This is a genomic window from Streptomyces yerevanensis, assembly GCF_000716805.1.
GTDB classification, from domain to species: Bacteria; Actinomycetota; Actinomycetes; order Streptomycetales; family Streptomycetaceae; genus Streptomyces; species Streptomyces flaveus.
Window position 1 is genome coordinate 113,780 of sequence record NZ_JNWJ01000002.1, and the last position, 57,671, is coordinate 171,450.

General features: G+C 68.7%; 45 protein-coding genes and 3 pseudogenes (2 of these 48 running past the window's edge). 23 read left to right on the plus strand and 25 right to left on the minus strand.

What is annotated here, in order from left to right; all coding sequences use genetic code 11:
* From OP79_RS02540 to OP79_RS02580, 9 genes are all read left to right on the plus strand, one after another.
* Positions 1–178, plus strand: partial view of a cupin domain-containing protein gene (locus tag OP79_RS02540; RefSeq protein WP_051744354.1) — the end only. Its footprint begins 899 nt before the window's first position; the window shows 178 of its 1,077 coding nt (coding positions 900–1,077); its start codon lies off the left edge, out of view; it ends in the stop codon at positions 176–178.
* Complete coding sequence (locus OP79_RS02545; RefSeq protein ID WP_033318218.1) at positions 175–1,005, plus strand: fumarylacetoacetate hydrolase family protein; 831 nt, start codon at positions 175–177, stop codon at positions 1,003–1,005. Before OP79_RS02540 ends, OP79_RS02545 begins: the two co-directional genes overlap by 4 nt.
* On the plus strand, positions 1,006–1,743 hold the full coding sequence (locus OP79_RS49605; RefSeq protein ID WP_245685193.1) for a maleylpyruvate isomerase N-terminal domain-containing protein: 738 nt from the start codon (positions 1,006–1,008) through the stop codon (positions 1,741–1,743). It abuts the gene before it with no gap.
* A 285-nt stretch (positions 1,744–2,028) separates the two neighbouring features.
* The gene (locus OP79_RS02555; RefSeq protein WP_033318219.1) at positions 2,029–3,327 is read left to right on the plus strand and encodes an SNG1 family protein; all 1,299 of its coding nucleotides are present in this window, start codon (positions 2,029–2,031) and stop codon (positions 3,325–3,327) included.
* A 68-nt stretch (positions 3,328–3,395) separates the two neighbouring features.
* Complete coding sequence (locus tag OP79_RS02560) at positions 3,396–3,965, plus strand: TetR/AcrR family transcriptional regulator (RefSeq protein WP_033318220.1); 570 nt, start codon at positions 3,396–3,398, stop codon at positions 3,963–3,965.
* Positions 3,966–4,006: 41 nt separating this feature from the next.
* Entirely contained in the window at positions 4,007–4,540 is a 534-nt protein-coding gene (locus OP79_RS02565) for a CocE/NonD family hydrolase (protein ID WP_281193142.1), read from the plus strand.
* A gap of 133 nt (positions 4,541–4,673) precedes the next feature.
* Positions 4,674–5,138, plus strand: a complete 465-nt coding sequence (locus OP79_RS02570) for a winged helix-turn-helix transcriptional regulator (RefSeq protein WP_033318222.1) — start codon at positions 4,674–4,676, stop codon at positions 5,136–5,138.
* Between the two features lie 369 nt (positions 5,139–5,507).
* Positions 5,508–6,857 (plus strand): SCP2 sterol-binding domain-containing protein, encoded by a 1,350-nt coding sequence (locus OP79_RS02575; RefSeq protein WP_033318223.1) that lies wholly within the window; start codon positions 5,508–5,510, stop codon positions 6,855–6,857.
* A 66-nt stretch (positions 6,858–6,923) separates the two neighbouring features.
* Entirely contained in the window at positions 6,924–7,886 is a 963-nt protein-coding gene (locus tag OP79_RS02580) for a PDR/VanB family oxidoreductase (protein ID WP_033318224.1), read from the plus strand.
* A gap of 127 nt (positions 7,887–8,013) precedes the next feature.
* Here the strand turns inward: OP79_RS02580 and OP79_RS58425 are convergent.
* From OP79_RS58425 to OP79_RS02600, 5 genes and pseudogenes are all read right to left on the minus strand, one after another.
* A pseudogene (locus OP79_RS58425) lies at positions 8,014–8,199 on the minus strand (TetR/AcrR family transcriptional regulator); the annotation flags it as partial.
* A 47-nt stretch (positions 8,200–8,246) separates the two neighbouring features.
* Positions 8,247–9,116 (minus strand): sugar phosphate isomerase/epimerase family protein, encoded by an 870-nt coding sequence (locus tag OP79_RS02585; RefSeq protein WP_033318225.1) that lies wholly within the window; start codon positions 9,114–9,116, stop codon positions 8,247–8,249.
* The gene (locus tag OP79_RS02590) at positions 9,113–10,135 is read right to left on the minus strand and encodes a Gfo/Idh/MocA family protein (RefSeq protein WP_033318226.1); all 1,023 of its coding nucleotides are present in this window, start codon (positions 10,133–10,135) and stop codon (positions 9,113–9,115) included. Before OP79_RS02590 ends, OP79_RS02585 begins: the two co-directional genes overlap by 4 nt.
* Positions 10,136–10,199: 64 nt before the next feature.
* A complete protein-coding gene (locus tag OP79_RS02595; RefSeq protein WP_033318227.1) occupies positions 10,200–11,633 on the minus strand; it encodes a sugar porter family MFS transporter in 1,434 nt (477 codons plus the stop codon).
* Between the two features lie 2 nt (positions 11,634–11,635).
* Positions 11,636–12,595, minus strand: coding sequence for a TIM barrel protein (locus OP79_RS02600; protein ID WP_033318228.1), 960 nt, complete (start codon positions 12,593–12,595; stop codon positions 11,636–11,638).
* Positions 12,596–12,821: 226 nt separating this feature from the next.
* Between OP79_RS02600 and OP79_RS02605 the strand changes: the two genes are divergently transcribed.
* The 4 genes from OP79_RS02605 (at position 12,822) to OP79_RS02620 (ending at position 21,553) form a co-directional block, all read left to right on the plus strand.
* On the plus strand, positions 12,822–13,826 hold the full coding sequence (locus OP79_RS02605) for a LacI family DNA-binding transcriptional regulator (protein ID WP_033318405.1): 1,005 nt from the start codon (positions 12,822–12,824) through the stop codon (positions 13,824–13,826).
* A gap of 378 nt (positions 13,827–14,204) precedes the next feature.
* Positions 14,205–17,381, plus strand: coding sequence for a putative bifunctional diguanylate cyclase/phosphodiesterase (locus OP79_RS02610; RefSeq protein ID WP_051744355.1), 3,177 nt, complete (start codon positions 14,205–14,207; stop codon positions 17,379–17,381).
* A gap of 66 nt (positions 17,382–17,447) precedes the next feature.
* Positions 17,448–20,726, plus strand: a complete 3,279-nt coding sequence (locus OP79_RS02615) for an amino acid adenylation domain-containing protein (protein ID WP_051744356.1) — start codon at positions 17,448–17,450, stop codon at positions 20,724–20,726.
* Positions 20,720–21,553, plus strand: coding sequence for a leucyl/phenylalanyl-tRNA--protein transferase (locus OP79_RS02620; RefSeq protein WP_051744357.1), 834 nt, complete (start codon positions 20,720–20,722; stop codon positions 21,551–21,553). Before OP79_RS02615 ends, OP79_RS02620 begins: the two co-directional genes overlap by 7 nt.
* A gap of 18 nt (positions 21,554–21,571) precedes the next feature.
* On the opposite strand, the gene OP79_RS02625 is transcribed toward OP79_RS02620, so the two are convergent.
* On the minus strand, positions 21,572–22,576 hold the full coding sequence (locus tag OP79_RS02625) for a sugar ABC transporter substrate-binding protein (RefSeq protein WP_033318229.1): 1,005 nt from the start codon (positions 22,574–22,576) through the stop codon (positions 21,572–21,574).
* Positions 22,577–23,027: 451 nt separating this feature from the next.
* Here OP79_RS02625 and OP79_RS02630 point away from each other — a divergent pair, with 451 nt between their 5' ends.
* Complete coding sequence (locus OP79_RS02630; RefSeq protein WP_033318230.1) at positions 23,028–23,441, plus strand: DUF6069 family protein; 414 nt, start codon at positions 23,028–23,030, stop codon at positions 23,439–23,441.
* 75 nt (positions 23,442–23,516) lie between these two features.
* On the opposite strand, the gene OP79_RS02635 is transcribed toward OP79_RS02630, so the two are convergent.
* The 7 genes from OP79_RS02635 to OP79_RS02665 are packed head-to-tail and all read right to left on the minus strand — an operon-like array spanning position 23,517 to position 30,297.
* A complete protein-coding gene (locus OP79_RS02635; RefSeq protein ID WP_033318231.1) occupies positions 23,517–24,269 on the minus strand; it encodes an SDR family NAD(P)-dependent oxidoreductase in 753 nt (250 codons plus the stop codon).
* On the minus strand, positions 24,266–25,192 hold the full coding sequence (locus OP79_RS02640; protein WP_033318232.1) for a fumarylacetoacetate hydrolase family protein: 927 nt from the start codon (positions 25,190–25,192) through the stop codon (positions 24,266–24,268). Before OP79_RS02640 ends, OP79_RS02635 begins: the two co-directional genes overlap by 4 nt.
* A 13-nt stretch (positions 25,193–25,205) precedes the next feature.
* Positions 25,206–26,144, minus strand: coding sequence for a VOC family protein (locus tag OP79_RS02645; protein WP_033318233.1), 939 nt, complete (start codon positions 26,142–26,144; stop codon positions 25,206–25,208).
* 18 nt (positions 26,145–26,162) lie between these two features.
* A complete protein-coding gene (locus OP79_RS02650; protein WP_033318234.1) occupies positions 26,163–27,149 on the minus strand; it encodes an amidohydrolase family protein in 987 nt (328 codons plus the stop codon).
* A gap of 53 nt (positions 27,150–27,202) precedes the next feature.
* Positions 27,203–28,339, minus strand: a complete 1,137-nt coding sequence (locus OP79_RS02655; protein ID WP_033318235.1) for an FAD-dependent oxidoreductase — start codon at positions 28,337–28,339, stop codon at positions 27,203–27,205.
* Positions 28,340–28,363: 24 nt separating this feature from the next.
* Positions 28,364–29,320: a cyclase family protein gene (locus tag OP79_RS02660; protein WP_033318236.1), complete on the minus strand. Its 957-nt coding sequence runs from the start codon at positions 29,318–29,320 to the stop codon at positions 28,364–28,366.
* Entirely contained in the window at positions 29,317–30,297 is a 981-nt protein-coding gene (locus tag OP79_RS02665; RefSeq protein ID WP_033318237.1) for a fumarylacetoacetate hydrolase family protein, read from the minus strand. Before OP79_RS02665 ends, OP79_RS02660 begins: the two co-directional genes overlap by 4 nt.
* Positions 30,298–30,417: 120 nt before the next feature.
* On the opposite strand from OP79_RS02665, the gene OP79_RS02670 reads away from it, so the two are divergent.
* A complete protein-coding gene (locus tag OP79_RS02670; protein ID WP_033318238.1) occupies positions 30,418–31,338 on the plus strand; it encodes a LysR family transcriptional regulator in 921 nt (306 codons plus the stop codon).
* A 71-nt stretch (positions 31,339–31,409) separates the two neighbouring features.
* On the opposite strand, the gene OP79_RS02675 is transcribed toward OP79_RS02670, so the two are convergent.
* The 3 genes from OP79_RS02675 to OP79_RS02685 form a co-directional block, all read right to left on the minus strand.
* Positions 31,410–32,684 (minus strand): MFS transporter, encoded by a 1,275-nt coding sequence (locus OP79_RS02675; RefSeq protein WP_033318239.1) that lies wholly within the window; start codon positions 32,682–32,684, stop codon positions 31,410–31,412.
* A gap of 261 nt (positions 32,685–32,945) precedes the next feature.
* On the minus strand, positions 32,946–34,091 hold the full coding sequence (locus OP79_RS02680) for a Glu/Leu/Phe/Val family dehydrogenase (RefSeq protein ID WP_033318240.1): 1,146 nt from the start codon (positions 34,089–34,091) through the stop codon (positions 32,946–32,948).
* Positions 34,084–37,035, minus strand: coding sequence for an FAD-binding and (Fe-S)-binding domain-containing protein (locus OP79_RS02685; RefSeq protein ID WP_051744358.1), 2,952 nt, complete (start codon positions 37,033–37,035; stop codon positions 34,084–34,086). The genes OP79_RS02680 and OP79_RS02685 overlap by 8 nt, the downstream gene beginning before the upstream one ends.
* A 186-nt stretch (positions 37,036–37,221) precedes the next feature.
* Between OP79_RS02685 and OP79_RS02690 the strand changes: the two genes are divergently transcribed.
* Entirely contained in the window at positions 37,222–38,139 is a 918-nt protein-coding gene (locus OP79_RS02690; RefSeq protein WP_033318241.1) for a LysR family transcriptional regulator, read from the plus strand.
* Positions 38,140–38,162: 23 nt separating this feature from the next.
* On the opposite strand, the gene OP79_RS02695 is transcribed toward OP79_RS02690, so the two are convergent.
* Complete coding sequence (locus tag OP79_RS02695) at positions 38,163–39,083, minus strand: LysR family transcriptional regulator (RefSeq protein WP_033318242.1); 921 nt, start codon at positions 39,081–39,083, stop codon at positions 38,163–38,165.
* Positions 39,084–39,285: 202 nt separating this feature from the next.
* Between OP79_RS02695 and OP79_RS02700 the strand changes: the two genes are divergently transcribed.
* The 5 genes from OP79_RS02700 to OP79_RS02720 all read left to right on the plus strand — a co-directional run bounded on the left by OP79_RS02700 (position 39,286) and on the right by OP79_RS02720 (position 45,318).
* Positions 39,286–40,458, plus strand: a complete 1,173-nt coding sequence (locus tag OP79_RS02700) for an NAD(P)/FAD-dependent oxidoreductase (RefSeq protein ID WP_033318243.1) — start codon at positions 39,286–39,288, stop codon at positions 40,456–40,458.
* Positions 40,459–40,480: 22 nt separating this feature from the next.
* On the plus strand, positions 40,481–41,878 hold the full coding sequence (gene hglS, locus OP79_RS02705) for a 2-oxoadipate dioxygenase/decarboxylase (RefSeq protein WP_033318244.1): 1,398 nt from the start codon (positions 40,481–40,483) through the stop codon (positions 41,876–41,878).
* 10 nt (positions 41,879–41,888) lie between these two features.
* Positions 41,889–43,418, plus strand: a complete 1,530-nt coding sequence (gene amaB, locus OP79_RS02710) for an L-piperidine-6-carboxylate dehydrogenase (protein ID WP_033318245.1) — start codon at positions 41,889–41,891, stop codon at positions 43,416–43,418.
* A gap of 168 nt (positions 43,419–43,586) precedes the next feature.
* On the plus strand, positions 43,587–44,270 hold the full coding sequence (locus tag OP79_RS02715) for an NUDIX domain-containing protein (protein WP_033318246.1): 684 nt from the start codon (positions 43,587–43,589) through the stop codon (positions 44,268–44,270).
* A 64-nt stretch (positions 44,271–44,334) separates the two neighbouring features.
* Positions 44,335–45,318 carry an aldo/keto reductase gene (locus OP79_RS02720; RefSeq protein WP_033318247.1) on the plus strand — a complete coding sequence of 328 codons (984 nt, stop codon included), beginning with the start codon at positions 44,335–44,337 and terminating at the stop codon, positions 45,316–45,318.
* Positions 45,319–45,528: 210 nt separating this feature from the next.
* Here the strand turns inward: OP79_RS02720 and OP79_RS02725 are convergent, their stop codons facing one another.
* From OP79_RS02725 to OP79_RS58430, 7 genes and pseudogenes are all read right to left on the minus strand, one after another.
* Positions 45,529–46,302: a TetR/AcrR family transcriptional regulator gene (locus tag OP79_RS02725; RefSeq protein WP_033318248.1), complete on the minus strand. Its 774-nt coding sequence runs from the start codon at positions 46,300–46,302 to the stop codon at positions 45,529–45,531.
* Positions 46,303–46,489: 187 nt separating this feature from the next.
* Positions 46,490–47,464 (minus strand): UDP-glucuronic acid decarboxylase family protein, encoded by a 975-nt coding sequence (locus tag OP79_RS02730; RefSeq protein WP_078491576.1) that lies wholly within the window; start codon positions 47,462–47,464, stop codon positions 46,490–46,492.
* A 22-nt stretch (positions 47,465–47,486) separates the two neighbouring features.
* A complete protein-coding gene (locus OP79_RS02735; RefSeq protein ID WP_106972276.1) occupies positions 47,487–48,815 on the minus strand; it encodes a UDP-glucose dehydrogenase family protein in 1,329 nt (442 codons plus the stop codon).
* Positions 48,816–48,844: 29 nt separating this feature from the next.
* Positions 48,845–49,873 carry a UDP-glucose 4-epimerase GalE gene (gene galE, locus OP79_RS02740; RefSeq protein ID WP_211270720.1) on the minus strand — a complete coding sequence of 343 codons (1,029 nt, stop codon included), beginning with the start codon at positions 49,871–49,873 and terminating at the stop codon, positions 48,845–48,847.
* A 38-nt stretch (positions 49,874–49,911) separates the two neighbouring features.
* A complete protein-coding gene (locus OP79_RS02745) occupies positions 49,912–51,729 on the minus strand; it encodes a glycosyltransferase family 2 protein (RefSeq protein ID WP_033318250.1) in 1,818 nt (605 codons plus the stop codon).
* Between the two features lie 611 nt (positions 51,730–52,340).
* Positions 52,341–52,759, minus strand: a pseudogene (locus tag OP79_RS56760) (transposase); the annotation flags it as partial.
* 272 nt (positions 52,760–53,031) lie between these two features.
* A pseudogene (locus tag OP79_RS58430) lies at positions 53,032–53,398 on the minus strand (helix-turn-helix domain-containing protein); the annotation flags it as partial.
* Between the two features lie 246 nt (positions 53,399–53,644).
* Here OP79_RS58430 and OP79_RS02750 point away from each other — a divergent pair.
* Positions 53,645–54,532 carry a glycoside hydrolase family 26 protein gene (locus tag OP79_RS02750; protein ID WP_157857271.1) on the plus strand — a complete coding sequence of 296 codons (888 nt, stop codon included), beginning with the start codon at positions 53,645–53,647 and terminating at the stop codon, positions 54,530–54,532.
* 68 nt (positions 54,533–54,600) lie between these two features.
* Here the strand turns inward: OP79_RS02750 and wecB are convergent, their stop codons facing one another.
* Entirely contained in the window at positions 54,601–55,761 is a 1,161-nt protein-coding gene (gene wecB, locus OP79_RS02755) for a non-hydrolyzing UDP-N-acetylglucosamine 2-epimerase (RefSeq protein ID WP_245685194.1), read from the minus strand.
* 893 nt (positions 55,762–56,654) lie between these two features.
* Between wecB and OP79_RS02760 the strand changes: the two genes are divergently transcribed.
* Positions 56,655–57,671, plus strand: the start of a protein-coding gene (locus OP79_RS02760; protein ID WP_033318252.1) for an aminotransferase class I/II-fold pyridoxal phosphate-dependent enzyme. It continues 3,405 nt past the right edge of the window; 1,017 of the gene's 4,422 nt are visible here — the first part of the coding sequence; the start codon lies at positions 56,655–56,657; its stop codon lies off the right edge, out of view.

Sequence of the window (57,671 nt, forward strand, 5' to 3'; positions counted from 1 at the left end):
GGTCGCCCATGTCGGTGACAGGGTCTTCGAGATCGCCAAGGGCGACCTGTTCGTCGTCCCGTCCTGGTGCGAGGTCTCGCTGTCCGCCCGTACCCAGGTCGACCTGTTCCGTTTCAGCGACGAGCCCGTCTACGAGGCCCTGGGCCTCGCCCGTACCTCCCGAGGAGCCCACAAGTGAAGCTCGCCACCATCCGGGTCAACGGCAGCACGCGCGCCGTCCGCGTAGACGAGGGCAAGGCGGTGGACTTGGGCGAGAGCGACCTGGTGGGCTTCCTGCGCCACGGCGACTGGGCGGCGCGTGCCGCGGACGCCGACGGCGAAACGTACGAAGGCGCCCTGGACTACGCCCCGGTGGTCGTCGCGCCGGAGAAGGTCGTGTGCGTCGGCCTCAACTACCGCACCCACATTCTGGAGATGGGCCGCGAACTCCCCTCGCATCCCACGCTGTTCTCCAAGTACGCGCGGGCGCTGGTCGGCGCGTACGACGAGGTGACCCTGCCCGCTTCCTCCACGCAGATGGACTGGGAGGCCGAACTCGGCGTCGTCATCGGGTCCGAGGTCCGGCACGCCGACACGGAGCGGGCGCGGGCCGCGATCGCCGGGTACACCGTGCTCAACGACGTCACCGCCCGCGACTGGCAGTACCGCACCACCCAGTGGGACCAGGGCAAGACCTTCGAGGCCACCACCCCCATCGGACCGTGGCTGGTGACCGCCGACGACCCCACGGTGACCGCCCAGGGCCTGAGCCTGTCGTGCGAGGTCGACGGCGACACGGTGCAGAAGGCCGACACCGGGGACCTCGTCTTCGACCCGGCCATGCTGGTCGCGTACCTGTCCGAGATCATCACGCTGGTGCCCGGCGACGTGATCGCCACCGGTACTCCGGGCGGGGTCGGCCATGCCCGCAAGCCCGCCCGCTACCTGCAGGACGGTTCGCTCCTCGTCACCCGGATCGAGGGAATCGGCGAGTGCCGTAACACCTGTCGCCGGGAGAAGCGGTGAGTGCACGCCCGGGCGCGATGCTGGAGCGGGCCGCCAAGGGCACGGCCGCCTTCGAAGCCGCGTGCACTGGCTGACCGACTCGGGGCTCACCAGGCCCTCGTACCTGCCGGGCTGGAGCAGGGCCACGTCGTCGCCCACGTCGCCCGCAACGCCGAGGCCCTCGTCAACCTGCTGACCTGGGCGCGGACAGGTGTCGCGACTCCCATGTACGCAAGTGGCGACCAGCGTGCGCGCGAGATCGAGGACGGCGCCCGCCAACCGGTCGGCGCCCTGCGCGCCGACCTCCTCGCGGCCGATGGGCGACTGGCCGAGGGGTTCGCCGACCTGCCGGATGAGTGCTGGGCAGCGACCGTGCGGACGGCACGGGGCCGCGAGGTGCCCGCCTCTCAGGTGCCCTGGATGCGGGTGCGCGAGGTGTGGGTCCACGCCGTCGACGCTGTCGACCTGAACATCGACACCACCTTCGACGACGTCCCACACGAGGTGTGCAACGCGCTCCTCGACGACGTGGCCGCCGCCTTCCGGGCCCACCCGGACTGTCCCCTCGTCGAGCTGCGGGCTCCGGACTGCGCCGCAGCTCAGGCGGCCGCCGGTTTCCGGATGCGTGGGTGGTTCTCCAGCGCCCACCGCACGCTCTTCGGCGGGTGTCCGAGGAGGGTTTCCAGTTGGTCGGTGGTGCCGCGGTATCCGCCGCCGCCCATCAGCCGGGTCGGGGTTTCGGGGGTGCCTCGACTTTGACCCGGGAAACCGACCGGTTTACGATGCGATTGAGACCGATCGGTTTCCCCTGGAGGTCGTGACCGCGATCCGAGGGCGTCGTCGGCATCGCGGGTGGAATCGACTCGGTGCTGTTCGGGGCTTGGTGGCGATGTGCTCGTCGGAGGGGTGGCGCCGAGTCAAGAGGTCTGTCGCTCTTCCGAGGCGCGCCCGCGCCGAGGGCTGAACGCACCGAGGAGCTCGGCCCGCAACGGCGCCGTCCGGTCTTCTCCTGACGCAGTCGTGTTGTCGAGATCGGAGTAGGCCATGCAGGAAATTCACCCCTTCCGCGTTCTGCGCGCGAAACCGCTGTGGATCGCCAACGGTGTCATCACGGGTGTCCTGGCGCTGTTGTTCACCGTGTTCTATGTCGGCGCCAGCATCGACCCGGTCGATCACATGGAGAAGCTGCCCGTCGGTCTGGTCAACGCCGACAAGGGGGCTGACACCGGTGGCAAGCAGGTCAACCTGGGCGGGCAGATCACCGAGTCGATCAAGAAGTCCACCGTGAACGGAAACAAGATCGACTGGAAGGTGATGGACGAGAAGGAGATGAAGGACGAGCTCGGCGAGGGCAAGTTGTTCGGCGCGCTCGTCGTGCCCGACGACTTCACCTCCTCCGTCACCGCACTGGCCGACACCTCGGCCACCGGGACCCCGGCCCGCCCGACGCTGACGGTGCTGACCAACCAGTCCGCCGGCAGTGTGGGCTCCAGCCTGGCTCGGGCGGCGACGACGCAGGCGGCCGAGAGCGCCTCGCTCCAGGTGGGCAAGGAGCTGACCGCGCAGAACGGGGCCGGGCAGGCGAAGCTGCCCGCCGCGGCGCGCGTCCTGCTCGCCGACCCGGCCGCCGTCACGGTCAAGGACGGGCACCCACTCGACTCGCACAGCGGTCTGGGTCTGACGGCGTTCTACTACGCGCTCGTCCTGGTGGTCTGCGGCATGCTCTCCGCCAATGTCATCAGCGGCCAGGTCGACCACGCCCTCGGCTACACCCACAACGACATGGGCCCGCTGCGCCTGCACCGCCCACTCATCCGGGCGACCCGGGTGCAGACCCTCGCCATCAGCAGCACCCTCATGGTCGGCCTGTCCCTGCTGATGGGAACCCTGGTCATGGCGGGCGCGGTCGGCATCATGGGCATGGCCGCCGCCCATCTGCCGCTGCTGTGGCTGTTCTCGGTGTGCGCCATCGCCGTCGCCGGGATCGGTGCGCTCTCCCTCCTCGCCGTCTTCGGCACGCCCGGCATGCTGGTGGTCACGCTGGTCTTCATCGGGATGGCGGTGCCGACGGCCGGTGCCACCACCCCCATCGAGGCGCTGCCCGGCTTCTACCGCTTCCTTGCGGAGTTCGAGCCGCTGCGGCAGATCACGGGTGGTATCCGTTCGATTCTCTACTACGACGCCCAGGGAGACGCGGGTCTGACCCGGGGTTGGGTGATGATGGCCGTCGGCCTCGTGGTGGCCGCGCTGTTCGGCTTCGGCATGACCGGTTGGTACGACCGCAAGGGGCTGCACCGCGTTCCGGCCGAGAAGAAGCCCGAGGAGACTGCCGTCGCGGCGTAGCGGAGACGTCGCCGCACCTGGTAAACCGATCGGTTTCAATTTCGAGAAAACCGAGTTAGCCTCACACCATGACCACACAGGTGAAACCGACCTCCCGAGAGCGGCTGCTGGAGGCAGCGGCCACACTCGCCTACCGCGAGGGCGTCAGTATCGGCGTCGAGGCGCTGTGCAAGGCGGCGGGGGTGTCCAAGCGCTCCATGTACCAGCTGTTCGAGAGCAAGGACGAGCTGCTGGCGGCGAGCCTGGACAAGGGCGCCGCTGACTTCGTGGCGGGGCTCCTGCCGGCGGTGGACGACGGCCGTTCACCCCGCGAGCGGATCCTGCACGTCTTCGAGCAGCTCGAGTCGCTGGCGGGTGTCCCCGAGTTCCGCGGCTGTCAGTACCTGGCTGTGCAGATCGAGCTCAAGGATCAGACCCACCCCGCAAGCCGGGTGGCGCACCGGGTCAAGGGGGGCCTGACGGCGTTTTTCCGTGCCGAGGCCGAACAGGGCGGGGCGAGCGATCCCGACCTGCTGGCCCGGCAGCTCAGCCTGGTCTTCGACGGCGCCAGCGCCCGTGCGGGGATCGGGGCCGACAAGCTGACGGGGCTCATCGCGCCCACTGTGGCCGCCCTGCTCGATGCGACAGGCATGCGCTGACACATCACCTTTTCGCGCAGTCCGGGGAAGGCGGATGTGCTCTGCGGCGGCTCTCGTACCGCCCACGCCGGTGGCCCGACGTGTCGGCCGACCTGTTGAAGCTCGATCCGCTGGCGGCGGCCCGGCGCGGCTTTATGGTCGTCGTCCAGGACACCCGGGGCCGGTTCGCCTCCGAGGGGGAGTGGGAGCCGTGGACGTACGAGGAGAGCGACGGGTACGACACCGTGCGGTGGGCCGCCGCCCTTGCCGGCTCGAACGGCTCCGTCGGCATGATCGGCGCCAGCTATTTCGGTAACACGCAGTGGATGGCGGCGCTGTCCAAGCCGCCGGAGCTCAAGGCGATCGCGCCGTTGATCACGTGGTCCGATCCGGACGACGGGCTGTTCTCGCGCGGCGGTGCGATCGAGCTCGGCATCACCGTGCCGTGGTCGCTGATGCAGGGCGCCGACACGCTGATGCGCCGTCACCGCACCGACCTCGACGGGCTCGTGAACGGCATCACCGGGCTCGTGCGGGATGAGGTCCGGTTCACTGCGCTCCCTGCTCCAGGGCGTCTGACCTGGCAGTCCCCCTGAGGCGGATCAGGCAGCGACCTGGCGGGGCCGGCCTCGTTCCCTGAGGAAAGCTTGGAGTGAGCCCCGCCCGGACTGCCCGGCGCCCGACTTCTGAGGTCGTCAGTTGCATGGCGCAACGTGCTAGATTGAAAGCATGTTGGGCCGGACCTACGAAAATCAGCTGTGCTCCATAGCCCGGACTCTTGAGGTTGTCGGCGAGCGCTGGACTTTGCTGATCATTCGCGATGCGCAGCTTGGCCTGCGCCGGTTCGAGGAGTTTCAAGACAGCCTCGGTATCGCCCGCAACGTGCTTACCAACCGCCTCACCAAGCTGGTCGACGAGGGGTTGCTTGAGCGGGTCTGTTATCAGGAGCGGCCCGCCCGCTACGAGTACCGGCCGACGGGCAAGGCCAAGGACTTGCTCACCGCCGTGCTTGCCTTGATGCACTGGGGCGATGAGCACGCCGAGGACCCGGCCGGCCCGCCGCGGATCACCAGCCATGCGGGATGCGGGGGCAACGTTCGGGAACAGCTCGTGTGCACCGGATGCGGACAAGTGGTAGGGCCGGACGCCGTTCTCCTGCTTCCCGGCCCAGCGCTCACCGACTCCCCGGCCTGACACAGTCGCTGCGGTGGAATCCGATCCGCGATCCGACGCCAGTGCCGCGCCCGCATCGCCCCCGAGTCGGTAGGGCTGCCTGAGTGCGGCGCAGGCCACTGGGCCCGGAAGCAGATGCGTCAGCTGTGAATGATCAAAAGGATCGCAGCCGCCGACGCTCCGAGCAGCACTGCGCCAACGCCCTACGACAGCTTGTGCTGCCGTAGGGGAGGCATCGCTCTGTCCAGGGCGACACCGCCGACGCCCAGGCCCTGTCAGCCCCGCGGCATCACACTCGCAACCTCGGTAGTTGCTTCACGAAACCCATGCGATTAGGGTGCTAGTTGCTTCATGAAACTCACTCTTCCCGCTCCCGTGAGGTGACACCCGATGGCCAAACAGAACAAGCTCGACGACCATCCCACCGTCGTCCAGGTCCGCCAGCGGCGCGAGCGCGGCTCCGACCGGCCCGCCGAGCCGCTGGATGCGGCATGGCTGCGGCAGCTGTGTCTCGACGCGGGTGCGGACGACGTTGGCTTCGTCGAGATCGACCGGCCGGAAGTCGCCGACCAGCGAGCGGACCTGGGTGCCGCGCTGCCGGGTGTCCGAACGTTGATCAGCTTCGTGGTCCGAATGAACCGGGAGAACATCCGCACTCCGGCGCGTTCGGTGGCCAACCTGGAATTCCATCACAGCGGCGACCACACCAACGAGGTGGGCCGGCAAGTGGTGGCTGAGCTGGAGGCGATGGGTGTGCGCGCCATCAATCCCGCGATGGGTTTTCCGATGGAGATGGACAAGTTCCCCAGGAAAGCGTGGGTTGTCTCGCACAAGCCGGTCGCCGTGGCGGCCGGGCTCGGCAAGATGGGAATTCACCGCAACGTCATCCACCCAAAATTCGGCAACTTCGTCCTGCTGGGCACGATTCTGATCGACGCTGAGATAAGCGACTCCTCCCAGCCTATCGAGTTCAATCCCTGCCTTGAATGCAAGCTGTGTGTGACCGCCTGCCCGACCGGGGCGATCGCCTCCGACGGGCACTTCAACTTCTCCGCCTGCTACACGCACAACTACCGCGAGTTCATGGGCGGCTTCGGTGACTGGGCCGAACAGGTCGCTGAGAGCCGCAACGCCGACGACTACCGCTCACGGGTGAGCGACGCCGAGAGCGCGTCCATGTGGCAAAGCCTCTCCTTCGGCGCCAACTACAAGGCTGCCTACTGCATGTCGGTCTGCCCGGCCGGCGAGGACGTCATCGGCCCCTGGTTGGACAGTCGCAAGTCGCACCTGGACACGGTCGTCCGCCCACTGATGAACAAGGAAGAGACCGTCTACGTCCTCTCGGACTCCGACGCCGAGCAGCACGTGGCCAGTAAATTCCCACACAAACGCACGAAGCGAGTAGGGCAGAGCCTGCGGGCGAACAGCATCGAGGGTTTGGTGGAAGGCATGCCGCTGATTTTTCAGCGAGAGCAGGCCGCGGAAATGTCCGCAACCTATCATTTCACCTTCACCGGCGCCGAGTCCCGGCAGATCACCGTGACCATCCGCGACCGCGAACTCGATATCGCCGACGGGCATCACGGCGAGCCGGACCTCAAAATCACCGCCGACGCGGGCACCTGGCTGCGTTTCCTCACCAAACGGGCAGTGCTGCCGTGGGCGTTGCTGCGTCGCCGCATCAAGATGCAGGGCTCGCCGCGGCTGTTGCTGGCCTTCGGCCGTTGCTTCCCGTCCTGATCGGTCCAGAAGAAATGGACCGATGAATTATCACCTGAATTGTCACCACGAAATGGAAGGCCGATCATGAGCACCCTCCGCACCGAGGTCGAGCGCGACCTCGTACTGGAACGCAAGGAGACGGTGGCCGAAGGTGTCGCGCTGCTGACGTTGCGCGACGCGGAAGGTCGGCAGCTGCCGGAATGGGAGCCGGGAGCACACATCGATCTGATGCTGCGAGCGGACCTGGTCAGGCAGTATTCGCTGTGCGGGGACCCGGGGGACCGGTCCTGTCTTCAGGTCGCGGTGCTGCGTGAACCGGAAAGCCGGGGCGGGTCGAGCTACGTGCACGACGTGCTCTCCGAAGGTGAGTCGGTACGCATTCGCGGGCCCCGCAACAACTTTCCGCTCGAGAAGACCAAGCGCTACCTGTTCATCGCAGGCGGGATCGGAATCACCCCGATGCTGCCCATGCTGGCGGCCGTCCACGCGCGCGGCGCCGACTGGCGCCTCGTCTACGGGGGACGCACCCGAGCTTCGATGGCGTTCCGCGATGATCTGCAGCGGGCCTACGGAGAGCGGGTGATGCTGCGACCGCAGGACGAATACGGGCTGCTGGACCTGCCTTCGCTGCTGGGCAAACCGCAACGGCGGACAGCCGTCTACTCCTGCGGCCCGGAGCCGCTGCTCGAGGCGGTCGAATCCGGCTGCGAGAAGTGGCCGAGCGGAGCCCTGCACGTGGAGCGCTTCGCCCCGAAGAAGGACGTCACCGCCGGGCCACACAGCACCTTCGAGGTAGAGCTCGCCCAGACCGGCAAGACACTGCTGGTCTCTGAGGACACGTCCGTTCTTGAGGCCGTCGCAGATGTCGGTGTGTCGGTGATGACGTCGTGCGAGGAGGGAATCTGCGGAACCTGCGAGACGACGGTGTTGTCCGGGGAGATCGACCACCGAGACTCGGTCCTGAACGACCAGGAGCGCGCGGCAGGCGACACCATGATGATCTGCGTCTCCCGGGCCAAGAGCGACCGCCTGGTCCTCGACCTCTGATCCACGGCGGGACCGGATGACCGGTCCGCGGCCACTGGCGTAGTGCCTCGGAGGCGTCACCGAGCTGGGCGATGGCCGACCTGCGGGCCACCAGTTCCTCGGAGCGCGTCTGGAGCACGGCTGCCAGCAGCGCCTCCCGGGTGGGGAAGTGCCGGTACAGCGTGGCAGGTCCGACGTCCGCCTCTTTGGCCACCGCTTCCAGGGAAGTGCCGATGCCATGTCTCAGGAAGTGACGCTGCGCCGATTCGAGGAGGGCCGGGCGGCATCCGCGAGAGCGCTCCGCGTACGACGCGTACCACGGTTTACGAGGCACGCGGAGCGCTCTGCCGGAAGGCGGAGGCTGGTTGCCGCCGTCCGCTCTCAGGTGGCGAGTTCCTTGGTGATGCGGTCCAGCATGAACGCCGAGGAATCGCGGGCTCGTTCCTCCCAGGCAAAGACGCAGGACGTGGCGACGCCATCGAAGTTCAGCTCGCGCAGGGTGCCGAAGAACGTGTCCCAGTCGACCTCGCCCTGGCCGATGTCCAGGTGCTGGTGGATACGGGCCGGGGTGCCCGGCGGGTTGAGGATGTAGCGCAGACCGCTGGAGCCCTTGTGATTGAAGGAGTCCGCGATGTGCACATGCTGCAGCTTGTCGCCGGCGTAGCGCATCATCTTCGCGATGTCCGCGCCGACCTCCGAGGCGCCGGACAGGTGGAAGGTGTGCGGGGCGCAGTAAAGGTAGTTCACCCAGGGCTTGTTGATCGCGCGGACCAGGTCGACCGCGGGGGTGTTCTCCTCGCAGAAGTCGTCCGGGTGAGCCTCCAGGTTCAGAGCGATGCCTTCGCGCTCGAACACCGGCAGCAGTTCCTCCAGCGAGCGCCAGAAGGCGGACTCGCTCTCGGCGGCGCGCTCCGGGCGGCCGTTGAACTCCGAGTTCATCAGCGGACATCCGAGGTCCGCGGTGATCTCGATCATCCGCTTCCAGTAGCGTACGGCGGTCTGCCGCTCGGTCTCGTCGGGCGAGGACCACTTGTAGAGCGGCAGCACCGAGGACAGCTGGACGCCGTGTGTGCGCAGGGACTTCTTGAACGAGGCGACGCGCTCGTCGTCCGCCCGCGGGTGCAGGAAGAACGGCATGAAGTCGTCGCGCGGGGACAACTCGATGTACTCGTAGCCGAGTTCGGCGACCGTGCGCACCATGTCGTCGAGCGGCAGGGTGCGGAACATATAGGGGTCGAGGGCGATTTTCACGCGGCACCTCCGTAGAACGCGGGGCGGGGCTTCATGTCGGCGGAGACGACCGTTCCGTCGGACTCCAGGGAGCGGACGGCGGCGTCGGTGATGACGGTGGCGGCGTAGCCGTCCCAGGCGGACGGGCCGTTGGGCTCGGCGCCTGTCGCGACCGAGGCGATCCACTCGCGGAACTCGGTGTCGAAGGCCTCCGCGAAGCGGACCTTCCAGTCCTGCATGACAGCTGTGGCGTGCCCGGCCGCCGCGGTGCGGACGCCCACGGCGGCCGGGTCGGGCAGCCGGACCAGACCGTCCTCGCCGACGACCTCGCACTGGATGTCGTAGCCGTACTGGCAGTTGACGAAGACCTCGAGGTCGATACGCACCCCGCTCACCGTCTCGAAGATCATGATCTGCGGGTCCTTCAGGTGCGCGAACCGCTTGCTCGTGGCACGCGGTGTGACCACCTGGGCGGAGACGATCTCGTCGTCGAGCAGCCAGCGCAGTACGTCGATCTCGTGGACCGCCGTGTCCTGCGCCGCCATCGCGGAGTGGTACGCGTCCGGCACCGTCGGGTTGCGGTGGGCGCAGTGCACGATCAGCGGGGCGCCGAGGGAGCCGGCCGCGAGGACCTCCTTCATCTGCCGGTAGCCGGGGTCGAAGCGGCGCATGAAGCCGACCTGGACCAGACGGCTGCCATGGGCGCGCTCGGCCTCGACGATGCGCAGACAGTCCTCGGCGGTCGTCGCGAGGGGCTTCTCGCAGAACACGGGCTTGCCGGCCGCGATGGCGTTCAGCACGTGCTCGGCGTGGGTGGGGCCCCAGGAGGTGACCAGGACGGCGTCCACGTCGGGAGAGTTGATCAGCTCGGCGCCGTCCGGCAGCACGGCGGCGCCGACGGTGGCGGCGACCTCGGCGGCGCGGGCGGCGTCCAGGTCGGTCACCGCGGTGACGGTGGCCCCGGTGACCATCTCGGTGAGGCGCCGAATGTGGTCCTGGCCGATCATTCCGGTGCCGATGACACCTACACGTACGGTCATGGCCGTATCCCTTCGAAAGGCTTGCGGGGCCGGGAGGTCCATTACCGGCCCACGGGGGAGGAGGTCAGGAGAAGCGGGCCTTGAGTTCCGCCTCCAGCGTCTCGAGCGTGCGGCCCTTTGTCTCGGGGACGTAGCGCTTGACGAAGGCGAGCGAGAACAGACCCGCCACCACGAAGAGGAAGAAGGTGTTGGAGATCCCGATCCCGTCGACCAGGGACGGGAAGACGAGACCGATCACGAAGTTGGTCAGCCACAGCACCACGGCCGCGACACCCATCCCGAAACCGCGCATCCGCATCGGGAAGATCTCCGACAGCATCAGCCAGGTCACCGGCGAGATCGCACCTTGCTGGAAGGCAAGGAAGGTGACGGTCATGGCGAGCACGGCGTACGCCCGGCCGTCACCGGAGGGCAGCGCCAGGGAGAACACGCCGATCAGCAACAGCGCCGCGGTCGTGCCCATCTGACCGGCCATCAGCATCGGGCGGCGCGCCACCCGGCCCAGCAGCCAGATGCCGACGAAGGTCGCCAGCACCGAGATCACGCCGTTGGCGATGTTCGCGGTGAGCGCGCTGTCCGCGGCGAAGCCGGCGTCGGTGAGGATCTGCGTGCCGTAGTACATGATCGTGTTCACGCCGGTGATCTGCTGCACGATCGCGATACCGAAGCCGACGAACATCAGCTTGCGCACCCACGGCGTGCTCTTCATGTCCTGCCAGCCGCCGAGCTTCTGCTCCTCGTCCTTCACGGCCAGCGAGGACACCTCCGCGAGCTCGGCCTCGGCCCGCTGCTGGGAGCGCACCTGCTTGAGGACCTCCAGGGCCTCGCCGAAGCGGCTCTGGGAGGCCAGCCAGCGCGGGCTCTCCGGCATCACCAGCATGCCGAACCACAGCACGACGGCGGGGATGGTCGCGATGACGAGCATCCAGCGCCAGACGCCGCCGGACTCGCCGCCCACCCGCGCGATGATCGCGTTGGAGGTGAAGGCGAGCAACTGCCCGCTGACGATCATGAGTTCGTTACGGGTGACCAGCGCGCCGCGCCGCTCTGCGGGCGACACCTCCGCGAGATAGACCGGCACGGTCACCGACGCGCCACCGACCGCGAGGCCGAGCACGAAGCGGGCCACGACCATGATCGCCGTGTTCGGCGCGAGCGTGCAGCCGAGCGCGCCGACGAAGAACACCACGGCGAGAACAAGGATGGTGCGGCGCCGACCGCGCCCGTCCGAAAGGCGGCCGCCCGTGACGGCACCGAGCGCGGCACCGAGGAGCAGCGAGCTGGTGACCATGCCCTCGGTGAACGGGGTCAGGCCGAGGTCCTCGGTCATGTACGGCAGGGCGCCGTTGATGACGCCGGTGTCGTAACCGAAGAGCAGTCCGCCGAAGGTGGCGATGAGCGTGATGACCCGCAGCCGCCGTTTGACCGTGGGCGAGGCGTCGTCCGGGACGGCGGTGGCGGGAGCGGGGGTCTGGGGCGTGTCCTTGCTGATGTCCATGGTCACCCCTGGTTGTCGTCGAGGACGGGGCGCCGTGTACCGGCCAGTCCGCAGTCGGCCAGGTAGTCCCGCGTGCTGACCGCGATGGGCAGCGGCACCTCGGGAGCGCACGGGTACAGGTCCTGCTCGACGATGACGAACAACTCGGCGTCCAGCCGCGCGAGTTCGGCGACCACGTCGTCCGGCTTCGGCACACCCGCCGGAGGCGACACGCACACACCGCGCTTGACGGCCTCGCCGAAGGAGAGGTTCTCGGCGGCCACCTGGGCGAGGATCTCCGGGTCCATCTGCTTGATGTGGACGTAGCCGACGCGCTCCCCGAACCGGCGGATCAGGTCGAGGTTGTCCCCGCCGCCGTAGGCCACGTGCCCGGTGTCCAGGCAGAGGTTGGTGTAGCGGGAGTCGGACTCGTTCAGCAGCCGCTCGATCTCCGGCTGCGTCTGGATGTGGCTGTCCGCGTGCGGGTGGATGACGAGGCGTACGTCGTACTCGTCGAGGAGCAGCTTCCCGAGCCGGTCGGCGGCCCGGCCGAAGCCCGCCCACTGCTCGGCGGTCAGCTCGGGCGACTCGGTGAAGCCGCCGGTCTTCTCGTCCCGGTACATCGGCGGGATGAAGACCAGGTGGTGGGCACCCGTGGCGGCGGTCAGCGCGGCCACCTGCCGGACATGGGCGAGCATGTCGTCCCAGGCCTCCGGGCGGTGCAGCGCGCCGAAGGCGGTGCCGCCGGAGACCTTCAGGCCGCGTACGGCCAACTCCTCGGCCAGTACGGCTGGTTCGGTGGGGAGATAGCCGTACGGGCCCAGCTCCAGCCACTCGTAACCGGCCGCGGCCAGCTCGTCGAGGAAGCGGGTGTACGGGACCTGGTGCTCGTCCTCGGGAAACCAGACGCCCCAGGAATCGGGGGCCGAGCCGAGACACAGGTTGCCCACGACGGTGCGGAGGGGGGACGGCGTCGTTGCCATGGTGCACGTCCTTCGAAGAGGGGACGGGTGGGGTGCTCCGGGGAGTTGCCAGCAGGAAGAGTCGACTGACGCGCTCTACTAGCGCGCGCTAGTGCGAGTACGATGGCGCCTGTCCAAATGTCATGTCAATAGCTTGTTGCCGGGAGATTTCAGGACCGCCCGTAAAGTGGGTGCGTCGAAGGGTGGGTCACAGGTGAATGCGTCGGGCAAGCAGCAGCGGCCCACGATGGTGGACGTCGCCGCGAAGGCGGGCGTGTCCAGGGCGCTCGTCTCGATCATCTTCCGTGACCAGCCGGGGGCGAGCCAGGAGACCCGCGAGCGCGTGCTGCGCGTCGCCGACGAGATCGGCTACCGCCCCGACAACGCGGCCCGCCTGCTGGCCCGTGGCCGCAGCCGCACGCTCGGCGTGATGTTCACCGTCCACCAGACCTTCCACGCCGACCTCGTCGAGGGTATCTATCCCGAGGCCGAGCGGCTCGGCTACGAGGTTCTGCTCTCCGCCACCGGTCAGGGGAGGGGCGAGGCGAAAGCCGTCGAGGCCCTGCTCAGCCATCGCTGCGAGGCGGTGATCCTCCTGGGCCCGGACACGGTGGCCGCGGACCTCGACGCCCTCGGGCACCGTACGGTCGCCGTCTCGGTCGGACGCCGGGTGCCCCAGACCCGCGTCGACAGCGTGCACACCGCCGAGAGCAAGGGCGTACGGCAGGCCATGGACCACCTTGTGGAGCTGGGGCACCGCCGGATCGTGCACATAGACGGCGGCCGGGGTCCCGGCTCGGCCGAGCGGCGGCGTGCGTACCGGGCCGCGATGCGCCGTCACGGTCTGGACTCCGAGCTGCGGGTGATCCCCGGTGACCACACCGAGGAGTCCGGCATCGAGACCGGCCGCCTGCTGGTGGCGGAGCGCGATCGCGGGCTGCCGCTGCCGACGGCGGTCCTCGCAGGCAACGACCGGTGCGCGATGGGCCTGTTGATGGCTCTGACACGGGCCGGCGTCGAGGTCCCGCGGGACCTGTCCGTCGTCGGCTACGACGACAGCCACCTGTCCCACCTGATGCCGATCGGCCTGACCACCGTCCGCCAGGACTCGCTCCTGATGGCGGAGTACGCGGTCCGGTTCGCCGTGGAACGCCTGGAGGACGGGGAGCTGGAGCCGCGCGAGGCGGTCCTGGACCCGAAACTGGTGGTACGGGGAACGAGCGGGCCGGCCCCGGAGCAGGGGCCGGCCTGAAGGCTCGGCCGCCGACCCCTGCAAGCCCTCGGCCTCACATGACGAACCCGGACAGATCCCGATCATGCAATGCCCCTGGGCGCGGCATCTCGCGACGCGACTCGGTATTTCGTCTTGCGCATGCGAGGAATGGCGAGCCGAGTTAACTTGATGGAGACACGTCGATGTCTCGGCGAGAAGGAGCCCGCATACCGGCGACCGTTTATAACAGCGACAGCGTATAGCGGCGATCTTTTTCACAGACGGCCGGGGCCGATTATCGAGCCCCGGACAAATCTCCTTTGCCGGCCCGGTCCTACGGGCTTCTCCGTCGTTGCCCGGTGCCGTTCGCCCAGCTCGGTCCACCTGACAAGTCGCTTTTCCAGGAGGTTAGTTGGGATGAACGCGCGATTGCGGAGCCAGGCCGCGATGGCTGCTGTCAGCGCGTGCATCGTCGCACTGACCGTGCTCTACTACATATTTCCGGAACAGCAGCTGATCTTCGTCGCCATTGGGGCGACCGGCGTCATCGGTATTGTCCTGGGTATCCTTCTCAACCGCCCCAAGCATCGCCTCCCCTGGCTGTTGCTCGCCGCGGGAAACTTCGCCTTCGCCGCGGGCCAGGCCGCCCAGATCATCCTCCTCCAGTTGCTCGACGAGGAAGTCCCGTTCCCATCGATCGCCGACGGCTTCTATCTCGCGGCATATCCGCTCTATGCGGCCGGGCTGCTGGGCTTCGTGCGCTGGCAGACGAGTTGGCGCGACCGCGCGAGCCTCGTCGACGCGCTGACGCTGACAGTCGGCCTGGCGCTGCTGTCGTGGCTCTTCCTCATCGATCCGTACGCCCGCGACGAGGATCTCACCTGGGTGCAGAAGGCGTTCTCCATCGCCTATCCGCTCGGCGACATCCTCGTACTGGCGATGCTGCTGCGCCTGATTGTCGGCCGTGGCGGCAAGTGCCACTCGCTCATGTTGCTCACCGTGGGCACCGTCGGCCTGCTCGCCGCCGACGTGGTTTACGGCCTGATGCAACTGAACGGGACCTGGCGCACGGGTACCGCGGTCGATCTCGGCTGGGCCCTCCTGTACGGCGCCTGGGCGGCCGCCGCGCTCGATCCGACCATGCGGTCGCTGACCCAGCCGGTGGCATCGCGAGCCGAGACCGGCACGGGCCGGCTGAGCCTGCTCGTCCTGGCGTCGTTGATCGCGCCGGCCGTCCTCCTGACGGAGGCCGTACGCGGCGTGCGTTCCGACGTCGGCGTCATCGGGGTCTTCTCCGCGGTGCTCTTCCTCCTCGTGCTCTACCGCCTGGGGGGCGTGGTGGCGACCCATCAGAGGGCGGTCAGCCGGGAGAAGGTGCTGCGCAACGCGGTGTCGTCGCTGGGCGGAGCGGGCGATCTGCGGGACGCGGCTGCCGCCGTCCACTCCGCGGTGAAGGAGCTGATGGCGCACGACCCGCCGCGTTCCGCGCTGCTCACCGTGCCGGACAACACGCTCTGGCTGAACGGTGCGCACGGCGACGTACGCGGGCCCCTGTCCGCGCCGGTGACCGCAGCCGTACGGGAACTGATCGCGTCCGGCGAGAACCGCCTGGTGACCCTCGACGGTGTGGGGCCCGATCTCGCCGCCCACCTCACGCGCCAGGACGAGGAGCCGCCCCGCACCGGCCATGCGCTGGTCTGCCCGCTCACCTCGCAGGATCACCCCTCCGGCGATCCACTGATCGGGGCACTGATCGTGGCGGGGGACGAGCGGGAGTTGCTCGTGCTCCGCGAAACGCTGGCGACTCTCGCCGCGCAGACGGCGCTTGCCATGGCGCGGGTCGCCCTCGCCCAGGAGGTCAACCGGCGCAACAGCGAGATGTACTTCCGCACTCTGGTGCAGAACGCCTCCGACGTCATCCTGATCCTCGACGGCGACCGGATCCGTTACGCCAGCCCCTCCGCCGACCAGATACTCGGAGTTCCGAACCTGGAGGGCACCCACCTCGTCGATCTGGTGCCGCCGCAGGACAGCCGTGCGGTGGCCGAGACGCTCGGGCGAATGCGGGGGGGCGAGTACCAGATCAGGCGCGAGCACTGGCGCATGGTCCGCGCCGACCGGGCGACCATCGAGGTCGAGGTGAGATGGAGCGACCTGCGCGAGGAGGCCACCGTAGGCGGGGTGGTGCTCACCCTGCGGGACGTGACCGAACAGCGCAAGCTCGAACGCGAACTGACCCACCAGGCGTTCCATGACTCGCTCACCGGCCTGGCCAACCGCGTGCTCTTCCAGGAGCGGGTCAACCACGCCCTGGTGCAGGCTCAGCGCGAAGGCACCGTGGTCGGTGTGCTCTTCGTCGACGTGGACGACTTCAAGGTCGTCAACGACATACACGGCCACGGTGTGGGCGACGAACTCCTGGTCGCGCTGTCACTCCGGCTGCAGACCACCGTCCGTGCCTCCGACACCGCCGCGCGCATCGGCGGCGACGAGTTCGCCCTGTTGGTGGAGGGCGCCGCCACACCGGCGGGCGTGGAGCGGTTCACCGAACACGTGATGACCGCGTTCGCCGAGCCGTTCCGGCTCAGTGTGGGGCCGGTGAGCACGTACGTCAGTGTCGGCGTCGCGACGACGGAGGACAGCATCGACTCGGTCGAACTGCTGACACACGCCGATCTCGCGCTGTACGCGGCGAAGACGGCGGGCAAGCGCCAGTGGCGCCGCTACCACCCGGAACTGCAGAGCGGCATGGCCGAGCGTGCCAAGTTGCAAGAGGGACTGGACAGTTCGTCGATCGAAACGTCGTTCATGGTGCTCTACCAGCCCATCGTGGAGCTGGCCAGCGGTCGGATCGCCGGCTTCGAGGCGCTCGTTCGCTGGCCCCACTCCACGCGTGGCATGGTGCTGCCCGAGCAGTTCATCACGCTGGCCGAGGAGAGCGGGCAGATCGTCCCGCTCGGCGCCTGGGTGCTTGACCAGGCCGCGGGCGAGGCGGTCCGGTTGGAGGACCGCGTGCTGCGCGACGGAGCGGCCGACAGCAACGCTCCTTACGTCAGCGTGAACGTGTCGCCGCGTCAGTTCCGGGACGAGGAGTTCTACAACGTGATCCGGCGCGCTCTGGATCTCTCCGGCATCGAACCGTCGTCTCTCGTACTGGAACTGACCGAGAGTGTACTGATGTACAACGACGAACGTATCCTGGCCGAGATGGGTTCGCTCACCGACCTCGGTATCCGTATCGCGATCGATGACTTCGGAACGGGCTACTCGTCGCTGAGCTATCTGCGCGAGTTCCCGATCTCGATACTCAAGATCGACAAGTCGTTCGTCGACGAACTCGGGCGCTCGCCCGAACAGTACGCCCTGGTCGAGGGCATCACTCATCTCGCGGACACACTCGGTCTCACCGTGATCGCCGAAGGAGTGGAGGACGTGAGGCAGCAGGAGTCGCTGATTTCCATGGGGTGCCAGTTCGGCCAGGGGTACCTCTTCGCCGAGCCGGTCGGCGCCGAAGAGGCGGAGCACCTCGTCCTCGCGGCACCGCTCGGCCGACTGGCCGGATTGCGTGGGACATCCGCGGATGGGAAACCGTGATGGCGGCGGCCCACTCCCGCGAGGGGCGCGGCTCCGCAGTACTCCGCGCGAGGCGGGAGACCCAAGGTGACGGAATGTGATCACCCGCCGACGGAGTCGGCCGCGCTGTGCGTCGTACTGCGCAACGACGAGGAGCAGTACGCGATCTGGCCCGCCGATCGCCGGCTTCCGGCCGGGTGGCGTCGGATCGGCGGGCCGGAGTCCCCCGGGTGGTGCGCGGGCCTGGTCGACCGTCTGTGGACCGACCTGCGGCCCGCGAGCGCCCGCGCCCAGCGGCAGCCCCCGGAATCCTGGCCGAGCACCGTGCCCGAGCTGGTCCGGGAGCGGGCACGGCGTGAGCCGTCCGCTCTCGCGGTGCTCTCGGACGAGGGGCGGCTCAGCTACGCAGAGCTGACCGGCCGCGCCGACCGGCTTGCCCGCCAACTGCGGGAGTCGGGCGTCGACGCGGAGTCCGTCGTCACCGTGTGCCTCGACCGCGTGCCCGAACTGGTCGTCTCGCTGCTGGCGGTGCTGAGCTCCGGCGGCGCGTTCCTGCCCCTCGACCCGGCGACTCCACGGCAACGGATGGCCGGACTGGTCGGCGAGACCGGTTCACGCCTCATCGTCTCGAGCCGCGAGCACGCCCCGATGTTCACCGAGTGCGAGGCGCGGATCGTCCACGCAGAGGAACCGGCCACGCAGGCGACGCCGCTGGAGGGACAGCGGCCGGCCCCCGGCCCCCGGCCGGACGACCTCGCCTACGTGATCTACACCTCCGGATCCACCGGACCTCCCAAGGGCGTGATGATCACCCACCGGTCACTGGCACACTCGCTCACCGCGGTGGCCCGGGCGTACGAACTGACGCCCGGCGACCGGGTGCTGCACGCCGCGGCGCTCGGCTTCGACACCTCGCTGGAGCAGATATTCGCCACGCTGACCAGCGGCGCGACACTCGTCCTCGCGGGAACGCACATGTGGGCGCCCACCGACCTGCTGCACCGCCTCCCGGAGCACGGGATCACCGTCGCCGACCTGACTCCCGCCTACTGGCATCGGATCGTCTCCGTCCCGGACCGCGACGAGAGCCTCGCGTCACTGAGGCTCGTCATCGTCGGCGGCGAGATCGTCACCGCGAAGGACTGCCGCGCCATCCTGCACCGGATCCCCGAGGCACGGCTCGTCAACGCCTACGGGCTCACCGAGACCACCATCACCTCCACGCTCTGCGAGCTGAACGAGGAAGTGCTCGCCGCGCCGGACACCGCCGTCGCCCCCATCGGCAGGCCCCTGGAGGGGAATCACGTCCACGTGCTCGACGCCGAACTGCGCCCGGTGCCGCCGGGCGAGCGCGGCGAGATCTACATCGGCGGCCCGGGGCTGGCACGCGGTATCTGGCGGCAACCCGCCCTGACCGCACAGCAGTTCCTGCCCGACCCGCACGGCTCGGCGCCCGGGGACCGGATGTACCGCACCGGGGACATGGGCCGCCTGCGCTCGGACGGCAACCTGGAAGTGCTGGGCCGGGTCGACGACCAGATGAAGATCCGCGGGTTCCGGGTCGACCCGGCCGAGGTCGAGGCCGCGCTCGTCTCCCACCCGGAGATCGACCAGGCGATAGTGGTGGCCCGGACGCGCGCGAGCGGCGACCGGGACCTCGTCGCGTACTTCACACCGACCTCGCCGTCGGTCGGCGGCGAGGCGGTGCTGCGCGCACGGTTGCGGTCGGCACTCGCCGAGGTCCTGCCGGGCCCCATGATCCCGGCAGCCTTCCACGCGGTGGATCGGCTGCCCGTCACGCCCGGCGGAAAGCTCGACCGCAGGGCCGTGCCGGAACCCGTGACCGCGGCGCCGGCGGCCGGCGCCGACGACCGCCCGGTGCCGCAGGCGATGGCCCAGTTGTGGGGCCAGATCCTGGATGTGGACTATGTCCGTCCGCACGACGACTTCTTCGAGCTGGGCGGCAACTCGCTGCTGGCCATGGAGATGCTCGCCCGGACCCGCGTCGTGTTCGGCATCGGCATCACACAGATCCGCGACCTGACCCGTGCACTGCTGCGGTATCCGACGCTCGCCGCGTTCGCCGAGTCCGTGCGCCAGGCACGGGCCGGCACACTGGCCCACCCGGACGGCGGGAGCGTCGACTTCGCCGCCGAGACCGATCGGCGCCTTCCGGCAGTGGGCCGTGACGCGTCGGCTCAGGATCCCCCTCGCCCCGGCGATGTCCTCCTCACCGGGGCGACGGGGTTCTGCGGCGCATACATGGTCGACGAACTGCTGCGCAGGACGACGGGACGGGTCCTCTGCCTGGTCAGGGCCTCCGACGAGCAGCACGGCATGGAGCGGCTCCGCGCGAGCCACCAGCGGTACGTTCTCAGCGATCTGTCCAGTGAGCGCGTCCAGCCGGTCGTCGGCGACCTGGGCAAGCCCGGACTGGGGCTGTCCCCGAGCCGGTTCGAGGAGCTGGGATCGACCATCGACGCCGTCTACCACTTCGGCGGCCACGTCAACTTCATCTATCCGTACCACGAGTTGCGCGCCACCAACGTCGACGGAACATACGAGATCATCCGCCTCGCCGCCGGCCGGGCCGTCCCCGTCCACTTCACCTCCAGCATGGCGGTGCTCGCCGGATTCGGGCCGGCCGGGGTGCACGAGGTCACGGAGAACACGCCGCTGCGCTTCCCCGAGTATCTGTCGGTGGGATACGTGGAGACCAAATGGGTCGGCGAGGCGCTGCTGAGGAAGGCGTCCGAGGCGGGCCTGCCGGTCACCGTCTACCGACTGATGGACGTCACGGGCCACAGCGGAACCGGCGTGATGAACACCAGCAGTGAGCTGGCCGCCCTCTTCGGCTTCATCACGCGGACCGGGCTGTGTCCCGGCGTCCGGCTGCCGCTGGACTTCCTGCCGGCCGACCACCTCGCCCGCGCCATCGGACACATCTCCACCCGCCACCCCGCTCGCGGCGAGGTCTATCACCTCACCAACCCCCGTCCCACGCTGCTGAATTCGCTCGCCGAGTGCATGCGCCGACGGGGTTACCCGGTCCAGGAGATCCCGTACGCGGAGTGGATCGCCGCTCTGGTGAAGTACGCGGCCGGGCACCCCACCGACCCGATCACCCCGTTCGTCCCGCTCTTCGTCGACCGGTGCGCGCGCGCCGACATCACCGTGAGCGAGATGTACTTCCAGGGCGTTTTCACGGAGTTCACCCGCGACAACGCCGAACGGGCGCTGGTGGACGCCGGGATCGACATTCCGCCGGTGGACACGGAGATGCTGGACCGTTACATCGACTTCCTGCAACAGGCCGACGGCGCCCGGCAGGTGAAGGACCAAGGACAGGGAACAGCACGATGGTGAGCCGATGCCCTTGCTGGGAGGCGCTGGACCTGCTGAAAGTGGCGCCCGACGGTCCGGTGGCCTTCGGCGCCGACCTCAGTCCCGCCGGTCTCCTGGCGGCGTATCGCGCCGGGGTCTATCCGTTCCCGGCATCCGACGAGTACACCCGCGCTCTCAACGAGGTGGTCTACGCCAATCAGGTCCAGGAGGGCCGTATCCCGCTCGTGGGCGAGGAATCGGCCGATCCCTACGCCGTCTCCTGGTGGTCGCCCGACCCCAGGCCTGTGCTGCCCGTCTCGGCCCCCCACCTCAGTCGGAGCCTCGCCCGGCGGCTGCGCAACCGACTGCCGTGGTCGACCAGCCTGGACCGGCGGTTCGAGGGGGTCGTCCGTGAATGCCGCGCCGGCCGCGTCCCCCTGTGGCTCACCGACGAGCTGATCGCAAGCCTGGTCCGCCTGCACGATCTGGGTCACGCGCACAGTGTCGAGGTGTGGGAGGACGGCGATCTGGTCGGCGGCGTCTTCGGCCTTCGGATCGGATCCGTCTTCAGCATGGACTCGATGTTCTTCCACCGTCCCGATGCCTCGAAGGTCGCGGTGACCGATCTCGCGGCGCGCTTCGCACAGGCCGGCGGCGAGCTGCTCGACGCGCAGCGGGACAGCTCGCACGTCCGCAGCCTGGGCGGCATTCTCGTACCGCGAGAGCAGTACGTGCGACACCTGCGTCACCCCGTGCGCGACAGCCTCCCGATGCCCACCGCCGTCTTGCCCGCCCGCCGCCTTGCCGAGCCGACGGAATCGCGTTCTCAGCGAGCCGGCCCCGGAGGGGCCGGCCTGAAAGCTCGGTGAGGGTCGACCGTCTTCTCGCTACCGTGTGCCCTTCTCGGCGAACTTGGAGATGGCGTCGACATTCTCGTCGGTGACGAAGGCCGGACCTGTCAGGACCGGTGCGGTGCCGCCGCCGCTGAAGTTTCCGTTGTTCTTGTAGAGCCAGAGGCCGTCCACCGCGAGGTAACCCTGCAGGTAGGGCTGCTGGTCGACGGCGAACTGGACGTTGCCCTCCTTGACGGCGTTCACCAGGTCCTTGTTGAGGTCGAAGGTGGCGACCTTGGCCTTGCTGCCCGCGTCGGCCACGGACTGGACGGCGGTCAGCGCGAACGGGGCGCCGAGCGTGACGACCTCGTCGATGGACGAGTCCTGCTTGAGCTTGGCGGTGATGGTCGACTTCACGGACGGCATGTCGGCGCCGTTGACGTAGAGGTTCTCGGTCTTGCCCTCGAACGCCTTCTTCAAGCCCGCGCAGCGTGCTTCCAGGGCGACGTGGCCCTGTTCCTGGACCACACAGACCGCGTTCTTCGCGCCGATCTCGTTGAGGCGCTCGCCGAAGGCCTGGCCTGCGATGTTCTCGTCCTGGCCGAAGTACTCGAGCATGCCGAGCTCTTTCCAGTCGTCCAGGCCCGAGTTGAAGCCGACGACCGGGATACCGGCCTTCTCGGCCTTGGCCACGACGTCCTTCATGGCGTCCGGCTTGGCTGCCGTGAGCGCGATGCCGTCGACCTTCTGGTCGATCGCGTTCTGCACCAGGTTCGCCTGGTCGGCGGCGTTGGGACTGCTGGAGTAGACGAGCTTGACGTTGTCCTTGTCTGCGGCGGCCTGGGCGCCCTTGCGGATGAGGTCCCAGAAGGTGTCGCCGGGGGCCGCGTGGGTGATCATGGCCACGGTCATCTTCGGGGTGCTCGCCTTGCCCGCCGCGGCTTCAGCGCCGCCTTCCTCCGACTCCTTGCCACCGGAGCTGCTGGAGCAGCCGGCTGCGAGCAGGGTGCCGGCGAGGACGGTGGCGGCGAGAGCCGCGGTTCGGTGGTGTCTGCGCATGTCCCTTGCACCTCACTGTGCGGTCGGGGGGTGGATACGGGAAGTAGAGGCCTGAAGTAGGGGCCTGGCCCGAAGGACTTCAGGAACCCGGAGCGGAGCACGCCCGGCCCAGGAGGCGGGTGTGCCGTGGGAGGGGTGCGCGGGAGGCAGCGGGACCGTTGTCGGTTGTCCGCGGCGGTCGCATGGGTGCGACCACCTCGCCTTTCGCGACTAGAGCGCATCATTAGCGCGCTCTAGTGCTTGGTAACTATGGAGCCGACCCCTGGTGCTGTCAACAGGTTTGTTCGGATGTCCCGACAGAGGCTGAGGGGGGATTCCCGCCGCGGGTGGAGGCCGACTGCCGCGCTCTAGATGTAGGTCTTGAAGTTTCAACGATCTTCCGGGAGGCTCTGCTTTGAAGTTGAAACATTCCTCTCGGTGCTCATGCCGCAGTCCCCTCCCTGGAGTTGCCATGTCCGTTACCTCTGAGGCAGTCGCCTCCCGCCGCGGGCCGCTCGTCGTGGCCGGAGGTGTGCTTGCCGCGATCGTGGTGGCCTCTCTGGCCGACGCGGTGCTTGCCCTCCTTGCCCTGGCCGTGGGTGCGCCCGACGACTTCCAGCCGCTCATGCCCGGCTCGTACATCTTCCTGACAACGGTCGGGGTGGTGGCCGGGGCCATCGGCTGGGCCATCATCCGCAAGGTGTCGAAGGATCCCGAGGCGCTGCTGCGATGGCTGGTGCCGACCGTCGTCGGGGTGTCCTTCGTGCCCGACTTCCTGCTCTTCGGTGAAGGCGGAGCGGCCGGCGTCGTGGCGTTGCTGCTGATGCACATCGTGGTCGCGGTGGTCGCGGTGTTCGCCTACCGCAAGGTGATGCCCTTGTCGTAAGAGCACGCGAAAGGCGTCGGGCGGGCAGGGGCTGTGGTGCCCTGCCCGCCCGACGCGTCCATGACTTGCTGTTGTTCAGGCGTCCTGACGCAGGGCGTCCGAGATCGACTTGACGCCGCCGTGCGCGGTGAGGCCGCCGTCGACGGGGATCTCGGCACCGGTGATGAAGGACGCCTCGTCGGAGAGAAGGAAGACCACCAGCGGGGCGATGTCGTCGGGGGTGCCGGTGCGGCCGAGCGGAGTCTCGCGGATGTTGGCCTCGTGGAAGGCGGGGGGCGCCGAGGCCGTCATCTCGGTCTCGATGTAGCCGGGCAGGACGGTGTTCACGCGGATGCCGCGTGGACCCAGCTCCATGGCCGCGGTCTTCGACAGACCGCGCAGCGCCCATTTGCTGGCCGTGTACGCGACCGTATAGTGGCCGGTCAGCGCGGCGGCGGAACCGATGTTGACGACGGACGCGCCCGGCGGCATCAGCGGGGCCAGGTTCTGGATGCCCAGCAGCGGACCGGCGGCGTTGACCGCCTGGACGCGGGCGAAGTCCTCGGCCGCCACCTCGCCGACGCGGGCCCGCAAGATGATGCCTGCGTTGTTGACCAGGCCGTGCACCTGCCCGAACTCCGTGCGCAGCTCGGCGGCGAGCCGCGCCCAGTCCTCCTCGTTGCTGACGTCCAGGCGCCGGCAGCCGGGCGCCTCGGTGATGTCGGTGGCGATCACCCGCGCGCCCTCGCGGGCCAGCGCCTCGACCTCCGCCGCGCCCTGGCCACCGGCCGCGCCGGTGACCACGACGACCTTGCCCAGGAGTCGTTTTGTGCGGATGCCGTCGGTCATGGCCGCTCCCTCGTGCGCTTGCGGGCGACCGGGATCTTGAGCGGATCGGGGCCGACCACCACGGTGTTGGAGACGGAGCCTATGCCCTCGACGGTAAGCGTCACCGTGTCGCCCGGCTTGAGCGGCACCGGGTCCTGCTTGCCTCGTACGCCCCACAGTTCGGCGAGGCAGCCGCCGTTGCCGCAGGTGCCCGAGCCGAGGACGTCGCCGGGACGCACCCAGGTGCCGCGCGAGGCGTAGGCCACCATCTCCTCGAAGGTCCAGCTCATGTTGGACAGCAGGTCCTTGCCGACGACCTCACCGTTGACCTCGGCGGTCAGCGCCAGCCGCAAGAAGCCGTCGGAGTCGCGGTACGGCTCCAGTTCGTCGGCGGTGACCAGATACGGGCCCAGCGTGGTGGCCGTGTCCTTGCCCTTGCAGGGGCCGAGGCCGACCTTCATCTCGGCGGACTGGAGGTCGCGGGCGGACCAGTCGTTGAAGACCGTGTAGCCGACGATGTGGTCGCGGGCCTGCTCGGGGGTGAGGTCACGGCCCGCGCGGCCGATGATCGCGGCCACCTCCAGCTCGAAGTCGAGGACCTGTGAACCCGGGGGCACGGGCACGTCGTCGTACGGGCCGATGACCGCGTACGGGTTGGTGAAATAGAAGGTCGGCGCTTCGTACCAGGCCTCCGGTACCCCTGCGGACCTGTCGATCGACCGGCGTACGCCTTCCACGTGCTCCTCGAACGTGACGAAGTCCCGGATGGTGGGCGGCTCCAGCGGCGGCAGCAGCCGTACGTCCGTCAGCGGAACGGCGGGGCCGACCGGACGTACACCTGACGCGTCGAGAGGCGAGGTCCCGTCGGGCAGCGCGCGGACGACGGCGCCCTCCACGACCCCGCAGTGACGGCGCCCCTCGTACAGGTAAGTGGCGATGCGCAATGGTCAGCGCCCCTTACACCGGCGGGGCGACGAAGCAGCCACGGTCGGGGTCGTTGAACGACTCCTTGGCGACCATCTCGTTCATCGGGTTCGCGGTGCCCCACTGGTCGGTGACCTCGGGCTGCGAGAAGTCGTAGACGTGCGGGTGCCAGCTGTCCTCGTCCAGCTCCTCCAACTCGGTGGTGTACTCGACCGTGTTGCCGTGCGGGTCCAGGAAGTACGTGAAGGTGTTGTCGCCCGCCATGTGACGGCCCGGACCCCAGATCTTGCGGACACCGGCCCGCATCAGCCGGCCGGAACCGCGCATGTACTCGTCCAGGCCGCGCATCTCGAAGGAGACATGGTGCAGGGCGGTGTGCGGGCCCTGGGCGATGGCCATGGAGTGGTGCTGGTTGCTGATCCGCATGAAGTGCATGACCTCGCCCATGTGCGGCGAGTGGAGGGTGTCGGAGAGGCGGAAGCCGAGGTGGCGCTCGTACCACTCACGGGTCTTGTTCAGGTCGGGGGAGTTGAGCACCACGTGCGAGAGGCGGACCGGGATCGCCTCCTTCTCCTCGATACGGCGGTGCTGCCTCGCCTCGACGTCCGCGGAGACCTCGATGGTGCGACCGTCGACGTCGAAGAAGCGGAAGCCGTAACCGCCACCGGGGGTGTCGACCTTGCCCGGCTGGGAGATCAACTGCACACCCTGGGAGAGGAGTTGGTCGGCCAGCGTGCCGACGTCGGCCGGGCTGCCCGCCCCGTACGAGACCAGGTCGAGGCGCTTCTCGTCGGCCTTGCGCAGTCGTACGACGTACTGTTCGGGGCTGCCTTCGGCGGCGAGGAAGGAGATGCCGGAGTCCTCGGAGACCTGGGTCAGGCCCCAGACGCCGGAGTAGAAGTCGAGCTGCTTGTCGTAGTCGGGCACGGCGAGGTCGACGTGCCGCAGATGGGTGAGCAGGCGGTTGCTCATGGGGAATCCTCCTCAGGCTCAGGCGAGGTCGAGCAGTACGGCGGCGTTTCCGCCGCGGATGGCGTGGAAGTCGTGGTCGGGCAGGTCCGCGGTGCGCAGCGCGCCCAGCGGGTCCTCGGTGCCCATGTCGAAGGGGAAGTCGGAGCCGAGCAGGACCCGGTCCGGGCCTGCGGCGCGTATCAACTCCCGCAGTACGTACGGGTCGTGGACGAGGGAGTCGAAGTACAGCCGCTTCAGGTAGCTGCTCGGCGGGTGGGCGCAGTCCCGGGCGTCGGGGCGGGCCCGCCATGCGTGGTCGGAGCGGCCGATGTGGGTGGGCAGGTAGCCGCCGCCGTGCGCCGCGATCAGCTTCAGGCCCGGATGGCGGTCCAGTACGCCGGAGAAGATCAGGTGGGAGAGCGCGACCGCGTTCTCGGTTGGCTGGCCGACCGTGTTGGACAGGTACCACCGGTCGAGGCGCTCGTCGAGCGTGCAACCGAACGGGTGCAGGAAGATCAGGGCGCCGGTCTCCTCCGCGCGCGCCCACAGAGGTTCGTACGCCGGATCGGACAACTCGCGCCCAGGCGCGTGCGAGGAGATCTCCACGCCCTTCAGCCCCTGCTCCAGTGCGTGGTCGAGCAGCTTCGGCGTGAGGCTGGGGTGCTGGAGGGGGATCAGGCCGAGGCCCTGCAGCCGGTCGGGAGCCTTCGCGCAGTGAGCGGCGGTGCCTTCGTTGGCCAACTGGCAGATTCTGTCGGCGAGTTGGTGCTCGGCCCAGTAGTGGTAGTGGCCCGGTGAGGGGCTCACCAGCTGCACGTCCACGCCGGCCGCGTCCATGGCCGCCAGGCGCACGGTGACGTCCGTCAGCTTCGGCACGCGCGCGCCCACCATGGGGCCGTTCACGGCGAGGGCCGCCGACCCGTTGCGGCGGGCGTCGAGGCCCTGGGCCTCGGCGAGGCCGGGGTGACCGGCGACGGCCTCCTCGATCTCCGGCAGGAGGACGTGCGCGTGCACGTCGATAGCCAAAGGGCGCGCAGCGCTTCCTTGGAAGGGTGGCGGTGGGAGACGGGTGGGCGCCGTCACGGCAGCTCCTTCAGGAGGTTCATGGTGCGGCCGATCAGCCCGGGCACGTCGGCGTCGCGTACGCCGTCCAGCTGCCACTGGCCGATCTGCACGGATGCCTCGACGACGGTCCGGACCCGGGGGATGCGGCGGTCGTAGTAGCTCTGGAACAGTTCCTCGTCCCAGTCGTGTCCGCTCGTGAGCAGCTCGGCGAGGACGAGGGCATCCTCCAGGGACAGGGCCGCGCCCTGGGCCATGGTGGGCGGGCAGCAGTGCGCGGCGTCGCCGACGAGGACGATCCGGCCGCGGTGCCAGGAGCCCTCGACCAGCATCCGGGTGAACCAGGTGTAGTTGACCTGCTCCGGCTCGGTGATGTGCTTGGTGATCTCCGGCCAGGCACCGCCGTACTCCTGCGCCAGGCGGCGCATCTCGTCGGCGTAGGTGGCCGGGTCGATGGAGGCGCGGTCGCGGCAGCCTTCGACGACGTACGCGTAGATGCTGTTCTCACCGGTGGGGGTGTAGCCCGCGATGTAGGCGGGGCCGCCGTAGGCGAGGTCGGTGCGCGTCACGCTCTCGGGCCGTGGGGCGGCGATGCGCCAGATGGCCATGCCGGTGGGCTCGGGTCTGTCGGTGATGCCGATCGCGGCGCGGGTGGCGGAGTTGAGACCGTCGGCGCCGATCACCAGGTCGTAGCGGCCCTCGCTGCCGTCGCCGAAGCGCACCGAGACGCCGTCGGCGTCCTGCTCCAGCGCCTCGGCGGTGGTGCCGAGGCGCACGTCGGCGCCGGAAGCGCGGACCGCGTCGATGAGGATCTGCTGCAGCTGGGGGCGCCGCATGCCGAGGGTGGCGGGCAGGTCCTCCCCGCCGGTCTGGATGTCCTCGGCGACGAACAGAACGGTGCCGTCGGGGGCGGTCACGCCCAGCGAGCCGAAGGAGTATCCGGAGGCTTCCACCCGTTCCCACACACCCAGTTCGCGCAGGACCCGCAGGGCGTTGCCCTGGAGGGTGATGCCGGATCCTGTGGTGGCGTTCCAGTCGGGCCTGGCCTCGATCAGATCCACGGCGATGCCGGCGCGGCGCAGCAGGATGGCGACGGCGTTACCGGCGGCGCCGCCGCCGATGACGAGGACGGTGCGGGGGTCGGTGTCGGTCATGGAGAACTCCCTTGTCCCTGACGGTTATTTGACGGCGACGGGGTTGACCGGCGAGCCGACGGCTCCGGTGATGGGCAGGGGTGCGGCAGTGAGCCAGAACTCGTACACGCCGTCGGCCGCGCAGTCCGCGGCGAGAGCGTCGAGGTCCCACATCTCGCCGATCAGCAGGCCCATGTTGGGGATGACGACCTGGTGCAACGGCTGGAAGGCATGGTCGAACTCGTTCGGCCGCACCTCGAAACCCCAGGTGTCGGTGGCGATCGCGGCGATCTCCGTGTGGTGCAGCCAGCCCGCGGTGGCGAAGGACAGCCCCGGCGCGGGCCCGCCCGCGTATTCACCCCAGCCCTCGCGGCGTACCCGGGCCAGCTGTCCGGTCCGCACGACGACGATGTCGCCGCGGCCGATGCTCACACCGTGGGCTTCGGCCGTCGCGGTCAGGTGCTCCTCGGTGATCGCGAAACCGTCAGGCAGCTCACCGTCGGTGCCGACGACCCGGCCCACATCGAGCAGTACGCCGCGCCCCGCGACGTATGGAGCCATGTGCTCGATACCAGTGACGAGGTCGCCGTCGGAGGTGACGACCTTCTCGGCGTCCCTGCCGTTCCAGGCCTTGCCGTGGTCGAAGATGTGCCCGAGCCCGTCCCACTGCGTGGAGCACTGCAACGGCATCGCGATCACGTCGTCGGCGCCGCCGATGCCGTGCGGGAAGCCCTGGTTGCCGAGGGCGGCGTCGGTGCCGGTGTCGAGCATGGTGTGCACCGGGTTGGTCCGCCGCCGCCAGCCCTTCTGCGGGCCGTTCATGTCGAAGCGCTGCGAGAGCGAGAAGCTGACGCCCCGGCGTACGAGCGCCGCGCCCTGGCGCCGCTTGGCCTCGTCGAGGAAGTTCAGCGTGCCGAGCACGTCATCCTCGCCCCAGCGACCCCAGTTCGAGTACGCCTTGGCGGCCTCGGCGATCGTGCCCTCGGGGTCGGAGCGGTTCACGCGCCCTCCCCGACACACCGGGTGCGTTGCACACCCAGACCGGTGATCGACCCCTCCATGACGTCGCCGTCGCGCAGCAGCCGCCCCCAGTGGATGCCGTTGCCGGCCGGGGATCCCGTCAACACCAGGTCACCGGGCAGGAGTTGAGCCGACTGCGAGATGTACGAGACCAGCCGTGCGACGCCGAAGAGCATGTCCTTGGTCGACTCGTCCTGCATGATGTCGCCGTTCAGCTTCAGCGTGACCCGCAGGTCGCCCGGGTCGGCGATCGACCCGGCGGGGACGATCCAGGGGCCGAGCGGGGTGAAGCCGGGGGCGTTCTTGCAGCGCAGCCAGTCCGTGCCGATGGCCTTCATGTCGCGACGGAAGACGGTGGCGCGGTCGGTGAGGTCGTTGGCGATCGTGTACCCGGCGACGTACTCCAGAGCCTCCTCGACGGACACCTGGTGCGCAGGCCTGGCGATGACGGCCGCCAACTCCAGCTCCCAGTCCGGCTTTTCGGCCCAAGAAGGGAGGATGACATCGTCGTACGGACCGGTGATCGCGCTCGGCAGTCCGATGAAGACGTACGGCAGATCCTCGGCCGCCCGGCGGTCCATGACCGCGGCGATCTCCGCGCGCGCCTCCTCGACCGTACGCGGGTCGTCGGGGGAGCGGTGGGCGACCTCCAGGTCGATCACGTGCTGCCGGTAGTTGGCACCGGACTGGAAGATCTGGCGGGGTTCGACGGGGGCGTGCACGCGTAGGCCCTCCAGCGGCTGCCAGTCGAGCGCGTCGTCGTCCGCGAGGGTGTGCAGGACGGGGAGGGCCTCCTCCCAACGGTCCAGCACGGCACGCATTCCGGAGGGCGCCCAGGCCAGGAACTTGCCGAGGTCCAGCACCCGGCCCTTCGCCATCAGTCCGGGGAACGGCTCCCCGTCCGGAAGCGAGAACGTGCCGAGCGCGAACGGTCCGGCAGGTTGCGCGAGCGTTGCCATGAGATTTCCTCCTGCTGGGTTGCGGTCTACTCTGACCTCGATCGGCGGATCACGGAAATCAATCCTGTGGATGCGTCGTATCCATGACATGGATGACCCTCACTTGTCAGGTGGTTGCCGGTGAACCTCTCCCGACTCGATCTCAATCTGGTCCTCGCCCTGCGTGCGCTGCTGGAGGAGCGCAACGTCACCCGGGCCGGCGAGCGCATCGGACTGAGCCAGCCCGCCATGAGCGCGGCCCTGTCCCGGCTGCGCCGCCACTTCGACGACGCCTTGCTCGCCCGGACCGGCAACTCCTACGAGCTGACCCCGCTCGGCGTCGCCCTGCGCGACCGCAGCGCCACCGCCTGCGACCTGCTGGAGCGGGTCTTCACCAGCCAGGCCGACTTCGACCCCGCCGCCGAGACCCGCGAGTTCACCCTGCTCGCCTCCGACTACGGTGCGGCCGTCTTCGGCGCCGCGCTCTCCCGAGCGCTGCACCAGGAGGCGCCGGGCATCCGGCTCACCTTCCGGCACCCGGCACCCTCCGTCGAGGAGAACACCGCCGCCCTGCTGAGCACCGTCGACGGACTGCTGATGCCGCACGGCGTCATCGGCGGCTTCCCCTGCGTCGACCTCCACCAGGACCGCTGGCTGTGCATGGTCGCCGACGACCATCCCGAGATCGGCGCCGAACTCACCCTCGACCAGTTGGCCCGCCTGCCCTGGGCCGTCTACCAGCGCCCGTACGACGCCCCGGTCGCCCGCCAGTTGAGCATGCTCGGCATCAGCCCTCAGGTGGAGGTCTCCGTCCAGACCTTCCAGCTGCTGCCGCACATGATCGAGGGCACCCGCCGGATCGCGATGATCCAGGAACGCCTGGCCCGCACGGCGGTGCGCTCCGCCGCGGTGCGCGTTTTGCCCTGCCCCTTCGAGGCGGTGCCGGTGCAGCAGGCGATGTGGTGGCATCCGGTGCACGCCCAGGACGCGGCGCACATCTGGCTGCGGCAGAAGGCCGCGGAGGTGGGGGCGACGCTGATGGGTCAGTCGAGCGTCCCGTAGGGGCGCGGGGCTGTATCAATGTGAGGCTCCGCCGCAGATGTCACAGCCCCGCGCCCCTGGGTTGGCTGCCCTCAGGCCAGTTGTTCCGGCAGCGGTCGCGGGTCCGTGGCCGCTGCCATGCGGCGGCGGGTCGCCCACAGCCCCGCCGCGACGAGGGCGGCGGCCAGCCCCAGCACGCCCACCGCACCCGCGAGACTGCCGACCGCCGGCTCCACGGCGAGCAGCACCAGCGGGCAGACGAACTCACCCCCGAAGAAGGCCGCCGTCCACAGCCCCGTGCCGCGGCCGCGATCCTGGAAGTCCAGACGCGACATGGCACTGGTGAGGAGGGCCGGCAGCAGCATGCCCGTACCCAGACAGTTGATCACCGCTCCCAGGACCAGCAGGGTGGCGTTGCCCGCCAGGAACATCACGCCGAAGCCGGCCGCGCAGACCGCGAAGACGGCGGGCAGCATCGGGTCGGGGGAGCGCTTCAGCCGGGCGAAGGTGATCGCGCCGACCACGGTGGCGGCACTCGCGACCGCGGTGGCCAGACCGATCACACCGGTGCTCTCCACGCCAAGGTCGTCGAGCAGGTACGCCATCTCCACCGGCACGGTGTAGAAGACCATCGCGCCGAAGAAGGTGACGGCACAGATACCCGCCAACTGCCGCCAGGGGAACGGATGGTGGGGCTGACCGGGCGCCGCCTTGTTCGTGACCTCGGTTGCCGTGCGGGCCGCCGGGTTGGGCAGGGCGGAGACCATCAACGGGGCAATTACCAGGCTCACGGCGTAGATCCAGAAGGGCACTCGCCAGCCCGCGGCGCCCGCGGCGCCGCCGATCACAAAGAAGACGGTGGCCGACGCGGAGGCGCACATGGTCTGCAGGGCGAGGTACTTCACCCGCTGGTGGCCGGAGTAGTAGTCGCCGATCAGAGTGGTGCAGCAGGTCATGATCGCGGCCTCGGCGACACCGACCAGGGCACGGCTCGCGATGATGGCGCCCAGCGAGTCCAGATAGAGCGGGGCCGTGCCGAACACGGCGTACAGGAGGGTCGCCACGATCAGCAGACGCTTACGGCCCAGCCGGTCCACGATCACCCCGGCGAACGGGGCCAGCAGCGCCAGCGACAGCGCCGGAACGGTCAGCGCGAGGGGAACCAGCGCTTTGGCTCCCGGGGTCGACTCGAAGTAGTCCTGCATCCTCGGCAGCACCGGGGCGATCAGTACCGCGCCCAGGATCGGCAGACAGCTGCCCGCCATCAGCAGGCTCACGCGCAGCAGATGAGCCGGGCCCGAGGTGGCGACGGGTGACGGAGCGGTGTCAACCACCGCGGTGGGGGACGGGGGCACGGAACCGGGCATGGCGACTCCAGGGCTGTGTACGGGAGCGGGCATGCCGTCACGGGCGCCGACGACGGCGCACGGCATGCTGCGGAATACCGGGGAAGGCCACACACCGGGTGCTGGTCCGGACAGCGGTGTGCGGTGCGCACGACTATGGGCTGTACGGAACCCCGCCGCTATCCTCCGCGCGATCCGAATCCCGTATCCGCCTCATCCACGCCATGGATGAGGCCGCCATGAATGAGACCTTCGCCTCCCGCCCCTTGCCGTCAGGCCCCCTCAGGGGCGAAGCCGCCCCTTGCTCCGCATAGCGGCGCGCACGCGTTCCTCCGCCAGCCCGCGCCCCGCGATGTGCGGCGTGGTGCCGCGGCGCCCGGCTTCTTCGAGGACCGTGACGGCGTTGGCGCGCAGCCGCTTGGAGATCGTCTCGAAGATGGTTGGGGTCTCGGGCCGGAAGCCGGAGTAGCGGGCGTCCATGGCGAAGGCGGCGGCCACGACGCCCCCGGCGTTGGCGATGAAGTCGGGCAGGACGGCGATTTCGCGTTCGGCGAGGACTGCCTGGGCCTGCTCGGAGGTGGGGAGGTTGGCGCCCTCCACCACCAGGCTGGCCTTGATCTGGTGGGCGGTCTTCTCGTCGATGACGTCCTGGAGAGCGGCCGGTACGAGGATGTCGCAGTCGACGGTGAGTTCCTGGCCGGGCTGGATGACGACGCCCTGGGAGTGGCGGGTGACGAAGTCGTCGCCATACGCGTCGTGGGCCGCCCGCAGTGCGGGAACGTCCAGGCCGGTGGGGTCGTGGAGGGCTCCCCGCGCGGTCGACACGGCGACGACGGTGGCGCCGAGCTCGGCGAACCGTACGGCCGCAGCACGACCGACCGCCCCGAACCCCTGAAGCGCGACGCGGGCGCCGCTCAGGGGCAGCTGGAGATGCTGAGCGGCGGCGTCCGCGGCTTCGGCGACTCCGTACCCGGTGACGCCAAGCTTGTCGTAGGCGACTCCGCCGAGGTGGGCCGGGGTGCCGACCGCCGCACCGCGGTCGCCGAGTTCGTCCTGGATGATGGCCGCGTCGTCCTCGGTCAGGCCCATGTCAAGGCCCATGACGTACTCGCGGGGCACCTCGTTGGCCAGGGCGCGGGCGAAGGCGCGCAGGATCGCCTCCTTGTCGGGGGAGGCGGGGTCCGCGACGATGCCGGCCTTGGCGCCTCCGTAGAACAGGTCGACTCCGGCCCACTTCCACGTCATGACACGGGCCAGCCGGGCGACCTCCTCCACGGAGACGTTCGGGCTCATCCGCGTACCACCCTTGCCGACACCGCGGGCGGTGTTGTCGATGACCAGGACGCCCTTCATTCCGGTACGTCGGTGGGAGACGACGACGATCTTCTCGGGGCCCCAGTCGTCGACGAGGGAGAGTGCGTCAGTCACAGTGTGGGTTCCTTGTCCGGCGAGAAGCGACCTGACGCTGATCGCCCAGGGCACGGGCGATCAGCTGGGCGAGATGAGTACCGCTGCGCTCGGTCTGCTGGGCGATCTGCGTACGGCAGCTGAAGCCGTCGGCCAGGACGACGGTGTCCGGGTCGGCCGCGCGTACCGCCGGGAGCAGGACCTGCTCACCGGCCGCCACGGACACGTCGTAATGACCGCGTTCGAAGCCGAAGTTGCCCGCCAGTCCACAACAGCCGGAGTTCAGCACGCTGTTGTCGACGCCCATGGCCTCCAGCAGTGCGCTGTCTGCACTGAAGCCGCTGGTGGCGTGCTGGTGACAATGGGTCTGGCTGATGGAGTTGATGGAGCCGACATCGATCCGTGGCGGCTGCCAGCCCGCGGTGTGGTGGAGGAGGAGCTCGGCGAGGGTGAGAGTGAGGGTGGACCGGGCGAGGGCTTGCGCGTCGGGATCGCCGTCGAGGAGTTCGGGCAGATCGGTTCTGAGCGCCGCGGTGCAGCTCGGCTCCAGGCCCACCACCGGCACGCCTTCGCGTGTCGCCGGTGCGAGCGCGGTGGCGGTGCGGCGGGCGATACGGCGGGCCATGCCCAGCTGGCCGGTGGTGATCCAGGTCAGCCCGCAGCACTGGGTGCCGTCCGGGACCTGGACCCGGTATCCGGCGTGTTCCAGAACCGCCACTCCCGCCTTGAGGACTTCGGGTGTGAAGTGGTTGTTGAAGGAGTCCACCCAGAGCATGACCGGGCCGCGGTGCCCGTCGCCTTCGGGAGTGCGCGTACGGAACCAGGTCAGGAAGGTCCGTTCGGCGAAGCGGGGCACATCGCGTTCGGCGGCGATACCGCCCAGCCGCTTGACGACCGGTGCGAGGCGGGACGCGGTGAGCCCGTTGACCAGCCAGGGCATACGAGCGGCCAGGCGGGACAGCAGGGGCAGCCAGCCCATGGAGTAGTGGGACGCGGGCCGCAGGCGCCGTCGGTAGTGATGGTGCAGGAATTCGGACTTGTACGTGGCCATGTCGACCTCCACCGGGCAGTCGACGCTGCAGCCCTTGCACGACAGACACAGGTCGAGCGCGTCGCGCACCTCGGCGGACCGCCAGCCGTCCGTGATGACCTCGCCCTGGGTCATCTCGTACAGCAGGCGGGCCCGGCCCCGGGTGGAGTCCTTCTCGTCGAGGGTGACGCGGTAGCTGGGGCACATGACATCGCCGCGCGGGGTGGTGCTGCGGCACTTTCCGACACCCACGCAGCGGCGGGTGGCCTTGGTGAAGTCGCCGTCGTCGGCGTGGAAGGGGAGGACGGTGGTCAGGGGCAGCGGGGTGCGGTGCGGGCTGACCCGGAGGTTGGAGTCAAGAGGCAGCGGTTCGACGATCATTCCGGGGTTCAGGCCGTTGTCGGGATCCCAGACGCCCTTGAACTGCTCGAACAAGGCGATGACTTCGGGACCGTACATCAACGGCAGCAGCTCGGAACGTGCCTGGCCGTCGCCGTGTTCACCCGAGAGGGAGCCGCCGTGGGCGGCGACGAGTTCGGCGGCCTCGGTGAGGAAGGCGCGGAAGACGGCGGTGCCGTGCTCGGTGGTGAAGTCGAAGTCGATGCGTACGTGCAGGCAGCCCTCGCCGAAGTGCCCGTACACGGGTCCCCGGAGTTCGTGGCGGCTGAGCAGTTCGGTGAACTGCCGTAGGTAGGAGCCGAGTTGGCCGGGTGGTACGGCGGCGTCCTCCCAGCCGGGCCAGGCTTCTGCCCCGTCGGGGGTACGCGTGGCCAGACCGGCTCCGTCTTCCCGGATCCGCCACAGTTGCCGGGCGCGTACGGGATCGGTGACGACCTCGTGGCCGGTGAACCCGGCGGTCTGGCCAGCTGTCGCGGTGAACTCCTTTGCCAGTGTGGGGAGTTCATCTTCCTGTCCGCCGAACTCGGCGAACAGCCACGCCTGTGCGCGCGGCAGGGTGTCGATCGTCCTACGGGTCTCGGCGCGGGTGACGATGTCGGTCAGGGCCTGGTCGAGTCCTTCCAGGGCCAGCAGTGGGTGCTTGAGGAGGGCGGGTACGGCGTCGGCTGCGGCGCAGGCGTCCTCATAGCCGAGTACGACAAGGGCCCGGGCGGGAGGGGGAGTTACGAGACGGACGGTGGCGGAGAGGACCACCGCGAGGGTGCCTTCGCTGCCGACCAGGGCACGGGCGAGGTTGAACCGCCGCTCCGGCAGCAGGTGTTCGAGCGCGTAACCCGAGACCTGCCGGGGGAACCGGCCCAACTCGGTGCGCAACGTTGCCAGGTTGCGCTCGGCCAGCCGGTGCAGGGACGCGATGAGCCGACCGCGGTCGTCGCCGGCCGCTACGGCTTCGTCGATCTCCAACTGCGTCATCTCGCCGAGGCGCAGGACAGTCCCGCGGTAGGTGACCACCTCGAGTTCCAGTACGTTCTCCGCGGTGCGCCCCCAGGCGACGGAGTGCGAGCCGCACGCATTGTTGCCGATCATGCCGCCGAGCGTGCAGCGGCTGTGGGTCGAGGGATCCGCGCCGAAGAGCAGGCCGTGTTCGCCGGCGGCCCGTTGCAACTCGTCCAGAACGATGCCGGGCTGCACCGTCGCCGTACGCGCAACGGGATCCAGCGCGAGCAGACGGTTGAAGTAGCGCGAGAAGTCCAGCACCACGCCGGAGCCGACGGCCTGCCCCGAGGTACTGGTGCCCCCGCCGCGCGAGGTGATCGGCACGCCCAGGCGACGGCACACAGCGATCGCGTTGAGCACATGCCGACGCTCGCGGGGGAAGACCACGGCCAGCGGAATCCGACGGTAGTTGGAGGCGTCGGCCGAGTACTGCGCTCGACGTCCGGCATCCCCCTGCACCTCACCGCAGTCGCCCTCGGCGAGCGCCTCGGTCACGGCCGCCGCGTCGAGACGCCCCGGGCCCTGCACTGTCGCCGTCACTGCCGCAGCTCCCTCATGCTCAGGTTGGTTCATGCTCAGATGGTCACGTTCGACCGCGTCCCCGTCACGATCTGCGTACACCTGCCCACCCCACAAGACCCAGCAGCGCGAAAGTAATGACTCTGCAGACCAAGTGATGCTTATCCTCGCCCAGGACGCGTCCCGGAGGCAGGCAGGAGGAATCCGTTGCTCAAGCCGCAGCATCTGCTCACCCTGCGGGCCGTCGTGCGCTCCGGCTCCTTCGTCATCGCGGCCCGTGACCTCGGCTACACCGCCTCCGCGATCTCGCAGCAGATTTCGGCCCTGGAGAAGGAGACCGGGCTCGTCCTCTTCGAGCGGGAGGCGCACGGCATCCGGGCCACCGCAGCCGCGCATCGGCTGGTCGACCTCAGCGTCCCGGTGCTGGCCGCCATGGACGACCTCGACCACCAGGTGCATGAGCTCGCCACCGGTGCCACCGGCCGGCTGAGGCTGGGCAGTTTCCCCACTGCCAGTGTCCGGCTCGTACCGGCGGCGCTGTCGGCTCTGACCGCGACCCACCCGCGCGCACAGATCCAGCTCGAGGAGGGCGAACCGGACGAACTCGTCGACGCGCTCAACGACGGCGATCTCGACGTGGCGCTGGTGTACGAATACGGGCTCAGCCCCCGGCAGTGGCCGGACGGAATGGCCCGCCATCACCTCGTACGCGAGGACCTCGTCCTGCTCAGGGCCCGTGGCAGCGGCCTGAGTTCACGCCTCGCCGGGCTGTCGCGGGCTCGCTGGATCACCAGCAGGGAAGGAACGGCCGGTGCGCTCTCGCTCACCCGGCTGTGCGCGGCGGCCGGTTTCGAGGCCGCGGTCGCCTTTCGCAGCAACAACTACGACGTCGTACGGGAGTTGGTGTCCGCCGGTCTCGGAGTGGCGATCGTGCCGGGGCTGGGCCGCTCGCCCGGCGACCCGTCCAGCGATGCGGTCGAGGCGACACGGCTCGCGCAGCGCTCGGCCTTCCGCCGGGTGATGGCCCTGCACCGCAGCGAGAACAGCAACCCGCTGCTCGGCACGATGATCCGCTCGCTGCGCGGTGCGGTACCGGCGGGGGAGCCGTACGTGCACGTCCTGTGAGGAGCCGGCTCCCGCTTCGCTGCTCACCCCTTGACCGCACCCGGCGGCAGCTGACCCGCCGAGGCTCGCAGCACATCGACCAGGGCGGCCACCGTCGGCCGGTGCTCGGCGAAGGACCGGAACACCACCACGATGTGACGCTCCATCACCTCCTGCAGATCAAGCACATCGATACGAGACGGACGCAGTCGCAGCATCAGATCGGTCACCACACTGACCCCGACACCGGCCTCGACCAGAGCGAGGGTGGCGGCCGTGTCCGTCACCTCGTGCAGCACCTGCGGTTCGAAACCGGCCCGACGGCAGGCGGTGAGTACGGCCCGCCCGTAGTAGCTGCCGACCGACGGCAGGATCCATCCCCGGTCCCTGGTGTCCGCAAGGGAGATCCTCCGCCGCCCCGGCATCGCCCCGGCGGGAACCGCGAGCGAGAAGCGCTCCCGGTACAGCTCCGTCACCCGCAGGGACGGATCACGCGGAATGGGTACGTCGGGATAGTCCAGCCCCAGCGCAAGATCCACAGCTCCGCCGGCGACCGCGTCGTACACCTCGTCCACGTCCATGTCCCGGCTGCGCACGGTCACGCCCGGATGCCTCGCGCGTACCTGCTGCAGAGCGGGCGGCAGGATCTCGGCGGCGGCCGTCGCGAAGAGCCCGATCCGCAGCGTCCCGGAGACCTCGTTGCGGGTGCGCTCCAGCGCTTCGACGGCTTCGGCCTCCGTGGTGAGGATGCGCTCGGCATGCAGGGCCAACGTCGCCCCGGCGTCGGTGAGTTCGACCCGGCGACCCACCCGCCGCAGCAGCTGCATGCCGGTGGACTTCTCCAGCGCGGCGATCTGCTGCGAGACCCCGCCGGGGGTGTAGCCCAGGGTCTCTGCGACCGCGGTGATGGTGCCGCGCCTGGTCAGTTCCACCAGCGAACGCAGCTGTGCACTCGTCCAGTCCATTCAGGGATCGTAAAAGATTAGAAGCATTAATCATTGATAGACGTCAACGGTTGGTGTGTTGCACGATGACGCACAGCACAGATAACGGCTCGTAACAGATAGCTGCTCGGCACCCACCCCGTACTGACAACCCCCGCCGCCCGCAGGACGGACCGACTCGTCCGCGTCCGCCGGGCGGGCCCATGGATGGGAGCGTGGCCCGTTGTCCTCCTCCGCCTTCCGCACCGTTCCGACCTCCGCCGATGTGGTGATCATCGGTGGCGGCGTGATGGGTGCGAGCATCGCGTTCCACCTCGCCGAGGCCGGCGTGCACAACATCGTCGTCGTCGAACGCGACGACCTCGGCCGCGGCAGCTCGGGCAAGCCGATCGGCGGCATCCGCGCCCAGTTCTCCGACCCCCTCAACATCGAACTGGGCAACCGAAGCCTGCGCGCCTACCAGGAATTCCCCCACCGCCCCGGCGCCGACATCAAGCTGGACACCGTCGGCTACCTCTTCCTCCTCACCAGCGAACAGCAGGCCGCCGCCTTTGAGGCCGGCGTCGGCATCCAGAACAGCCTGGGCGTGCCGAGCCGCATGATCGGACCCGACGAGGCGCAGAAGCTGTGTCCCTACATCAGCACCGACGGCCTCGTGGCCGCCGCCTACTCGCCCGCCGACGGCCACTGCCGCCCCGGCCTGGTCGTCAACGGATACGCGCAGGCCGCGGCCCGCGCCGGCGTCACCATCGCCACACACACCGCGGTCACCGGCATCGACACCGCCGGGGACCAGGTCGTCGGCGTACGCACCAGCCAGGGCCGTATCGCCTGCGGCACCGTCATCTGCGCGGCAGGGGCCTGGTCGGCACGGATCGGCGCCATGGCAGGCGTCCACCTCCCGGTCCGGCCCGTACGGCGGCAGTTGGCGTTCACCGCGCCGCTCACACCGCCCGCGCCCCGCATTCCGTTCACCATCGACTTCTCCTCCTCGGCCTACTTCCACAACAGCGACGACGGCCTGCTGTTCGGCCTCGCCGACCCCGACGAGAAGGACGGCTTCGACACCACCTGGACCCCGGAGTGGCTCGAGCTGTTCCGCACCGTCGCCCGCGACCGGGCCCCCGCGCTGGCCGACATGAGGACCGTCGACGGCTGGGCCGGCCTGTACGAGATCACACCCGACCACAACGCACTGATCGGCCGCTCCGGTGAACTGTCCAACTTCCTTTACGCAGCCGGGTTTTCAGGCCACGGCTTCCTCCAGGCGCCCGCCGTCGGCGAGGTCGTACGCGACCTGTACCTGGAGCGCGAGCCGTTCACCGACATCTCCCCGCTCAGCGCCGACCGGTTCCGCCACGGCGCCGAAATCCGTCCCGAAGCCCACGTGGTATGACCCGCGATCGAAAGGCTGAAGCATGTCAACGATCAGTCAGTGGCAGTTGCGAGCCGCGTTCGCGGCACGGCTCTCGGAGATGTACGGCCAGGAGGTTCCCGCCTACACCACGCTCGTGGACGTCTCGCGCGAGGTGAACGAGGACGTCCTGCGCGAGCAGGGGGCCGACGCCGAACGCCTGGGATCCATCAGTCGGGTGACCGCGGAGCGGCACGGCGCCATCAGGGTCGGAACGCCGCAGGAACTGCAGCAAGTCGCCCGTATCTTCGGCGCTTTGGGCATGCACCCCGTCGGCTTCTACGATCTGCGCGAGGCCGCCGCCAGCGCCGTACCCGTCATCTCCACCGCCTTCCGGCCGGTCGACGGCGAGGAGCTGGCGCGTAACCCCTTCCGGGTGTTCACCTCCATGCTCACCCCGGCCGACCCCCGCTTCTTCGACGCCGACCTGCGCGCACGCCTGGAAGCCTTTCTCGCCCGCCGTGAACTGTTCCCGCCCGAGTTGCTCACCCTGGCCGACCGCGCGGCGGCAGCTCGCGAACTACCCGAGGACGACGCCGAGCGGTTCCTCCAACTCGCCGTGCAATCCTTCGAGTTGTCGCCCGAGCCGGTGGACAGGGCGTGGTACGAGACCCTGGAGCGGATCTCCGCCGTCGCCGCGGACATCGGCGGCGTACGCAGCACCCACATCAACCACCTCACCCCACGCGTCCTCGACATCGACGAGCTCTACCGCCGTATGACGGACCGCGGCATCGAGATGATCGACACCATCCAGGGCCCACCCGCCTGGAAGGGCCCCGACGTCCTGCTGCGCCAAACCTCCTTCCGCGCACTCGCCGAACCCCGCGCAATGCGCACCCCCGACGGCACCGTCATCAGCGGCGCCCTCCGCGTCCGCTTCGGCGAGGTAGAAGCCCGCGGCATCGCCCTCACCCGCGAGGGCCGCGCCCTCTACGACGAACTCCTCGGCCAGATCGACGAACAGGCGTCAGAGAAGCCGGGCGAATCCCGCAGCGACATCGCCCGCGCGTTGTGGGAGCGCCACATGCCCGACACCGAAGAGGGGCTCGCCGCCAAGGAGTTGGCCTACTTCACCTACCGGCCGGCCGACGACCGGCCCCGCGACGGCGGTAGGCCGCCCGCCGGTATTCGTGAACTGGTGCAGCAGGGGTGGGTGCGCGCAGAACCCATCGTCTACGAGGACTTCCTGCCCCGCTCCGCCGCCGGCATCTTCCAGTCCAACCTGAGCGGCGAGGGCACCCGCGACAACGACCAAGAGGGCACCGCCTACGACGCAGCCTGGCTCTCCGCCGCCATCGGCCGCGACGTACTGGACCCGTACGCCCTCTACGCCCAGCAGCAGAACGCTTCTCTTGCGCAGGTCAGCGAGCAACTAGGCCTCAACCCCTCTTCCCTCTGACAGGAGCATCATGGCCAGCACCACCCTGCCCACCACGGACGACCTGCGCGCCCGCGCCCGTACGGCCCTGGACCACATCGGGGTCGCCGTCCCCGAGGGCAGCGACTTCCAGGCCCGTACGCCCATCACCGGCGAGAACCTCTTCGGCCTGACGGCCGCCACCGAAGCCGACACCGAAGAGGCGATCGCGGCAACCCGTACGGCCTTCCTGACCTGGCGCACCACGCCGGCCCCGCGCCGCGGTGAACTCGTCCGCCGCCTCGGCGAGTTGCTGCGCGAGCACAAGAACGACCTGGCCGACCTCGTCACCATCGAAGCGGGCAAGATCCGCTCCGAAGCACTCGGCGAGATCCAGGAAATGATCGACATCTGCGACTTCGCGGTCGGTCTGTCCCGCCAGCTGTACGGCCGCACGATCGCCTCCGAACGCCCCGGCCACCGCCTCGCCGAGACCTGGCACCCCCTGGGCGTGGTCGGCGTCATCTCCGCGTTCAACTTCCCCGCGGCCGTGTGGTCGTGGAACACCGCGGTCGCCCTGGTCTGCGGCGACACGGTCGTCTGGAAACCCTCCGAGCTGACCCCGCTGATCTCCCTGGCCTGCGACCGTCTCCTCGCTCAGGCCGCTGAGGATGTGGGCGCTCCCCGCGACGTACACCGCCTCCTGCTCGGTGACCGTTCGGTCGGCGAGCAGCTCGTCGACGACTCCCGCATCGCCCTCGTCAGCGCCACCGGCTCCACCCGTATGGGCCGCGAGGTCGGCCCCCGCGTAGCCGCCCGCTTCGGCCGCAGCCTGCTGGAACTCGGCGGCAACAACGCCACGATCGTCGCCCCGTCCGCCGACCTGGACCTCGCCATCCAGGGCATCGTCTTCGCCGCGGCAGGCACCGCCGGCCAGCGCTGCACGACCCTGCGCCGCCTCATCGTCCACCGCGACATAGCCGACACCCTCATCGAGCGCCTGACCGCCGCCTACCACAGGCTCCCCATCGGTGACCCCTTCGACGAAACGACCCTGGTCGGCCCGCTCATCACCACCACGGCCCTCGAGGCCATGACGAACGCCCTCACCCGCGTCCAGTCCCAGGGCGGCAAGATCCTGGCCGGCGGCAACCGGCGCCTGACCGAGGCCGCGCCCTCGGCCGCATACACCGAGCCGGTCCTGGTCCGCGTCGACGAACAGACCGACGTCGTACGGGAGGAGACCTTCGCCCCGATCCTGTACGTCATGACGTACGACACCCTTGACGAGGCGATCGCGCTCCACAACGACGTTCCCCAGGGGTTGTCGTCCAGCATCTTCACCCGTGACCAGCAGGAGGCCGAGATCTTTCTGTCCGCTGCCGGGTCCGACTGCGGCATCGCGAACGTCAACATCGGGACCTCTGGAGCGGAGATCGGGGGCGCGTTCGGGGGCGAGAAGGACACCGGGGGCGGGCGCGAGTCCGGGTCCGATGCGTGGAAGGCGTATATGCGGTCGGCGACGAACACGATCAACTACTCCACTGAGCTTGCGCTGGCGCAGGGGGTCAGCTTCCTCTGACGGGGGGTGTGGCGGGGACCGGTCGCGGTGAGTCGCCGGTGGGCTGGACGGCCGTCCCGTCCACCGGCCGTCCCGTCCACCGGCCGTGCGCACATCGACGGCGGGAGGAGTGATAAAAGCAGACATGACCAACTCGCATGTCCTTCTCCGCCCCAGGCACGGTGCCCGATGACCGCCGGTATCGACACCCCGGACCGCCGCGGCCGCACCGGACTCGACCGGACCGGTCGCGACCTCACCGGCAATCCCCGCGTCAAGGTCCGGGACGTGAAACTGCTGTCCAGCCACTGGTACGTGGAACGCACCACGACCTTCGACTTCCAGCACGCCGACGGCACCTGGACCACCCAGGAGCGGGAGACCCACGACCGCGGCAACGGCGCCACGATGCTCCTCTACGACTCCGAACGCGAAACCGTCCTGCTCACCCGCCAGTTCCGCTTCCCGATCTACGTCAACGGCCACCCCGACGGCATGCTGACCGAAACCCCGGGCGGCTTGCTCGACGACGATGACGAGCACCCCGAGATCGCCGTACGCCGCGAGGTCGTGGAGGAGACCGGCCACACCATCGGCGACGTCCAGCACGTCTTCGACGTCTACATGAGCCCTGGCTCGGTCACCGAACGCGTCAGCTTCTACGCCGCCGCCTACGGCCCCGCGACCCACACCCACGAGGGCGGCGGCCTGGACGAGGAGGGCGAGGACATCGAGATCCTCGAACTGCCCTTCCGCAGGGCCCTGGAGATGATCCGGACCGGGGAGATCGCCGACGCGAAGACGATCATGCTGCTGCAGTGGGCGGCGCTGGAGGGGCCGTTCGCCGACCGGCCCCGAAAGCCCTTGACCTGAAGTGCGCTTCAAGCTGAAGACTCCCGTTTGAGCCGGACCCACCGGCCGAACGGGAGGAACCACCGTGAAGTACCGCACCATAGGCACCGACCCGGCCACCCGCCGTGAGGTGAGCGTGTTCGCGCTCGGCGCGATGCTCTTCGGCTCGCGGACGGACGAGAAGACCTCCTTCGCCCTCCTCGACCGCTACGTCGAGGCCGGCGGCACCTTCATCGACACGTCCGACAACTACGCCTTCTGGGAGGACGGAGGACAGGGCGGCCAGAGCGAGGAACTGCTCGGCCGCTGGCGGCGCAGCCGCGGCATCGGCGACGAGATCGTGATCGCCACCAAGCTCGGCGCCCGCCCGCTCGCTCCCGGCACCAGCTACGTCGACAACCCGGAGGGCCTGTCGGCGAAGGTGATCCGCGAGTCCGCCGAGCGCAGCCGCGAACGGCTCGGGGTGGCGAAGCTGGACCTGCTGTACGCCCACATCGACGACCCCACCGTTCCCCTCCAGGAGACCGTCGAGGGCTTCGCCGCCCTCGTCGGAGAGGGCACGGTCGGCCTGCTCGGTGTGAGCAACCAGGCCGTCTGGCGCGTGGACCGCGCCCGCACCCTGGCCGCCGCGGCCGGACTGCCCGGCTACGAGGTGCTCCAGTACGAGCACAGCTACCTGCGCCCCCGGACCGACCTGCCCAGCGGACTGTTCCCCGACGGCACCCTCGGCGCGGTCGGCCCCGACATGCTCGGCTACCTGCGGGCCGAGCCCCGCCTGACCCTGGTCGCCTACTCGCCCCTGCTGAAGGGCGCCTACGTTCGCCCGGACAGGCTCCAGCCGGACTACGACCATCCGGGCACCCCCGCCCGGTTCACCGCCCTGCAAGAAGTCGCCCGCGAGACCGGCGCGACCGTCAACCAGGTGGTCCTCGCCTGGCTGCTGGGCGGCGAGCTTCCGGTCATCCCGCTCGTCGGGGCCTCGTCGATGGCGCAACTGGAGGAGAACCTGGCCGCCGTCGACCTGGAACTGACACCGGAGCAGCGGGCCCGGTTGGACGCGGCGCACTGAACGCACCGCGCACACCCACTGCCCGCGGTGATCAGGGACCGGCCGGCCTTCTACAACGAGGTGGTCGACAACGTCGTGGACGGTGAGTGCTGAGTGCTGAGTGCTGAGTGCCTGGAACGGCCCGTCACGCCGTTCAGCGAAATGCTGCGCCCAAGGCGCTGACGGGCCGTTCCAGCGTGAAGCGTGTCGCATCGCGGGGAGCCTTGAGGCCTACTCCCGCGCGAAACGGTCGAGGAGCGCGTCCAGTCCGGCCGCCAGGGCCTCCGGCCCGCCACGCTCGGCGAGCGCGGCGGCGGTCTCCCGCAGCCGGGGCAGCTCCTGTGCCGAGATCCGGTGCAGCCCGAGCCGGAACGCGGGATCGGGCTCGTCCGGGTTGTCCACCATCGCCCGCAGCTCCACGGACACGTAGCCGAGCAGCCAGGCGGTGAAGGCCTGGAAGACCGCGGCCGCACGGTCGTCGTCGAGTTCCGCCTCCCGCAGCAGCACGAGGACCCTTTCGTGGTCCCGGAGCACAGCGGTCGGCCGCCGCGCCAGCGGGACCGCGAGCATGCGCGTGGAGAGAAGCGGCATCACCTGGGGATGGGCCAGACAGACCTCGTACGTCGCCCGCGCGATCCGGTGGAGTTCGGCGCGCCATGCGGGAGCGTGGGCCTGGGCCTCGGCGGCCGTCGCGCCAGGTCCCGGACCGGGGCCGGCGGCCAGACGTTCCTCCAGTTCGAGGTACAGGGCTTCGACCAGGCCGTCCAGGAGTGCGTCCTTGCTCGCCGCGTACCGGTAAAGGGCCATCGCTTCCACGCCGAGCTCGGTGCCCAGTCGGCGCATGCTCAGCGCCGAGAGGCCCTCGCGGTCCACCAGCTCCAGGGCGCTGGCCAGCACGCGTTCCCGATTCAGCCGGCCGTAGCGGCCGCGGTCGCTGGCGCGGCGCGCGGGGCGGGCTCCGGAACCCTCGTCCTTCTCCCGCGCCTTTGCCTGGTCTTTGGCCATGCTTCGCCTCCGGCTGGTCGGCCCGCGTCCTGTCCCACTCGTATTGACTATGCCTCTATGGGAGCAAGCTGTAGCTATACGAATACGGCGTAAATATACGCTGGCGCAGCTCGGGGACGGACGCCTGTTCGGGAGCCGCCCTCGGAGATCACCACACTGTCCCGAGCGCGGTGGTCTCGCATCCCGATCAGCACCTCACGGGCTCCTGGGCCGTTCGATCTGCCAGAGAGTGGTTGTGCCCGGACCTGAACCATCCCACGGTGTGCCGCAGTCCCTCCTCCATCGTCACCTGGGGGAACCAGCCGAGCTGACGCTGCGCCCGCGTGATCACGGGACGCCGCCGGGCAGGGTCGTCAACGGGCAGCGGACGGAACTCCAGTCCCGACGCCGACCCGGTCGTCTGCCGCACCAGTTCCGCGAGTTCCCGCACCGTCCGCTCGCTGGGATTGCCCAGGTTGAGGGGCCCGGGGAGATCCGAGTCGATCATGGCGACGATGCCCCGGACCAAGTCGTCCACATAGCAGAAACTCCGTGTCTGGCTTCCGTCGCCGTAGACGGTGAGCGGTTCGCCGTCCAATGCCTGCCGGATGAAGGTGGAGACCACCCGGCCGTCGTGGGGGCGCATCCTCGGTCCGTACGTGTTGAAGATCCGCAGTATCCCGACGTTCACGGCCAGGCTGCGCCGGTATGCCATGGACAGCGCTTCGGCGAACCGTTTGGCCTCGTCGTACACGCTGCGCGGGCCCACCGGGTTGACATTCCCCCAGTAGTCCTCCTGCTGGGGGTGGACCACCGGGTCGCCGTACACCTCACTGGTCGAGGCGAGCACGAAACGCGCCTGGTGACGGACCGCCAGCCGCAAGGCGTTCTCCGTGCCTCTGCTGCCCACGGCCAGCGTCTCCAGGGGGCGGCGGTGGTAGTCGGGGGGCGAGGCGGGGCTGGCGAGGTGCGCCACGGCGTCCACCGGTCCGGTGACGTCGAATTCGGCGGAGACGTCGGCGCGGATGAACGTGAAACCGGGGTGTCCGCCCAGGTGCGCCGTGTTCTCCGGCTCACCGGTCGAGAAATCGTCCACGCACAGGACGCGGTCGCCTCTCCGCAGCAGGGCGTCGCACAGGTGCGACCCGAGAAAGCCGCCCCCGCCAGTGACCACGACATGCATGATTCCTCCAGAATTCTCGTGTTCAGGCGGCGTACGAGCCGGTCATCGGGGGACGACCAAGTGCGCTCACGGTCCAGCCCGCCGACTGCCAGGGGGCGGCGTCGAGGGTGTCCCGCGCGTCGAGGATCTTCCGGCCACGCACCGTGGGGCCGAGCTCGGCCGGAGAGATCTTCCGGTACTCGGGCCATGCCGTCAGGTGCAGGACGAGATCCGCGTCCTCACACGCCTTGGGTGCGTCGAGGGTGTACTGCAACTCGGGGAAGCTTCGCCGGGCGTTGTCGACGGCTTCCGGGTCGTGCACCCGGACCTCGGCGCCCTCGCGCCGGATTGCCGCCGCGACGTCCAGGGCGGGCGAGTCCCGCACGTCGTCGCTTTCGGGTTTGAAGGCTGCGCCCAGCACCGCGATGCGCCGGCCGGTGAAGGAGCCGCCCACCAGGTTCCGTGCCAGGTCGACCGTGCGGCGTCGCTGCCGGGTGTTGATCTCGTCGACCTGGTGGAGGAAGGCGATCGCCTCGCCGACGCCCAGTTCCTCGGCGCGCGCCGCGAAAGCACGGATGTCCTTGGGGAAGCAACTGCCGCCGAAGCCCAGGCCGGGCTGCAGGAACCGGTGTCCGATGCGCGAGTCCTCGCCGACGGCCGCCGCCAGTGTCACCACGTCGGCGCCCGCCGCGTCGCACACCTCGGCCATGGCGTTGATGAACGAGATCTTGGTGGCGAGGAAGGCGTTCGACGCCACCTTGACGAGTTCGGCGGTGGCGGGGTCCGTGCTGAAGAAGGGGACACCGCTGATCAGCATGGGCTCGTAGATCTCCCGCAGGGCCGCCTCGGCGCGTCGTGACCCGACTCCCACGACGATCCGTTCGGGACGCCTGGTGTCGGCCACTGCGAACCCCTCGCGCAGGAATTCCGGGTTCCAGGCGATCTCACTGTGCGGTGCGACAGCCTGCAGGCGTGCGCCCAGACGGGCCGTCGTGCCGACAGGCACCGTGGACTTGCCGACGATCAGGCTGCCGGGCTGCAAATGCGGCGTTATGTCGCTGACGACGGCGTCGACATGGTGAACGTCGGCCGCTTCACCGCCGGGCATCTGCGGGGTTCCCACGCACACGAAGTGCAGGCGCGCGAACCGGGCGGCCTCGGTGATGGAGGTGGTGAAACGCAGTCGTCCCGACTCGACGGTACGGGCGAGGAGTTCGTTCAGGCCGGGCTCGTAGATCGGGGCGTTCCCTCCGGTCAGGGCCGCGATCCGCTCTTCGTCGATGTCGACGCCGAGGACCTCGTGGCCGATGTCCGCCATGCACGCGGCATGGACCACCCCGACGTATCCGGTGCCGATGACTGTCATCCTCATGTCGTTCTCCTTGATGGGGCGCGGGCGGGTCAGTCCGCGTAGCCGAAAGGGTTGAGTTGCCGGAAGCGCCACGCGTCCTGGCACATCGCGGTGAGATCACGGGTCGGGCGCCAGCCCCATTCGTGTGCGACCGCGCGGGGATCGGCGACGAGTTCGCTCACGTCGCCCGGGCGGCGGTCCTCGACGGTGTACGGGATCTCCCGGCCGCAGGTCTCGCCGAAGGCGGCCAGCAGTTCCAGGACCGAAGTACCTGATCCGACGCCGAGGTTGAACACCCGCATTCCGGGTGCGTCGTCGAGATGCTCCAGCGCCACCCGGTGCGCCTCGGCGACATCCATGACATGGATGTAGTCACGGATCCCGGTGCCGTCCCGAGTGGCGTAGTCGCCGCCGTACACCGTGACGCTCTTCCGCTCGCCGTCGGCGACCTGGGCCAGACGAGGCATCAGGTTGACCTCGCCGCCGCGGGGTGACTCGCCGAGCAGGCCGCTGGGGTGTGCGCCCACGGGGTTGAAATAGCGCAGGGACAGGACGCTGAACTCCGGACGGAGCCGGCACACGTCGGCGAGTATCTGCTCGCAGGCCCACTTCGACGCGGCGTATGGGTTCGTGGGCTGGGCCGGATCGTGCTCGCTCAGCGGCACCTTGCCGGTCTCGCCGTAGATGGAGCAGGACGAGGAGAACACCAGCCGGTGGACGCCGTGTTCGTCCATCGCGCTCAGCAGGGCAGTCGTACCGCCGATGTTGGTGTCGTAGTACTCGATGGGCATCCGCATCGACTCGCCGACGGCCTTCTTCCCGGCGAAGTGCACCACCGCGTCCACGGAATGGTGGTCGAACACGTCAGAGAGCGCGCTCCTGTTGCGCAGATCCAGACGGTAGACGGCGCTCAGACAACGGTCGGCGACCTTCTGCACGCGGGAGAAGACCTGGGGCGAGCTGTTGGAGTAGTCGTCGACCACCACCAGCGCGTAGCCGTGGTCGAGCAGTTCGACACAGGTGTGGCTGCCGATGAAGCCGGCGCCGCCGGTCACAAGGATGCTGGGAGGGGTGCTCATTAACTCTCCCTGCTCCGAAAACGTATCCGAGTATGGGCTCACCAGCCGAAGGCATCGGCCGCATAGGTGGGATAGACGGCGATGGCGAATCCGAGCGGAATCAGTGTGGCCACGGCTGCGGCCAACGGGGCGCGTGCCGTCGCGACCGTCTCCCCGAAGTGAAGGCTGTGCGCCTGCGAGATCTCTCGCATGTGCAGCACAGGAACGGTGAGAGAGACCACCGCATACACGCCGGATCCAATGATGCATAGGAGGACATATCCCGCCTGAGGGGTGGTCATCTCTCCGACGATGGCCGCGACCGAAAGCACAGCCGTGATGATCAGGAAAGGAAGGACCAACCGCATCGGCAGATGGTTGAGGCCGCTGCGAGCCTTGGGCGTAACTCTGAAGAAGACCTGTCGGGGCTGCACCCGTTGGATAAATGCCGCGAAGGCGCCCCACGCGACGAAGGGCCAGCGGGTCAGGCCGTACAACCAGCACTCCCAGCTCATGATAGGGGCGTTGGGCGGTCGCAACAGGCAACGTCGGCGTAGTAGAAACAGCAGGAGCAGCAGGCAGGCACTCATAGCCCAGAAGTGCCCCAGGAAAGCCAGATAGTTGACCTTGAGCCAGGGCTGACCGGTCATCGCAGCGATTGGTGGTAGGGCCAGACCCGCGACGGTCGTGGGACCCAGCAGCGGATAGTAGGACAGCATGTACGCGAACCGGACGCGCTTGCGCCCTCGCACCCGCCTTATGTGCAGCGGAAGCATGCCGAACAGTAGACCCGCGAGACTCCGTGACCACTGAAATTCCTGCTTGGCCATGTCGGCGAATGTGAACGGCCCCTCACCATGGGCCTCGGCGTCGATCGCGTATGCGCCCTGCCAGCCGGCGGAGTTGAACAACAGCGTGGTCGAACAGTCCTCGGACAGGTCGGGGCCGATCCCGCCGATCTCGCGCAGAGCGCTGGTGCGCACCGCATAGTGCGAGCCGATGATGACAGGAGCCAGACCCTCGGAGTGGCCGAGTTGCGAAGCGCCGTGCAGAGGGGCTTCTCGATACAGCCGTCCTCGCGCCGACCAGGATTGGGTGGCGTTGGAGTCGCACACGCTCGGTGCGGCCACGTAACCGATCGCGGGATCGGCGAACGGGCGGACCATCTCAGCGAGATGCTTCCGGGCTGGTGCATGGTCGCAGTCGAGCTGGACGACCACCGTGTAGCGGCGGTAACCCCAGCGATCGTAAAAGTAAGCGAGGTTGCCTTCCTTGCATCGAGTGCGGCGGGGCCACTCCGACCGGTTGTACTCCGGGATGCCTCGTCGGGTGGATACCCGGATGTCCCGTTCCCCGCACCACTGGTAGATCTCTTCTGACGGATCCTCATCGCAGAGCCAGACGTCATAGGAGAAGGGGTAATCCTGGTTGAGCATCGCTGTTAGCGTGTCGCGTGCCATCGACCATGGTTCCGTCGGTGCCCGGGTGACGACGTACGCGACCGGTACACGCGGAATCGGTATCGACGGATCGACTTTGCGCAGCCGAACGGCCGTCACGAGCAGATACGCAGAGTGGCACATGAGGTAAAGCAGCAGCAAGCTGGTGATGATCATCCCTGTCCGGCTTGCCCAGTGGGCCGGCTCCAGCCACCACAGCCAGAACCAGGCGAAGCTCGCCACCCATGCGACGACCAGGACTATGACGACGGCCGTGTCCCGGCGAGAGAGCCACCGGACGAAGGTGTTCGGATTGGTCTCGCGCATGACCACAGGCTGGGCGAGGACCGGGCCGTGCCGCGTGATTCCTGCAACCTTTCCATCGGAGAGCCGACTGATCTCGGCAGCGAGAGCGGCTTCTGATTCGGTGTTGGTCATGACGGCGTGCTCCAAAGCTGAGTGCGGTGATCTGGGAACTGGGCCGGCCTGCGTTCGGCCGCGTGTACGCTTCACCGAACATGTTCGGAACGTATGTTTACGCTGTATCTATACACTATGGAGCATTTCGGGCATATGGTCAACCGAACATGTCGCACACGTTCAGAAAAGGGGGAGCGGAGCAGGTCGATGAGCGGTGGCACCCGCGCCCGACGTGCACGTCGAAGCGAGTGAGGTCACCGTCTATGGTTGGCCGACAACGTTGCGGCATTGCGGGCGGCGTTCATCCGCTGCCAGCCGCGCTCGGAGGAACGCTGGGGGCAAGTCCGTGAGGCAGCTGATCCGGCCCTGGCGTTCGGTGGCCTGTTCGTCACCAAGACAGGTCGGACTATCTGGGGTGGGCTCCTGTTTGGATGGTGCCCCATTGGGTGCTGTGCATGATGGTGTCCCGCCGAGTGGTGCAGTCGGTCGAGGGTCGTGAATGCGCGGGTGTCCGGGTCATGTCCAGGGATGTGGTGTGCGGCTGAGGACGTGAGGGCCGCCGGAGGCGGTCCCTCACATGGCCCAATGACCGAGGGCAGGAGGCTGGCCCCGGGCTCGGGCGTGCCGAGCTCGGTGGACGTGCCGGAGATGCGCTCGGCGAGGATGTCCGGGCCGGTGTAGCGACGCTGTTCGGTCCATTCGTCGGTCTGCTCGGCCAGGACCGCGATGGCCTGCGGTCGGGGAAGATGCCGACGACGTCGGTGCAGCGGCAGATCTCCTTGTTGAGCCGCTCCTGGGGGTTGTTCGACCAGATCTGCTTCCATGCCTGCGGCAGGAACGCAGTGAAGGCCAGCAGATCGCACCGGGCAGCCTCCAAGTGGTCGGCGGCGATGGGGAACCGCTGGTGGAGAGTATCGATGACCTGGTCCATCTGCCGCTCGACGGCCTCCGCGTCGGGCTGCTCGAACACCGACCGCAGCAGCGTCATCACCCCGCTGACCGCAGACTTCGGAACGAGCGGAGCCAAGTTGCGGGCGTAGTGAAGCCGTCAAGGATCAACCTGTTGCTTCGCGGTCAGCAGCTTGTTGGCCCGGTATGGCGATCACGGAGGAGATGCTGTCCCAACTCGACCGCCGTTTCGCGGTGTTGCTGCGAGATGCACGACGAATGGATCGCCTTCCCCTGCCGCTACCTGTCCGAAGGCAGCATGACAGCCATTTACGCCGCCGAACACGCCGACCGCACTACCCGCGCACTCCCCAACGCGCCGAACACTACGGACGATTGATCGCCTACACCATCACAAGGGACGTAACCCAGTTGCGGCTGGCTGAAGCGTACGTGGAAGCGCCGGGCGACGAGCACAGAGATCCTCGCCGGCGTCCAGCGCTGGTCCTCACTTCAGCCGTGCGCGGCCGGGCCCTGTTCAAGAGCACGGGCCAGCCGGGCCCGCCAGCCGGCTTCATCTGCGAAGCGACCCCTGACGGCCCCTTGGACCGTAACGCGTCCATTCCGCCCTCGCGCCAGGCTGCACTCTATGTGTACGCAGACTTCCTCGACATCCGCAGGGCCCGGGCGACCTGGGGCGGCTTCAACCCAGCGGCGAACATCCCGGCGGCCTGGAACCGCACTCGCTCCCGCCGGGCCCGTCCCACCGCGGTCGGACCGCCCCATCGGGATACCTCATCCCACCGCCGAAACCACCCTCACCTCGAAGTGAAAACCTCAGAAGGCCCCTTTTTTCTACGAATTCGCGTAGTAGCAATCTCTCGTTGCCTCCGTAACCGGACCTTCTGAGGATGACGGGGCCACGGGGCCGGGGATCAGGTGCAACCTCGGTGTCGAATTTCTGGCCCTGCATCGGCCGGTCAAGAAGGGTGAGAATGAAAGCTGGCGACGATACTGGCCCATGGTGGCAGTTATCCTCGCGTCCATGACCGTGCCGTCAGAGGGTGCCATCACCTCCTCCCGCCTGGGTGTGTACGTCGCCCCGGGGAAAACCGCTGAGGTGAACAACTTCCAGACGTGGCTCGGCCGGTCGCAGGTGGACGCGACCGACTACCTGGACCCGTCCGAGAACATCCTGTGGAATCAGTACGCAACCAAGTACTGGGGTGACTGGAAGGAGGCAGGGACCGACCGAAAATTTGTGCTCGGGCTGCCGCTGCTGCCCAAGAGCGGAAACTTCACGGCGGGGCTCGACGGTGACTACGACAGTCAGTTCCGAGACCTTGCCGACCTGATGATCAAGAACGGCTTGGGTAACTCCGTCATTCGCCTCGGGTACGAGGGGAACAACAAGAACATCGGAGCATGGCAAGGAACTGACGATCCGGCAGCTTATCGGGCGATGTTCCGGCGAGTGGTCACCCTGATGCGTGCTCGTACCGGGGCGGCTTTCCAGTTCGACTACAACATGGCTGTCGGCCCTTCGGGCAAGGTCACATCATTCGAGACGCTGTACCCCGGCGACACCTACGCCGACATAGTGGGTTTGAACATCTACGACGTGTGGTGGCAGCACCCGGGCGCTGCGCCTGCCCAGCGATGGAACCACACTCTCACCACCGCCGTGGGGGTGAACGCGTTCAAGGCATTTGCCGCCGCGCACAACAAGCCGAAGTCGTATCCGGAATGGGGCCTGTACCGGAAGGGCGACATATATGCGGGGGGAGGCGACTCGCCCTACTTCATCGACCGGATGGCCGAGCTGGTCCAGGACTCGAAGTATCAGGCGTACTTCAACCTCGACTGGGGCGGCGGGACGCTTGACGAATTCCCGAACGGCAAGGCGCAGTACAGGATCCGCTTCGGCGGCTGAAGGGTGTCCCCCAACCTCGATCGCCGGTCAGGGACCTTCGCCACACGCGGACAAGAGCAGTATCAGCATCACCGGCCAGGCGGCCCACCGGGCAGCGCGGACGCTCGTACAGCCGTGGCCTCCAGGGCAGAAGCCGGAGCCGGAGTCCTGCTGAAGTCGCGGGCCAGCCGGCCGAGAATCCGGTCGGAGGCATGACCGTCCCCGAAGGGGCTTGGCGCGTCTGCCATACGTCCGTACAGCTCTGGATCGTTCAGCAACGATGTAACCATCGTGTGTATCGAGCTGGGGTCGGTACCGACAAGCTGGGCGGCACCCGCCCGGACCACTTCCGGGCGTTCGGTCGTGTTCCGCAGCACCAGAATCGGCTTGTCGAAGCTGGGCGCCGCTTCCTGGACTCCGCCGGAGTCGGTGAGTACGAGTTCGCAGGCGGCCAGGGTGGAGATGAAGTCGAAGTAGTCCAGCGGTTCGGTCAGGGTGATCCGCGGATGGTTCCCCAGGACAGGAAGGAGTGCGTCGCGGACGGTGGGGCTCTGGTGAACCGGGACCAGTACCTCGATGTCCCGGCGCTCCGCAAGGCGCATCAGCGCGGCGGCGATCGCCCGCATCGTCGTCCCCTGGTTCTCCCGCCGGTGCAGGGTCGCCAGCACGCCTCGCCGGTCGCTGCGGAAAGCCGATCGCCCTTCCCCAAGGTGGCGAGCCCACAAGAGATTGTCGATGACCGTGCTGCCGGTCACCATGACCCGCGAGGCCGGAACGGACTCGGCGGTCAGTGCGGCGGCAGCACGTGGCGTGGGTGCGAAGTGCCACTGTGTCATCGGGGTGACCAGCCGCCGGTTCAGCTCCTCGGAGAAGGGGTCGCCCAGGACGCGGCTGCGCAGGCCTGCTTCTACATGGGCCACCGGAATTTGTTCGCGGAAGGCCGCGAGGGTCCCGCACAGCGTGCTGCTCGTATCGCCCTGCACCATGACGAGATCGGGCCGCTCTTCGCGAATCACCTCACCCAGTCCACTGGTCAGGCGGGTGGTGAGCGCGGAAAGTTGCTGGCGCTCCCGCGTCACGGCAAGGTCATGGGTCACGGTGAGCCGGAGCCTGCGCAGCATTTGTTCGAGCATCTCCCGGTGCTGGCCGGTACTGATCAGGACGGGGGAGAACAGCGGCGAGTTCTCCATGGCCCGGAGGACCGGTGCCATCTTGATGGCTTCGGGCTTGGTGCCGAGAACGATCGCCACGTGCAGCGCGTGTCCAGGCGCGCCGCCGGATTCTGCGGCCTTCGGATGTGAAGAGCCTGTTGTCAGCATGTGATCACGACATTAGGGAGATGCCGAACAGAGGCATGTCGAATAGTCGGATGGGTGAGAGGGCTCAGTGGGTCATGCAGCGGTCTCGGCGTCGGCCGGGGCCTGGAGAGGAGCTGGGGTTGAGGCTGCTCGGAGAGGCTCCTGGTTTTCTCCCAGGCGCTGCGGCGGAGCAGGTGTCCCGGAACCTCGGCCATCACAGATGGAACGACGCTTTTCCCAGGTTGACGTTGCATCCATGCGTCGTACGTTTACAGCGCATACATACACTTTGATCGTATTTGAGCACGCCGTCAAGAAGGTGGGATCGGGAAGATGGCGGACGGCTGCGAAAGGGCTCGGTGTGGAGGGCGGGAGATCCTGTCGTCCGACAGAGCGAAGGGCCCGCAGGGGCTCGGACGGATTCAAGGGGCCCTTCGCGTGTCGTTCGTCGTCAGCCCTCGAGGCCCGGCCCGCCCCTCATCGGCACTGTGGCCCCTGGGCTCCGTGCCTTCCCCTCGACGAAGAGCCCTCGTTTGACCGTGCCACGCCACTGGCACAAAGTGGTAGATATGGCGCAATGGGTTCGAGGTCGCGGACGCCTCTTCCAGCGCATCGGTCAGCGCGTTCCGCGGAGGCGACCGCCACCCTCCGGCGGAAGGCGGGCCACGGCCACGCCAAGCCCGGCGGGGCCAGCCACAGAACCGGAGTCGGAGTCGGCCAAGGCCCGTGGACTCGGGCCCGTCTCAGCACCCGCGCCAGAACCGGCCACAACACGCGCCCCGACGCCAGTAGCCGCAGCACGTACCCCGGACCCCCCGACGGGCAGCAAGTCCCCCCTCCGCCCAATGATCGCGTACGTCCTCTGCGTCATCCTCCCCACCGTCGTCTACCTCACTGTCCCCTCCAGCCACACCACAAGCTGGGCCCTCATCGGCCTCGGCTCAGTAGCCGCAATCCTCGTCGGCGTCCACCGGAACCGTCCCACCCACCGCTGGCCCTGGCTCCTGCTGGCCGCAGCCAACCTCACCTTCACCGCGGGAGACACCACCTACAACACCCTCGAAGCCGTCTTCAACGAGGAGAACCCCTTCCCCTCACTGGCGGACGTCTTCTACCTCTCCACCTATCCGGTGCTCGCCGCTGGCATCTTCGGCATCATCCACTTCCGCTTCCCGGCCCGCGACCGTGCCGGCCTGCTGGACGCGCTGATCCTCACCTCGGGCCTTGCGCTCCTCTCCTGGGTGCATCTGATCAACCCGATCGCCCAGGTCGAGGGGCAGACCTGGCTGCAACGGGCGATCTCGGTGGCCTATCCGCTGGGCGATGTGCTGATCTTGGCCATGCTCGTAGGGCTGCTCACCTTCGGCGGTATTCGCGAACGCTCGGTGCAGCTGCTGGCGGTCGGGACGGTCGGCATTCTCGTGTCCGATGTGCTGTACGGAGCACTCCAGCTGCGGGGCACCTGGCAGGTCGGCACGCCCATAGACCTGGGCTGGGTGGTCTTCTTCACCGCCTGGGGTCTGGCGGCGCTGCACCCGTCCATGGTGCGGTTGACCGAGCCGAGGGCGCAGCCCGGGCTCGGGATCGCCAAGTGGCGGCTCGCCGCCCTCGCCTGTGCCTCGCTGATCGCGCCCGTCATGCTGGTGGCCCAGTCCCTGCGCGGAAGTGCCCGTGACGTCGCGGTCACCGCGGTCTTCTCCGGAGTGATGTTCCTGTTCGTGCTGGCCCGGCTGTGGGGTCTGGTCGACGAACACCGTAAGGCCGTGGCCCGCGAACGAAGTCTGCGCGTGGCGGCGGTGTCACTGGTCGCGGCCGTCAGTCCCGAGGAAGTGGCCGACGCCGTCAGGGCGGCGGCAGCCACC

Coding starts and splice junctions, on each gene's coding strand:
- hglS (WP_033318244.1), top strand. CDS start 40,481: ATGTCAACGATCAGTCAGTGGCAGTTGCGAGCCGCGTTCGCGGCACGG.
- OP79_RS02575 (WP_033318223.1), top strand. CDS start 5,508: ATGGCCAAACAGAACAAGCTCGACGACCATCCCACCGTCGTCCAGGTC.
- OP79_RS02750 (WP_157857271.1), top strand. CDS start 53,645: ATGACCGTGCCGTCAGAGGGTGCCATCACCTCCTCCCGCCTGGGTGTG.
- OP79_RS02730 (WP_078491576.1), bottom strand. CDS start 47,464: ATGCATGTCGTGGTCACTGGCGGGGGCGGCTTTCTCGGGTCGCACCTG.
- OP79_RS02555 (WP_033318219.1), top strand. CDS start 2,029: ATGCAGGAAATTCACCCCTTCCGCGTTCTGCGCGCGAAACCGCTGTGG.
- OP79_RS02595 (WP_033318227.1), bottom strand. CDS start 11,633: ATGGACATCAGCAAGGACACGCCCCAGACCCCCGCTCCCGCCACCGCC.
- OP79_RS02715 (WP_033318246.1), top strand. CDS start 43,587: ATGACCGCCGGTATCGACACCCCGGACCGCCGCGGCCGCACCGGACTC.
- OP79_RS02630 (WP_033318230.1), top strand. CDS start 23,028: ATGTCCGTTACCTCTGAGGCAGTCGCCTCCCGCCGCGGGCCGCTCGTC.
- OP79_RS02655 (WP_033318235.1), bottom strand. CDS start 28,339: ATGACCGACACCGACCCCCGCACCGTCCTCGTCATCGGCGGCGGCGCC.
- OP79_RS02600 (WP_033318228.1), bottom strand. CDS start 12,595: ATGGCAACGACGCCGTCCCCCCTCCGCACCGTCGTGGGCAACCTGTGT.
- OP79_RS02645 (WP_033318233.1), bottom strand. CDS start 26,144: ATGAGCAACCGCCTGCTCACCCATCTGCGGCACGTCGACCTCGCCGTG.
- OP79_RS02635 (WP_033318231.1), bottom strand. CDS start 24,269: ATGACCGACGGCATCCGCACAAAACGACTCCTGGGCAAGGTCGTCGTG.
- OP79_RS02620 (WP_051744357.1), top strand. CDS start 20,720: ATGGTGAGCCGATGCCCTTGCTGGGAGGCGCTGGACCTGCTGAAAGTG.
- OP79_RS02625 (WP_033318229.1), bottom strand. CDS start 22,576: ATGCGCAGACACCACCGAACCGCGGCTCTCGCCGCCACCGTCCTCGCC.
- OP79_RS02590 (WP_033318226.1), bottom strand. CDS start 10,135: ATGACCGTACGTGTAGGTGTCATCGGCACCGGAATGATCGGCCAGGAC.
- OP79_RS02735 (WP_106972276.1), bottom strand. CDS start 48,815: ATGAGGATGACAGTCATCGGCACCGGATACGTCGGGGTGGTCCATGCC.
- OP79_RS02580 (WP_033318224.1), top strand. CDS start 6,924: ATGAGCACCCTCCGCACCGAGGTCGAGCGCGACCTCGTACTGGAACGC.
- OP79_RS02695 (WP_033318242.1), bottom strand. CDS start 39,083: ATGGACTGGACGAGTGCACAGCTGCGTTCGCTGGTGGAACTGACCAGG.
- galE (WP_211270720.1), bottom strand. CDS start 49,873: ATGAGCACCCCTCCCAGCATCCTTGTGACCGGCGGCGCCGGCTTCATC.
- amaB (WP_033318245.1), top strand. CDS start 41,889: ATGGCCAGCACCACCCTGCCCACCACGGACGACCTGCGCGCCCGCGCC.
- OP79_RS02570 (WP_033318222.1), top strand. CDS start 4,674: ATGTTGGGCCGGACCTACGAAAATCAGCTGTGCTCCATAGCCCGGACT.
- OP79_RS02610 (WP_051744355.1), top strand. CDS start 14,205: ATGAACGCGCGATTGCGGAGCCAGGCCGCGATGGCTGCTGTCAGCGCG.
- OP79_RS02675 (WP_033318239.1), bottom strand. CDS start 32,684: ATGCCCGGTTCCGTGCCCCCGTCCCCCACCGCGGTGGTTGACACCGCT.
- OP79_RS02725 (WP_033318248.1), bottom strand. CDS start 46,302: ATGGCCAAAGACCAGGCAAAGGCGCGGGAGAAGGACGAGGGTTCCGGA.
- OP79_RS02665 (WP_033318237.1), bottom strand. CDS start 30,297: ATGGCAACGCTCGCGCAACCTGCCGGACCGTTCGCGCTCGGCACGTTC.
- OP79_RS02560 (WP_033318220.1), top strand. CDS start 3,396: ATGACCACACAGGTGAAACCGACCTCCCGAGAGCGGCTGCTGGAGGCA.
- OP79_RS02605 (WP_033318405.1), top strand. CDS start 12,822: ATGGTGGACGTCGCCGCGAAGGCGGGCGTGTCCAGGGCGCTCGTCTCG.
- OP79_RS02745 (WP_033318250.1), bottom strand. CDS start 51,729: ATGACCAACACCGAATCAGAAGCCGCTCTCGCTGCCGAGATCAGTCGG.